Annotated in this window: 55 protein-coding genes (1 of these 55 cut by a window edge); 26 read left to right on the forward strand and 29 right to left on the reverse strand. The window is 66.3% G+C overall.

Annotated features, from left to right (window positions below; translation table 11 throughout):
• The first annotated feature begins 46 nt into the window (after positions 1-46).
• Positions 47-355: a DUF2818 family protein gene (locus CBY09_RS01535; protein WP_094285681.1), complete on the forward strand. Its 309-nt coding sequence runs from the start codon at positions 47-49 to the stop codon at positions 353-355.
• 48 nt (positions 356-403) lie between these two features.
• The gene (locus CBY09_RS01540) at positions 404-895 is read left to right on the forward strand and encodes a DUF1178 family protein (RefSeq protein WP_094285683.1); all 492 of its coding nucleotides are present in this window, start codon (positions 404-406) and stop codon (positions 893-895) included.
• 138 nt (positions 896-1,033) lie between these two features.
• Here the strand turns inward: CBY09_RS01540 and CBY09_RS01545 are convergent, their stop codons facing one another.
• Positions 1,034-2,890, reverse strand: coding sequence for an ABC transporter transmembrane domain-containing protein (locus CBY09_RS01545; RefSeq protein ID WP_094285908.1), 1,857 nt, complete (start codon positions 2,888-2,890; stop codon positions 1,034-1,036).
• A 346-nt stretch (positions 2,891-3,236) separates the two neighbouring features.
• Here CBY09_RS01545 and CBY09_RS01550 point away from each other — a divergent pair, with 346 nt between their 5' ends.
• From CBY09_RS01550 to CBY09_RS01570, 5 genes are all read left to right on the forward strand, one after another.
• The gene (locus CBY09_RS01550; protein ID WP_094285685.1) at positions 3,237-4,007 is read left to right on the forward strand and encodes an ABC transporter ATP-binding protein; all 771 of its coding nucleotides are present in this window, start codon (positions 3,237-3,239) and stop codon (positions 4,005-4,007) included.
• Positions 4,007-4,720: an ABC transporter ATP-binding protein gene (locus CBY09_RS01555; protein ID WP_094285687.1), complete on the forward strand. Its 714-nt coding sequence runs from the start codon at positions 4,007-4,009 to the stop codon at positions 4,718-4,720. Before CBY09_RS01550 ends, CBY09_RS01555 begins: the two co-directional genes overlap by 1 nt.
• 60 nt (positions 4,721-4,780) lie before the next feature.
• Entirely contained in the window at positions 4,781-5,974 is a 1,194-nt protein-coding gene (locus CBY09_RS01560; RefSeq protein WP_094285689.1) for an ABC transporter substrate-binding protein, read from the forward strand.
• A 101-nt stretch (positions 5,975-6,075) separates the two neighbouring features.
• The gene (locus CBY09_RS01565) at positions 6,076-6,960 is read left to right on the forward strand and encodes a branched-chain amino acid ABC transporter permease (RefSeq protein ID WP_094285691.1); all 885 of its coding nucleotides are present in this window, start codon (positions 6,076-6,078) and stop codon (positions 6,958-6,960) included.
• Between the two features lie 12 nt (positions 6,961-6,972).
• Positions 6,973-7,974, forward strand: a complete 1,002-nt coding sequence (locus CBY09_RS01570) for a branched-chain amino acid ABC transporter permease (protein ID WP_094285693.1) — start codon at positions 6,973-6,975, stop codon at positions 7,972-7,974.
• Between the two features lie 63 nt (positions 7,975-8,037).
• On the opposite strand, the gene CBY09_RS01575 is transcribed toward CBY09_RS01570, so the two are convergent.
• The 4 genes from CBY09_RS01575 to CBY09_RS01585 form a co-directional block, all read right to left on the reverse strand.
• A complete protein-coding gene (locus CBY09_RS01575; RefSeq protein WP_240515536.1) occupies positions 8,038-9,159 on the reverse strand; it encodes a lipocalin-like domain-containing protein in 1,122 nt (373 codons plus the stop codon).
• Positions 9,160-9,221: 62 nt separating this feature from the next.
• Entirely contained in the window at positions 9,222-10,280 is a 1,059-nt protein-coding gene (locus tag CBY09_RS01580; protein ID WP_094285697.1) for a PLP-dependent cysteine synthase family protein, read from the reverse strand.
• A gap of 42 nt (positions 10,281-10,322) precedes the next feature.
• Positions 10,323-10,694 (reverse strand): hypothetical protein, encoded by a 372-nt coding sequence (locus CBY09_RS23585; RefSeq protein WP_133066219.1) that lies wholly within the window; start codon positions 10,692-10,694, stop codon positions 10,323-10,325.
• 269 nt (positions 10,695-10,963) lie between these two features.
• Positions 10,964-13,630, reverse strand: a complete 2,667-nt coding sequence (locus CBY09_RS01585) for an ABC transporter permease (protein ID WP_094285699.1) — start codon at positions 13,628-13,630, stop codon at positions 10,964-10,966.
• A 215-nt stretch (positions 13,631-13,845) separates the two neighbouring features.
• Between CBY09_RS01585 and CBY09_RS01590 the strand changes: the two genes are divergently transcribed.
• Positions 13,846-14,274, forward strand: coding sequence for an Hsp20/alpha crystallin family protein (locus tag CBY09_RS01590; RefSeq protein ID WP_056743473.1), 429 nt, complete (start codon positions 13,846-13,848; stop codon positions 14,272-14,274).
• A gap of 39 nt (positions 14,275-14,313) precedes the next feature.
• Here the strand turns inward: CBY09_RS01590 and CBY09_RS01595 are convergent, their stop codons facing one another.
• From CBY09_RS01595 to CBY09_RS01610, 4 genes are all read right to left on the reverse strand, one after another.
• Positions 14,314-15,510 carry a helix-turn-helix transcriptional regulator gene (locus CBY09_RS01595; RefSeq protein WP_094285701.1) on the reverse strand — a complete coding sequence of 399 codons (1,197 nt, stop codon included), beginning with the start codon at positions 15,508-15,510 and terminating at the stop codon, positions 14,314-14,316.
• Between the two features lie 193 nt (positions 15,511-15,703).
• On the reverse strand, positions 15,704-16,357 hold the full coding sequence (locus CBY09_RS01600; protein WP_094285703.1) for an ABC transporter ATP-binding protein: 654 nt from the start codon (positions 16,355-16,357) through the stop codon (positions 15,704-15,706).
• Positions 16,354-17,376, reverse strand: coding sequence for a tRNA (adenosine(37)-N6)-dimethylallyltransferase MiaA (gene miaA, locus CBY09_RS01605; protein WP_094285910.1), 1,023 nt, complete (start codon positions 17,374-17,376; stop codon positions 16,354-16,356). Before miaA ends, CBY09_RS01600 begins: the two co-directional genes overlap by 4 nt.
• Positions 17,363-18,607, reverse strand: coding sequence for a multidrug effflux MFS transporter (locus tag CBY09_RS01610; RefSeq protein ID WP_094285705.1), 1,245 nt, complete (start codon positions 18,605-18,607; stop codon positions 17,363-17,365). The genes miaA and CBY09_RS01610 overlap by 14 nt, the downstream gene beginning before the upstream one ends.
• A gap of 199 nt (positions 18,608-18,806) precedes the next feature.
• On the opposite strand from CBY09_RS01610, the gene CBY09_RS01615 reads away from it, so the two are divergent.
• Positions 18,807-20,150 carry a serine hydrolase domain-containing protein gene (locus tag CBY09_RS01615; RefSeq protein WP_240515538.1) on the forward strand — a complete coding sequence of 448 codons (1,344 nt, stop codon included), beginning with the start codon at positions 18,807-18,809 and terminating at the stop codon, positions 20,148-20,150.
• A gap of 45 nt (positions 20,151-20,195) precedes the next feature.
• Here CBY09_RS01615 and CBY09_RS01620 read toward each other — a convergent pair whose 3' ends face one another.
• The gene (locus CBY09_RS01620) at positions 20,196-21,029 is read right to left on the reverse strand and encodes an alpha/beta hydrolase (RefSeq protein ID WP_094285707.1); all 834 of its coding nucleotides are present in this window, start codon (positions 21,027-21,029) and stop codon (positions 20,196-20,198) included.
• A 140-nt stretch (positions 21,030-21,169) separates the two neighbouring features.
• Positions 21,170-22,513 (reverse strand): NADP-specific glutamate dehydrogenase, encoded by a 1,344-nt coding sequence (gdhA, locus tag CBY09_RS01625; RefSeq protein ID WP_094285709.1) that lies wholly within the window; start codon positions 22,511-22,513, stop codon positions 21,170-21,172.
• A 246-nt stretch (positions 22,514-22,759) separates the two neighbouring features.
• Between gdhA and CBY09_RS01630 the strand changes: the two genes are divergently transcribed.
• Entirely contained in the window at positions 22,760-23,923 is a 1,164-nt protein-coding gene (locus CBY09_RS01630) for a glycerophosphodiester phosphodiesterase (RefSeq protein ID WP_094285711.1), read from the forward strand.
• A gap of 175 nt (positions 23,924-24,098) precedes the next feature.
• Here the strand turns inward: CBY09_RS01630 and mutL are convergent, their stop codons facing one another.
• Positions 24,099-26,153: a DNA mismatch repair endonuclease MutL gene (gene mutL, locus CBY09_RS01635; RefSeq protein ID WP_094285713.1), complete on the reverse strand. Its 2,055-nt coding sequence runs from the start codon at positions 26,151-26,153 to the stop codon at positions 24,099-24,101.
• A 101-nt stretch (positions 26,154-26,254) separates the two neighbouring features.
• Here mutL and CBY09_RS01640 point away from each other — a divergent pair, with 101 nt between their 5' ends.
• Positions 26,255-26,902 (forward strand): DedA family protein, encoded by a 648-nt coding sequence (locus CBY09_RS01640; protein ID WP_094285715.1) that lies wholly within the window; start codon positions 26,255-26,257, stop codon positions 26,900-26,902.
• A gap of 101 nt (positions 26,903-27,003) precedes the next feature.
• Here the strand turns inward: CBY09_RS01640 and CBY09_RS01645 are convergent, their stop codons facing one another.
• On the reverse strand, positions 27,004-27,243 hold the full coding sequence (locus tag CBY09_RS01645) for a glycine zipper 2TM domain-containing protein (RefSeq protein WP_094285717.1): 240 nt from the start codon (positions 27,241-27,243) through the stop codon (positions 27,004-27,006).
• Positions 27,244-27,504: 261 nt separating this feature from the next.
• On the opposite strand from CBY09_RS01645, the gene CBY09_RS01650 reads away from it, so the two are divergent.
• A complete protein-coding gene (locus tag CBY09_RS01650; protein WP_094285719.1) occupies positions 27,505-29,085 on the forward strand; it encodes a methyl-accepting chemotaxis protein in 1,581 nt (526 codons plus the stop codon).
• Between the two features lie 51 nt (positions 29,086-29,136).
• On the opposite strand, the gene CBY09_RS01655 is transcribed toward CBY09_RS01650, so the two are convergent.
• From CBY09_RS01655 to tsaE, 3 genes are all read right to left on the reverse strand, one after another.
• Entirely contained in the window at positions 29,137-29,469 is a 333-nt protein-coding gene (locus CBY09_RS01655) for a cupin domain-containing protein (protein ID WP_094285721.1), read from the reverse strand.
• A gap of 195 nt (positions 29,470-29,664) precedes the next feature.
• Positions 29,665-31,134 carry an N-acetylmuramoyl-L-alanine amidase gene (locus CBY09_RS01660; RefSeq protein ID WP_094285723.1) on the reverse strand — a complete coding sequence of 490 codons (1,470 nt, stop codon included), beginning with the start codon at positions 31,132-31,134 and terminating at the stop codon, positions 29,665-29,667.
• 6 nt (positions 31,135-31,140) lie between these two features.
• Positions 31,141-31,659 carry a tRNA (adenosine(37)-N6)-threonylcarbamoyltransferase complex ATPase subunit type 1 TsaE gene (gene tsaE, locus CBY09_RS01665; RefSeq protein ID WP_094285725.1) on the reverse strand — a complete coding sequence of 173 codons (519 nt, stop codon included), beginning with the start codon at positions 31,657-31,659 and terminating at the stop codon, positions 31,141-31,143.
• A gap of 12 nt (positions 31,660-31,671) precedes the next feature.
• Between tsaE and queG the strand changes: the two genes are divergently transcribed.
• Positions 31,672-32,718 (forward strand): tRNA epoxyqueuosine(34) reductase QueG, encoded by a 1,047-nt coding sequence (gene queG, locus CBY09_RS01670; RefSeq protein ID WP_094285727.1) that lies wholly within the window; start codon positions 31,672-31,674, stop codon positions 32,716-32,718.
• An 82-nt stretch (positions 32,719-32,800) separates the two neighbouring features.
• On the opposite strand, the gene CBY09_RS01675 is transcribed toward queG, so the two are convergent.
• Together CBY09_RS01675 and CBY09_RS01680 are read right to left on the reverse strand one after the other, a co-directional pair.
• Positions 32,801-33,403 carry a GDSL-type esterase/lipase family protein gene (locus CBY09_RS01675; protein WP_165773855.1) on the reverse strand — a complete coding sequence of 201 codons (603 nt, stop codon included), beginning with the start codon at positions 33,401-33,403 and terminating at the stop codon, positions 32,801-32,803.
• An 80-nt stretch (positions 33,404-33,483) separates the two neighbouring features.
• The gene (locus CBY09_RS01680) at positions 33,484-34,389 is read right to left on the reverse strand and encodes an AEC family transporter (protein ID WP_063462097.1); all 906 of its coding nucleotides are present in this window, start codon (positions 34,387-34,389) and stop codon (positions 33,484-33,486) included.
• A gap of 214 nt (positions 34,390-34,603) precedes the next feature.
• Between CBY09_RS01680 and CBY09_RS01685 the strand changes: the two genes are divergently transcribed.
• The 3 genes from CBY09_RS01685 to CBY09_RS01695 all read left to right on the forward strand — a co-directional run bounded on the left by CBY09_RS01685 (position 34,604) and on the right by CBY09_RS01695 (position 37,575).
• Positions 34,604-35,569, forward strand: a complete 966-nt coding sequence (locus tag CBY09_RS01685) for a tripartite tricarboxylate transporter substrate binding protein BugE (protein WP_094285731.1) — start codon at positions 34,604-34,606, stop codon at positions 35,567-35,569.
• 76 nt (positions 35,570-35,645) lie between these two features.
• Positions 35,646-36,545 (forward strand): site-specific tyrosine recombinase XerD, encoded by a 900-nt coding sequence (xerD, locus tag CBY09_RS01690; RefSeq protein ID WP_094285733.1) that lies wholly within the window; start codon positions 35,646-35,648, stop codon positions 36,543-36,545.
• Between the two features lie 64 nt (positions 36,546-36,609).
• Positions 36,610-37,575 carry a Bug family tripartite tricarboxylate transporter substrate binding protein gene (locus tag CBY09_RS01695; protein WP_094285735.1) on the forward strand — a complete coding sequence of 322 codons (966 nt, stop codon included), beginning with the start codon at positions 36,610-36,612 and terminating at the stop codon, positions 37,573-37,575.
• 92 nt (positions 37,576-37,667) lie between these two features.
• Here CBY09_RS01695 and CBY09_RS01700 read toward each other — a convergent pair whose 3' ends face one another.
• The 3 genes from CBY09_RS01700 to CBY09_RS01710 all read right to left on the reverse strand — a co-directional run bounded on the left by CBY09_RS01700 (position 37,668) and on the right by CBY09_RS01710 (position 41,228).
• On the reverse strand, positions 37,668-38,948 hold the full coding sequence (locus CBY09_RS01700; RefSeq protein ID WP_094285737.1) for an EAL and HDOD domain-containing protein: 1,281 nt from the start codon (positions 38,946-38,948) through the stop codon (positions 37,668-37,670).
• A gap of 104 nt (positions 38,949-39,052) precedes the next feature.
• On the reverse strand, positions 39,053-40,321 hold the full coding sequence (locus CBY09_RS01705) for an EAL and HDOD domain-containing protein (RefSeq protein ID WP_094285739.1): 1,269 nt from the start codon (positions 40,319-40,321) through the stop codon (positions 39,053-39,055).
• Between the two features lie 103 nt (positions 40,322-40,424).
• Entirely contained in the window at positions 40,425-41,228 is an 804-nt protein-coding gene (locus CBY09_RS01710; protein WP_094285741.1) for a ferritin-like domain-containing protein, read from the reverse strand.
• A 116-nt stretch (positions 41,229-41,344) separates the two neighbouring features.
• Between CBY09_RS01710 and CBY09_RS01715 the strand changes: the two genes are divergently transcribed.
• From CBY09_RS01715 to CBY09_RS01725, 3 genes are all read left to right on the forward strand, one after another.
• Positions 41,345-41,869, forward strand: a complete 525-nt coding sequence (locus CBY09_RS01715) for a gamma carbonic anhydrase family protein (RefSeq protein ID WP_094285743.1) — start codon at positions 41,345-41,347, stop codon at positions 41,867-41,869.
• A 48-nt stretch (positions 41,870-41,917) separates the two neighbouring features.
• Positions 41,918-42,910: an Hsp33 family molecular chaperone HslO gene (gene hslO, locus CBY09_RS01720; protein WP_094285745.1), complete on the forward strand. Its 993-nt coding sequence runs from the start codon at positions 41,918-41,920 to the stop codon at positions 42,908-42,910.
• A 225-nt stretch (positions 42,911-43,135) separates the two neighbouring features.
• A complete protein-coding gene (locus CBY09_RS01725; protein WP_094285747.1) occupies positions 43,136-43,648 on the forward strand; it encodes a CZB domain-containing protein in 513 nt (170 codons plus the stop codon).
• 19 nt (positions 43,649-43,667) lie between these two features.
• Here CBY09_RS01725 and CBY09_RS01730 read toward each other — a convergent pair whose 3' ends face one another.
• The 6 genes from CBY09_RS01730 to CBY09_RS01755 form a co-directional block, all read right to left on the reverse strand.
• Positions 43,668-44,186 (reverse strand): hypothetical protein, encoded by a 519-nt coding sequence (locus CBY09_RS01730; protein ID WP_133066220.1) that lies wholly within the window; start codon positions 44,184-44,186, stop codon positions 43,668-43,670.
• 68 nt (positions 44,187-44,254) lie between these two features.
• Entirely contained in the window at positions 44,255-44,533 is a 279-nt protein-coding gene (locus tag CBY09_RS01735) for a septum formation initiator family protein (RefSeq protein WP_063462085.1), read from the reverse strand.
• Between the two features lie 176 nt (positions 44,534-44,709).
• The gene (gene eno, locus CBY09_RS01740) at positions 44,710-45,996 is read right to left on the reverse strand and encodes a phosphopyruvate hydratase (RefSeq protein WP_094285751.1); all 1,287 of its coding nucleotides are present in this window, start codon (positions 45,994-45,996) and stop codon (positions 44,710-44,712) included.
• Between the two features lie 184 nt (positions 45,997-46,180).
• On the reverse strand, positions 46,181-46,471 hold the full coding sequence (locus CBY09_RS01745) for a DUF1330 domain-containing protein (RefSeq protein WP_056640013.1): 291 nt from the start codon (positions 46,469-46,471) through the stop codon (positions 46,181-46,183).
• A 3-nt stretch (positions 46,472-46,474) separates the two neighbouring features.
• Entirely contained in the window at positions 46,475-47,332 is an 858-nt protein-coding gene (gene kdsA / locus CBY09_RS01750; protein WP_094285753.1) for a 3-deoxy-8-phosphooctulonate synthase, read from the reverse strand.
• A 12-nt stretch (positions 47,333-47,344) separates the two neighbouring features.
• The gene (locus tag CBY09_RS01755; protein WP_094285755.1) at positions 47,345-49,003 is read right to left on the reverse strand and encodes a CTP synthase; all 1,659 of its coding nucleotides are present in this window, start codon (positions 49,001-49,003) and stop codon (positions 47,345-47,347) included.
• A 91-nt stretch (positions 49,004-49,094) separates the two neighbouring features.
• On the opposite strand from CBY09_RS01755, the gene coaBC reads away from it, so the two are divergent.
• The 4 genes from coaBC to CBY09_RS01775 all read left to right on the forward strand — a co-directional run bounded on the left by coaBC (position 49,095) and on the right by CBY09_RS01775 (position 51,971).
• Complete coding sequence (gene coaBC / locus CBY09_RS01760; RefSeq protein ID WP_094285757.1) at positions 49,095-50,318, forward strand: bifunctional phosphopantothenoylcysteine decarboxylase/phosphopantothenate--cysteine ligase CoaBC; 1,224 nt, start codon at positions 49,095-49,097, stop codon at positions 50,316-50,318.
• A 21-nt stretch (positions 50,319-50,339) separates the two neighbouring features.
• Positions 50,340-50,816, forward strand: a complete 477-nt coding sequence (locus CBY09_RS01765) for a hypothetical protein (RefSeq protein ID WP_240515540.1) — start codon at positions 50,340-50,342, stop codon at positions 50,814-50,816.
• Positions 50,813-51,259, forward strand: coding sequence for a dUTP diphosphatase (gene dut, locus CBY09_RS01770; protein ID WP_094285759.1), 447 nt, complete (start codon positions 50,813-50,815; stop codon positions 51,257-51,259). The genes CBY09_RS01765 and dut overlap by 4 nt, the downstream gene beginning before the upstream one ends.
• A gap of 205 nt (positions 51,260-51,464) precedes the next feature.
• Positions 51,465-51,971: an outer membrane lipoprotein gene (locus tag CBY09_RS01775; RefSeq protein ID WP_094285761.1), complete on the forward strand. Its 507-nt coding sequence runs from the start codon at positions 51,465-51,467 to the stop codon at positions 51,969-51,971.
• Between the two features lie 80 nt (positions 51,972-52,051).
• Here CBY09_RS01775 and CBY09_RS01780 read toward each other — a convergent pair whose 3' ends face one another.
• Entirely contained in the window at positions 52,052-52,576 is a 525-nt protein-coding gene (locus tag CBY09_RS01780; protein ID WP_094285763.1) for an FKBP-type peptidyl-prolyl cis-trans isomerase, read from the reverse strand.
• Between the two features lie 53 nt (positions 52,577-52,629).
• Between CBY09_RS01780 and CBY09_RS01785 the strand changes: the two genes are divergently transcribed.
• From CBY09_RS01785 to CBY09_RS01795, 3 genes are all read left to right on the forward strand, one after another.
• Entirely contained in the window at positions 52,630-53,766 is a 1,137-nt protein-coding gene (locus tag CBY09_RS01785; protein WP_094285765.1) for a cupin domain-containing protein, read from the forward strand.
• 13 nt (positions 53,767-53,779) lie between these two features.
• Positions 53,780-54,301 (forward strand): hypothetical protein, encoded by a 522-nt coding sequence (locus CBY09_RS01790; RefSeq protein WP_094285767.1) that lies wholly within the window; start codon positions 53,780-53,782, stop codon positions 54,299-54,301.
• Between the two features lie 264 nt (positions 54,302-54,565).
• Positions 54,566-54,850: a hypothetical protein gene (locus CBY09_RS01795; RefSeq protein ID WP_094285769.1), complete on the forward strand. Its 285-nt coding sequence runs from the start codon at positions 54,566-54,568 to the stop codon at positions 54,848-54,850.
• Between the two features lie 125 nt (positions 54,851-54,975).
• On the opposite strand, the gene CBY09_RS01800 is transcribed toward CBY09_RS01795, so the two are convergent.
• Positions 54,976-55,016 carry the final stretch of an MBL fold metallo-hydrolase gene (locus CBY09_RS01800; protein ID WP_094285916.1) on the reverse strand. The gene runs 757 nt beyond the window's last position, so only the last 41 of its 798 coding nucleotides appear in the window; the start codon falls outside the window, past its right edge; the stop codon is at positions 54,976-54,978.

The following is a 55,016-nucleotide window of genomic DNA, read 5'->3' on the forward strand; positions in this document are numbered from 1 at the left end:
CTCTGATTTCTTCGCCGGTCGCTGACCGGCCAGGGCTCGTTTTTCCGTGTCGCTCACCGGATCCGTCTGGCTCATCATCGTGGCGGCCTTCGTGGCCGCCAACCTGCCTTTTGTCAACCAGCGCTGGCTATTGGCCGGGCCGGTGGCAACCCCCGCCAAGCCCTTGGTGGGACGGCTGCTGGAGCTGGTAGTGCTCTACTTTGTGGTGGGGGCGCTGGCGCTGATGCTGGAGCGCCGTGCGGGCCAGATCGCGCCCCAGGGCTGGGAGTTCTACGCCATCACCGGCACCATGTTCCTGACCTTTGCCTTTCCTGGTTTTGTCTACCGGTATCTGCTGCGGCGCCACCACAGCTGATCTGGCCGAGACTGTTCACCCACGATTGCGTCGCCCACGAGTGTTGCCATGAAGGTGCTCGACCTCCAATGTCGGCAAGGCCATGTCTTTGAGGGCTGGTTTGGCTCCGAGGACGACTTCCAGAGCCAAAAGCAGCGTGCCCTGGTGCAATGCCCCCTGTGCGGCGACGATCACATTGAAAAGCGGCTCAGTGCCCCGCGCCTGAATCTGGGCGCCCGCGCGCCTGCGGCTGCCGAGGCCGCCGCGCCAGCGCACCCCACCGCCACGGCGGGCACGCATGGCCCAAACTCTTCAGAGGCAGCGATGCTGCCCCCCGCCTTGCAGGCCGCCTGGCTGGCGCTGGCCCGCAAAGTGGTGGCCAGCACCGAGGATGTGGGTGAGCGTTTTGCCCAGGAGGCCCGGCGCATGCACCATGGCGAGGTGGAAGAGCGTGCCATCCGGGGCCAGGCCACGCCCGACGAGGCGGTGCAGCTGCTGGAAGAGGGCATTGCTGTCATGCCCCTGCCCCTGCCAGTGGCCGCCAAGGAAACCCTGCAATAGGCTTTTCTGCCCTGGGTGGGGATAGGAGGGGCTGAATTCTTGGCTATTTAGCCCGTTACCGCGCGACCAGTATATGTTGATAGCTATCATTTTGATAGTTTTCAATTCTGTATCCACGCCTGACTGCACCTGCCCGCCTCATGCCGCGAATTGCAGCGCAGCCAGCCGGGCATAGACACCCCCTTGCGCTAGCAGGCTGGTGTGGGTGCCTTGTTCCACGATGCGCCCGTGGTCCAGTACCACGATGCGGTCGGCGTTTTGCACGGTGGCAAGCCGGTGTGCAATGACCAGCGTGGTCCGGCGGCCGGTGTGGCGCTGCATGGCAGTGTCCAGCGCGGCCTGCACCATGCGCTCGCTCTCGGCGTCGAGTGCGCTGGTGGCTTCGTCGAGCAGCAGCAGGGGCGGGTTCTTGAGCATGGCCCGCGCAATCGCGATGCGCTGGCGTTGCCCGCCCGACAGCCGCACGCCGCGCTCACCGAGAAAGGTGGCGTAGCCATCGGGCAGCGCCATGAGGAAGTCATGGGCAAAGGCGGCGCGGGCGGCGGCCACCACCTCGTCGTCCGTGGCCTCGGGGCGCCCATAGCGGATGTTCTCCAGGGCCGAGGCCGAGAAGATCACTGCGTCCTGCGGCACCGTGCCCGTGTGGGCCCGCAGGGTGCCCAGCGCCATGTCGCGAATGTCCACCCCGTTGAGCAGAATGCGCCCTTGCCGGGGCGCCGATGTGCCCGGCGCGCCAGGGATGTTGCTCTGGGCATCCACGTCCACGTCGTAGAAGCGTTGCAGCAGCTGCAGCACCGTGGTCTTGCCCGCACCGCTCGCGCCGACCAGGGCCACGGTTTCCCCGGGCGCCAGGTGCAGCGAAAAGCCCTGCAGAGCGGCCTGCTCAGGCCGCGAGGGGTAGTGGAACCACACGTTGTCAAACTGCACCTCCAGGCCCTGGCCGGAGGTGGGGAGGTCTCGGGGCGTGGCAGGGTCTGCCACGGGGGAGCGGCTTGCCAGCAACTCCATCAGCCGCTCGGTGGCGCCCGCAGCGCGCAGCAGGTCGCCATACACCTCGCCCAGCACGGCCACGGCCCCCGCCAGCAGGATCACATAAACAACAGTCTGCCCCAGGTGGCCCGCACTCATCTCGCCCGCCAGCACCGCCTCGGTGCCCCGGTACAGCCCCCACAGCAGCAGGGCGGCATTGGCGATGATGATGAAGGCGACCAGCACCGCCCGCGCGCGGGTGCGCTGGATGGCCGCCTGGAAGGCGTTTTCGGTGGCGCGCATGAACCGGGCCGTCTCGCGCGGCTCGGCCGCATGGCTTTGCACCACCGGCACGGCGTTCAGCACCTCGGCGGCAATGGCGCTGGAGTCGGCCACCCGGTCCTGGCTGTCCCGCGACAGCCGCCGCACGCGCCGCCCGATCCACATGGTGGGCAAGACCACCAGCACCACGGCCAGCAGCACCACCGACATCACGTAAGGGTTGGTCCACACCAGCATGGCCAGTGCGCCAATGCCCATCACCGCGTTGCGCAGCCCCATCGACAGCGAAGACCCGACCACGGTCTGTACCAGGGTGGTGTCGGCGGTGAGGCGGGACAACACCTCCCCGGTCTGTGTGGTTTCAAAAAACTGCGGGCTTTGCCGCAGCACATGGCCGTAGACCGCATTGCGCAGGTCGGCGGTCACCCGTTCGCCCAGCCAGCTCACCATGTAAAAGCGCGCGGCAGAGAACACACCCAGCGCAACGGCGACGGCGAACAAGGCCTCGAAATGGCCCCGCAGCGCCATGGCCTGCGCGCCCTTGTCGCTGGCTGAACCACCCACCAGGCCCCCATCGATCAGGCCGCGCAGCGCCATCGGAAACGCCAGCGTGGCCAGTGCAGCCAGCACCAGGAAGACCCCCGACAGCAGGATGTGGATGCGGTAGGGCCGCAGAAAGGGGAACAAGCCGGTCAACGAGCGCGGAGCCCCGCGTGCCGGGTGGGAGGAGGGGATGGATGCCATGGTGGCAGTGTAGGCCCGGCCCATGACGGCGTGCATGGCGCGCAGGCCAGGGGGTGCTGCGGGGCGGTGTCAGCAAAAAGTCAGTGATGCGCGCGCACCGCGAGCCCCCGTGCCGGGGCAGCGCACAGGCCACGCGAAGGGCCGGGTTGAGCGCTGGCCTGCGCTGTGGGCCCGCAGCCGACGGCATGCCTGCGCAGCGGGCGGTGGGTACGTAGGCATTTATACATAGGCATTAGTCCCAGTATCTACCGCAGGGTAGAGAGACATACGATGCGCCGAGACCCACACACGGAGACCTTGCAGCAAGGCTCCATTCCTCAGCACCCTACGGAGCGGCCAAGGCGCAATGAGCGACGTCATTCTTGAAACCAAAAGCCTGACCAAAGAGTTCAAGGGCTTCACTGCCGTGAGCGATGTGAACCTGGCAGTGCGCCGTGGTTCCATCCATGCGCTGATCGGTCCCAATGGCGCAGGCAAGACCACCTGCTTCAACCTGCTGACCAAGTTCCTGGAGCCCACCTCGGGCGTGATCCGCTTCAACGGGCACGACATCACACGCGAGCAGCCCGCGCAGATTGCCCGGCGCGGTGTGATCCGCTCGTTCCAGATCTCGGCGGTGTTCCCGCACCTCACGCTGATCGAGAACGTGCGCCTGGGCCTGCAGCGCAAGCTGGGCACCTCGTTCCACTTCTGGCGCAGCGAACGCACCCTGAGCCAGCTGGACGACCGCGCCATGCAACTGCTGACCGAGGTGGGCCTGGAAGACCTGGCCGACGAGGTCACCGTGAACCTGCCCTACGGCCGCAAGCGCGCGCTGGAGATCGCCACCACCCTGTCAATGGAGCCCGAGCTGATGCTGCTCGACGAGCCCACGCAGGGCATGGGCCACGAGGACGTGGACCGCGTCACCCAGCTCATCAAGAAGGTCTCTGCCGGCCGCACCATTCTGATGGTGGAGCACAACATGAAGGTCGTCTCCACCATTGCGGACCGCATCACGGTGCTGCAGCGCGGTGCCGTGCTGGCTGAAGGGCCCTACGAAGAAGTTTCGAACAATCCCCAAGTGATGGAAGCCTACATGGGCACGACTGACGGCCAACTGCAGGGAGCGCACTGATGGCTGGCGTTCCCGCACTCGAAATCAAGAACCTCGAAGCCTGGTACGGCGAATCGCATGTGCTGCACGGCGTGGACATCGTCGTGCAGCCCGGCGAGGTGGTCACGCTGCTGGGCCGCAACGGCGCAGGCCGCACCACCACCATGCGCGCCATCATGGGCCTGACCGGCGCGCGCAAGGGCTCGGTCAAGATCAACGGCGTGGAAACCGTGAACATGCCCACGCACCGCATTGCGCACCTGGGCGTGGGCTACTGCCCGGAAGAGCGTGGCATCTTCTCCAGCCTGTCGTGCGAAGAAAACCTGCTGCTGCCGCCCGCGCTCAAGACCGGCACACCCGGCATGTCGGTGCAAGAGATCTACGCCATGTTCCCCAACTTGGCCGAGCGCAAGAACAGCCAGGGCACGCGCCTGTCGGGTGGCGAGCAGCAGATGCTGGCCGTGGCCCGCATCCTGCGCACGGGTGCCAACCTGCTGCTGCTCGATGAAATCTCCGAAGGCCTTGCGCCCGTCATCGTGCAGGCCCTGGCCCGCATGATCAAGATGCTGCGCGAGAAGGGCTACACGGTGGTCATGGTCGAGCAGAACTTCCGCTTTGCCGCGCCGCTGGCCGACCGCTTCTACGTGATGGAGCATGGCCGCATCGTCGAGAAGTTCGGGGCATCCGAACTCGACGCCAAGATGCCCGTGCTCAACGAATTGCTGGGTGTCTGAACGCAGCCCGCTCCCCATTTTTCGCTTTCTTCAACCACCACACCCACAGGAGACAAATCCATGAAGAAACAACTCACACTGCTGGCCTTGATGCTGGCCGCTGCAGGCCTGGCCTCTACGGCCCAGGCACAGGACAAGGTCAAGATCGGCTTCATCACCGACATGTCCAGCCTGTACGCCGACCTGGAGGGCAAGAACGGTGCCGTGGCCATCCAGATGGCCATCGACGACTTCGGCGGCAAGGTGCTGGGCATGCCCATCGAGCTGCTCACGGCCGACCACCAGAACAAGGCCGACATCGCCGCCTCCAAGGCCCGCGAGTGGATCGACACCCAGGGCCTGACCATGGTCTTTGGCGGCACCAACTCCGGCACGGCGCTGGCCACGGCCAAGGTGGCTGCGGAGAAGAAGCGTGTCTACATCAACAACGGCGCTGCCAGCTCGGCGCTGACCAACGACCAGTGCACCCCCTACACGGTGCACTACGCGTATGACACGGTCGCCCTGGCCAAGGGCACGGGCTCTGCGATCATCGACACGGGCGGCAAGAGCTGGTACTTCCTCACGGCAGACTACGCTTTCGGCCACGCGCTGGAGGCTGACACCAGCACCGTGGTCAAGGCCAAGGGCGGCACCGTGGTGGGCGCCGTGCGCCACCCGCTCAACGCGTCGGACTTCTCGTCCTTCCTGCTGCAGGCGCAAAACTCCAAGGCCCAGATCCTGGGCCTGGCCAATGCCGGTGGCGACACCATCAATGCCATCAAGGCCGCCAAGGAGTTCGGCATCGGCAAGAGCATGAAGCTCGCCGGTCTGCTGATCTTCATCTCTGACGTGCACAGCCTGGGCCTGCGCAACACCGAAGGCCTGCAGTTCACCACCAGCTGGTACTGGGATCTGAACGACGAGACGCGCAAGTTCTCGGCCCGCTTCTTCGAGAAGACCAAGCGCATGCCTACCGAAATCCAGGCGGCCGACTACTCTGCCACCATGAACTACCTCAAGGCCGTGGAAGCCGCCAAGTCGGTCGATGCCGACAAGGTGATGGCCACCTGGCGCGGCATGAAGATGAACGACTTCTTCGGCTCGGGCCAGCTGCGTCCTGACGGCCGCTACGTGCACGACATGTACCTGATGGAAGTGAAGAAGCCTTCGGAATCCACCAAGCCCTGGGACTACTACAAGCTCATCAAGAAGCTGCCCGGTGACCAGGTGTTCACCACCAAGGCCGAGAGCAAGTGCGCGCTCTGGAAGTAACCCCCTGAGAGGAAGCCCCCGCGCCCGACCCCGCCGCTGCCGGTGGGGCCTGGCCTGCGGGCGCCCTCTGACCTGAACCCCTCCACCTGCTGCTGCCTCCCATGGAAATCTTTGGTGTCTCATTGCCCGGCCTGTTGAGCCAGCTCCTTCTGGGGCTGGTCAACGGATCGTTCTACGCAATCCTCAGCCTCGGGCTGGCCGTGATCTTCGGCCTGCTCAACGTCATCAACTTTGCGCACGGTGCGCTGTTCATGACCGGCGCCCTGATCACCTGGATGGCCATGAACTACCTCGGCATCAACTACTGGTTGATGCTGGTGCTGGCACCGCTGGTGGTGGGCCTGTTCGGGGTCCTGGTCGAGCGCCTGCTGCTGCGCTGGATCTACAAGCTCGACCACCTGTACGGCCTGCTGCTCACGCTGGGCCTCACGCTGCTCATCGAAGGCGTGTTCCGCTCGATCTACGGCGTATCGGGCCTGGGCTACGACACGCCCGAGTTGCTCGAAGGCGCCACCAACCTCGGCTTCATGATCATGCCCAACTACCGCGCCTGGGTCGTGGTGGCATCGGTGGTCGTGTGCCTGGTCACCTGGTATGTGATCGAAAAAACCAAGCTCGGTGCCTACCTGCGCGCCGGTACCGAAAACCCGCGCCTGGTCGAGGCCTTCGGCATCAACGTGCCGGTGATGGTGACGTTGACCTACGCCTTTGGCGCCGCATTGGCCGCGTTTGCCGGCGTGCTCGCTGCGCCTGTGTACCAGGTCACGCCGCTCATGGGCCAGAACCTCATCATCGTGGTGTTTGCGGTGGTGGTGATTGGCGGCATGGGCTCCATCATGGGCTCCATCCTCACCGGGCTGGGCCTGGGTGTCATTGAAGGCTTCACCAAGGTGTTCTACCCCGAAGCGTCGTCCACCGTGGTGTTTGTCATCATGGTCATCGTTCTCCTCATCCGCCCCGCCGGCCTGTTCGGCAAAGAGAAATAAGGGGCAGCCAGCATGAACTTCAAGAACATTGCCCCCATCGGATACGGCCTGCTGCTGCTGGGCCTGGTTGTTGCACCCTTCCTCGGTGCCTACCCTGTTTTCGTGATGAAGCTCATGTGCTTTGCACTGTTTGCTTCGGCCTTCAATCTGCTGCTGGGCTTCACGGGGCTGCTGTCGTTTGGCCATGCCGCCTTCCTGGGGGGCGCGGCGTATGTCACCGGCCACGCCATCAAGGTCTGGGGTCTCACGCCTGAAGTGGGCCTGCTCCTGGGCACGGCAGGGGGCGCGCTGCTCGGCCTGCTCTTTGGCTGGCTGGCCATCCGCCGCCAGGGCATCTACTTCTCCATGATCACGCTGGCGCTGGCGCAGATGCTGTTCTTTGCCTGCCTGCAGGCACCCTTCACCGGCGGTGAAGACGGCCTGCAGGGCGTGCCGCGTGGCAAGCTGTTCGGCGTGATCGACCTCAAGAGCGATCTGGTCATGTACTACGTGGCCCTGGTCATCGTGGTGGCGGCCTTCCTGCTCATCGTGCGGACCATCCACTCGCCATTCGGCCAGGTGCTCAAGGGCATCAAGGAGAACGAACCGCGTGCCATCTCGCTGGGCTACGACACGCACCGCTTCAAGCTGCTGGCCTTTGTGCTGTCGGCCGCGCTGGCGGGCCTGGCAGGCTCGCTCAAGACCCTGGTGCTGGGCTTTGCCACGCTGTCGGACGTGCACTGGACGGCCTCGGGCCAGGTCATTTTGATGACGCTGGTGGGCGGCCTGGGCACGCTGTCCGGCCCGCTCATCGGCTCGGCCGTGGTGGTGCTGCTGGAGAACAAGATCGGCGAATTCGGCAACCTGCTGGCTGCCCTGACCAGCGTGGAATGGTTCAAAACCCTGGGCGAATCCGTCACCATGGTCACGGGCCTGATCTTCGTGATCTGCGTGCTGGCCTTCCGCCGGGGCATCATGGGCGAGATCATTGCCTGGCTGGCACAGCGCCGCGCGGGCAACACGGCCAAGCACTGACCCCGTCATGGCCCGCAACGGCGGGCTGCTACCTGGATGCTGCTCAAAAAGCCGCTGCCGCCCTCACAGGCGCAGCGGCTTTGCATATCCGGTCATCTCCAGATAGCCTCGCCCCACGGGCTGTCCGCTGCCGTCCAGCAGGTCGGACAGTCCCTCCCAATAAATCGCGCCGCTGGACCCACTGCTGTCCAGCTCCTGGTTATCCAGCAGCGCGCGCACCTCAAACTGCCCCACCGGCGTCAACACCCGCCACTGCACCGGGTAGCGCGCGCTGCTGTGCGGGCTGGCCCAGGTGCGCAGCGGGGTGAACACCACGGCCTGCGCGCCAAACACCTGCGCAGGCTGCCCGGGTGCCCGCCACGACCCTCCGGCCCACAGTGCCGAGCCATCCGCGCGCCGCAGGCGGAAGGCCGTCAATGCACTGCCATCGGCCAGGTTCATGCCAATCCAGTCCCAGCCCTGGGCCTCGGGGTGCATCAGCGCCTCGCTCCACTCGTGGTCCATCCACGCGCGGCCGGTGCCCGGCTCCACCGCCATGCTGCGGCCCGCCACTGTCAGGTGTCCGCTCACGGCCAGCTGCGGCTGGCTGTAGTAGTAGCTCGCCTGCGCCGCATCCGGCCCCTTGCGTGACAGGCCTTGCTGGCCCTGCAGCAGCACCGGCTGCGTGCTGTCGAACTGCAACTCCAGCCCCAGCTCGCTGCCGGTGATGCGCGTGGTGTAGCGGCTGCGCGGGCCATCGGCGGCCGTGCTGCCCGGCACATCACTGCGCTCCAGCGTCCAGTCCTGCAGCCGGATGCGCGTATCCGCCTCGCTGGCCTGCGCCACACCAAAACCCGCACGCGCAATGCGCTGGTCGTGCCGCAGGCGCTGGCCTTTCACATCGGTGATGGCGGCATGTGCAAACAACAGCTGCTTGGCCGCAAACGCCGACTGCAGGCCCTGCGTAGCATCCACCCGTGAGCGGAAAAACGTGAGCTGAAACCCCCACGGCTGGCCCTGCGCCTGCACATGGCCGGTGATGTACCACCACTCGGTGCGCAGCTCCGGGTGGCTGCCATGGTCGCGCGGAAAGGCCAGCGTGCGCGCGGGCAGTGCCTGCGCCGCACCCGGCCAGAGTAGCGCGCCCAGCCCAGCTGCCTGCAGGCTGGCCCCCATTAGCCAGTGGCGGCGTGTGGAGCTGTGCATGGTGTGGGGATCGATGTACGGGATGGAGTTTCGGAATGGAGTTGCGGGACGGGGCAGGGCGCTCAGCCCATCAACGCGTCCACCTTCTGCTGCGCGGCCGAGCAATCGCCAAACGTGCGGTCCACCCAGTCGGTGTCGAAGTACGTGGGCAGATACCGCTCGCCCGCATCGCACAGCAGCGACAGGATGGAGCCGCGCTCGCCCCGCTCCCGCATCTCGCTGGCCAGCGTGAGCATGGCCACAAAGTTGGTGCCTGTAGACGGGCCTACGCGCCGCCCCAGCAACTGAGAAAGCGCGCGCATGGCGGCGATGGACTCGCAGTCCGCCACATCCACCATGCGGTCCACCAGCGTGCGGATAAAGCTCGGCTCCACACGTGGCCGTCCAATGCCTTCGATGCGCGATCCCGGTGCTGTCAGTTGCGAATCGCCCGTGCGGTGGTAGGCGCTGAACACCGACCCTGCCGGGTCGGCCACACACACCTGTGTGGCATGGCGCTGGTAGCGCACATACCGGCCAATGGTGGCGCTGGTGCCGCCCGTGCCCGCACCCACCACAATCCAGCGCGGCACCGGGTGCGGCTCGCGCGCCATCTGCGTGAACATGCTCTCGGCAATGTTGTTGTTGCCACGCCAGTCGGTCGCCCGCTCGGCATAGGTGAACTGGTCCATGTAGTGGCCGCCGGTCTCCTCGGCAATCGCCCGGGCCGCGTCATACACCGCGCCCGCGCTGTCCACAAAGTGGCAACGCCCGCCATGGAACTCGATCTGCGCCACCTTCTCGGGCGAGGTGCTGCGCGGCATCACCGCCACAAACGGCAGCCCCAGCAGGCGCGCAAAGTAGGCCTCGCTCACCGCCGTGGAGCCGCTGGAAGATTCGACGATGGTCGAGCCCTCATGCACCCAGCCATTGCACAGCGCGTACAAAAACAGCGACCGCGCCAGCCGGTGCTTCAGGCTGCCCGTGGGGTGGGTGGATTCGTCTTTGAGGTACAGGTCAATGCCATGCGCGGCAAAGGCGGGCAGCCGCAGCGGGATCAGGTGCGTGTCGGCACTGCGCTGGTAGTCGGCTTCGATGCGGGCGATGGCTTCGTGGAGCCAGGGGGAGGAAGGTGGGGTCATGGGGGATTTTGCGCGTTTGCTCGACTAAAGGGCTTTGACTGGTCAGGACGTTGAATACGGCTTCTCACAATGTTTTTCGGCCTTCCTGTAGAGCATGCTCGATAAAAAAGCGAAACCGAGAGATGCGCCGGAAGATACGAAAGCAGCCAGGCCAAGGAATGCACAGGCTGTGAATCCCGCGAGGAAGAAAAGTGATGGGGCCGAGGGCTTGCGAGAAAAAGAAACGATGAAAGCGATGTAAGCGCTTAAAGCAGCGCCCGGCCACGCACCCCATAGATTTTTGGATATCGCTCGAAAGCCAGGAATGGGGTTGGCGTCGGGCTCAAGCCAGGTACCCCACACTGCCGCAAGCAGAAAAAAGGCTGCGACGGCGCAGGCAAATATTTTCTCTGACAGTGAAAAGGGTGATTTCATTGCAATGGATGTAAACCGGACCTTGTCTAGATCCCAGATTGCGGGGTTCGCACTGTGTCGATGGATATGTTGACGCGAATGTCGCGACTCCAGGGTTGCCGAGTTTATTGTTTTCAATCCAAATTCAAGCGCCTGTCGGTGGGCTGGCGATCACTCACACGCCAGACGCATCCTGTCTGTATCGCATGACCGCGTTGGAGCATCAACCATCAATCAAACAGGATTAGTTGGGGGAGGAGCGTAAAAACCGCTTCGCGCCCCTTCTTTCTTCACCAATCCTCCTTCACCGCCATCACCGCATCCCTCCCCGCAGCCGCCCGCCCCGCCAGCCACGCGGTAACCGTACCCGACACCACCACCGCAGCACACAACCCCAGCAACCTCCCCCCCGGCACCGCCAGATCCATCGTCCAGTGAAAACTCTGCGGGTTGACCACGTGCACCAGCACCACCGACACGGCCAGCCCCAGCAGCACGCCCGCCGCCGCGCCCACAGCCGTCCATGCAGCGCCTTCGCCCGCCACCACGGTCAGGATCTGCCGCCGCGTGAGGCCCAGGTGGGCGAGCAGGCCGAACTCCTTGCGGCGGGCCAGCACCTGGGCGCTGAAGCTGGCGGCCACGCCGAAGAGGCCGATGCCGATGGCGACGGCCTGCAGCCAATAGGTGACGGCAAAGCTGCGGTCAAAGATGCGCAGCGAGCGCTCGCGGATGGCGCCAGAGGAGGCGAATTCGAGCAGGGCTTCGCCGCTGTCGCCCGCGCCTGCCGTGTGGCCTGCGTGGGTGGCGGCCAGATTGCGGATGGCTGCTTGCAACGCGGCGGTGTCGGTGCCTTCGCGGGGCCACAGGGCCAGGTCGCTGGTGCGGGCGTCGCCGGTCAGGCGCAGCCAGGCGGCGCGGTCCAGGGCCACGGCGCCGGACTGGCGGGCGTAGTCGCGCCACACGCCTGCTATGTAAAAGATAGCTGCTTGGGCATGTCCATCGCGCGCAAACGGCCTAAAAGACTCTGAAAGTGCGGGCCATTCCATGCCGGGGCGCACGCCATACAGGTCTACCACCGCCTCGCTGATGTAGACGGCCACGCGGCCCGCCGGCACGCTGAGGGGCTCGCCCACCAGGGGCAGGCTTTGGGCGGGGTTGTCGCCCAGGGGGCGGCTCAGCACCGCCAGGGCGGGCAGGGTGGGCGAGAGCTGCACGGGGCTGGCGCGCAGGGGCTGCACGCGTTCCACGCCGGGCAGTTGGGCCACGGCTTCGGCAAAACCAGCGGGCAGCAGCGCGGCCTCGGTGCCCGTGGTGCCGCTGGTGCTGAGGGCGGAGCGCACATACAGCGGCGACGGCAGCACGGCGTCCAGCCACTGCGTGACCGAGCCGCGAAAGCTGGCCACCATCACCGTCAGCGCCACGGCCAGGCTGAGCGATGCCACCACGCCGCCCACCGCAATGGCCGCGCTGCCGCGCATGCGGCGTGCGCGCTCCAGCGCCAGCAGGGGCAGGGTGTGGCGCGCGGCCAGCGGCTGGAGGGCTGCCAGCAGCCGCGCCATGCCCCAGGGCAGCAGCGCAATGCCGCCCACCAGCAGCAGGCCGATGGCCACATACGCCGCCAGCGGCACGCCGCCCACCGGGGGCGCCAGGGCCAGCAGTGCGCCGCCCGCCAGCAGCACCAGGCCCAGCGTGCCCCGGTCTGCCTGGCTGGCGGCGGTGCCCAGGCCCTTCAGCGTTTGCGCCGGGGGCAGCTGCTGTGCGGCGCGTGCGGGCCACCAGCCGCCCGCCAGTGCGGCGGCCACGCCCAGCGCGCCGTATACCAGCGCGGCGGTGGCGCTCCACTGCAGCGCGGGCTGCACGCCTGCAAAGTAGCCACCGCCCAGGTCGCCGCCCAGCAGCTGCAAGGCGGTGGCGGCCAGGGCGGTGCCCAGCGCAATGCCCAGCACGCTGCCCAGCAGCCCCAGCGCAGCCGATTCGACCAGCACCAGCAGCAGGCGCTGGCGCGGCGTGGCGCCCAGCACGGCCAGCAGCGCAAACTGCGGCCCGCGCTGCGCCACGCTGAGGGCGAGCACCGAGAACACCAAAAAGGCCCCGGTGAACAGCGCCACCAGCGCCAGCACCGTGAGGTTGACGCGGTACGCGCGAGAGAGGTTGCTGATGCGCTGGGCCGCATCGCCCGGCTGCGCCAACACGGCGTTGGCGGGCCAGCCGGGCTCGGCGCGCAGCGTGCGCTGCCAGGCGGCGGTGTCGGTGCCGGGCTGCAGTTGCAGGTCGATGCGTGTGAGCGCGCCCTGGCGGCCAAAAAGGTCTTGCGCGGCGCCAATGTCCATCACCGCCAGCGGCGCGCCGCCCGCCGCCACGGTGCCTGCCACCTGCACCGGCACGCGCTGCTGCAGGCCGGTGATCAGCAGTACGGTGGGGGGCGGGCTGCCACGGTCTTTGTCGCCCTGGGGTCCACTGGTGGGCAGTCCCAGCGCTTGCAGCGCGGCGGTGTTGAGGAACACGGTGGCCGGGGCGAACAGCGCAAAGCGGTCGGCACCATCCCACGGGCGCGGCATGAGCGCGGGGGCCATGGGGGGCAGCAGCAGCGCGTCGGCGCCCAGCACGCGCAGCGGGGTGCGGGCAGGCTGGGGTGTGGCGGCGGCATCCACGGCCTGCGCCACGGCCGACAGCTCAAGCAGCGGGCTGGCGCGGGCCACCTGCGGGTCGGTGGCCAGGCGTTCGTACTGCGCCTCGGGCAGGGGGCCCTGCATGGCGCGCAGTTCCAGGTCGGGCTGGCCGTTGACGGCGCGAACGGCCTGCGAAAACTCGTCCAGCGCAGACGCATTGATCACATGCACCGCAAATGCCAGCGCCACACCCAGCATCACGGCTGCCACCGCTGCGGCGCTGCGCCAGGGGTGGTGGCGCAGGTCTTGCCAGGAGAAGGTGCGGAGCAGGGCGAGCATGGGTTGCATTGTGGCTGCAGGGGCCAGCTGCAGCGCCTTTGAGGTACATCAACCTTGCGTTTTGCACCCTCTTGAAGTGCCGAAAGGCTGCGCCTATCTTGGAGCCAGAAGGTGTGAATGAACCCCGCGCACAGGCGTATAGGGTTTTGTTCGCACCCTCTCAGGGGCCCGCCCTCCTGCGCAGGCCCGGTTGTTTGTACCAACCCCTTTTCAGGAGCAAAACCATGAACTCTCTTGTGACCCGCGGCAGTCTGTTTGACGACTTCTTCAAAGACATCGCCCCCGGCTTTTACGTGCGCCCGCTGCATGGCGACAACCTGCCGTCGCCCAGCCAGATCAAGGTGGATGTGAAGGAGACCGAAGGCGGCTACACGGTGCAGGCCGAAGTGCCCGGCGTGGCCAAGGAGGACATCCATGTCTCGCTCGAAGGCAATGTGGTGAGCCTGCGCGCCGAGGTGCGCCAGCACGATGAAAAGCGCGAGGGCGAAAAGGTGCTGCGCAGCGAGCGCTATTTCGGCGCCGTGGCCCGCAGCTTCCAGCTGCCCGCCGATGTGGACGCTGCCCAGGCCAAGGCCAAGTACGACAACGGCGTGCTGACGCTGAACCTGCCCAAGAAGGTGAACAAGGCGGCCCAGCGGCTGAATATTGAGTGATGGGCCGTTGACCACTCTGGCCCCGGCTCCGCTGGTGTGTCAGGGCGTGGCCAGCGCCACCTCTGACCGCCGCAGCATGGCGGGGCCGGTGAGCACGGCGCGCACAAAATCGGTCTGGCGCCCCACGCCGGCCTTGGTGGCGATGGTGCGGAACTGGCTGCGCACGGTGTGAATGGACACCGACTGTTGCTCGGCATACTCCTGCAGCGACAAGCCATTGACCAGCCCCTGGGCCAGGCGGGCTTCGGCGGGCGTGAGGCCGTACAGGCTGCGCAGCACGCCTTCGAGCGACTGCAGCGCGCTGGCCGGGTTGCTGATAAAGACAGCGCCACAGGCATGGGCGCCGAAGGGTTCGGACCAATGCGGCAGCGGCGCCACCATCACATGCAGCTCGCTGCCCGTCAGGCTGCGCAGCCGCATGCCCGTGCCCGCGTGCATGGGCGCGCCGGTGGGTGTGGACACCACCGCCCGCATGGCGGCCTGCAGTCGCTGGTCGTCTGCGTGCTGCGTGGCATGCAGGCCATCGCGTTCATGGATGCGCAACAGCCCGCTGGACTGGGCCAGTGAGTGCGCGCGGCCATTGGCGTGCAGCAGGCAGGCGCCTTCGCCCAGCAGCAACACGCCCATGGGCAGGCTTTCCATCACTGACAACGAGGCGTGTGCCAGGGCCTCGGCGCGGTGCAGGCGCCGGTGCAGCGCAAACGCCGTCTGCAGGTGTGGCACCAGCGATTGCAGCCGCAGTTCCTCATCGGCCGTGTAGGGGCCGCAGCGCTTGCTGCGCACGGCCGTGACGTTGAAGGAGCGGTGGCGGCGCTTTTCGACCACCGCAGCCAGCGTGTAGAACAGGTCGAGCGGACGCAGCCAGTCGCAATGCCATTCGGTGCGCGGCAAATGTTTGTCCGGATAGAACTTGGAGCCGTTGACGATGTGCCCCTCGTGGTGCATGCGCTCATCCTGCGTCCAGACATTGGTGCGGCAGTAATAGGCCGCAAAGCTCGCCATGGCGTCGTCACCCACCCCATGGTGGGCCGCGAGCGAGGTCGAGCCCCCCGTCACCTCCACCGAACCGTCTGAAAAGTCCTGGCCAAAGATCATCGTGGCCTGCGACGAGAACTCGGCTGCAAAGCGTGCGAGGAACTCCTGCCAGCGCCGGGCGTCCAGTGCGGCGTCATAGACGCTGCGGATCAGGCCTGGCATTCCGATGTCGTTGGGGGCGTATGTCGGCAGCGTGGTCATGGGTCCTCGTTCCGGGGGCGATCGGGCCGTGCAGTCTTCCAAATCATACGTTTGGGGGATGCCGAGGACAACACGAATGGATACAAAGGTGCTGTGTTCCTGGTGGGACTGCCACATCCGGGGTGCGCGGGGGCAACCCGTGTACCCCGGCTGTTGTGTCACAGCGGCGCCGCAGCGGGCCTGGCCGCCGCCTTCAGTGCGGGGCGATGCCGTCAGCCGTGAGGCGCAGCACCCGGTCCGCCCGCGCGGCTGCGGCGTCGGAATGTGTGACCAGCACCAGCGATGCGCCGTGCTCGCGCGTCTGCGCGAGCAGCAGGTCCATCACGCGGGTGGCGGTGGTGGGGTCGAGGTTGCCGGTGGGCTCGTCGGCCAGCAGCAGGGCGGGGCGGTGCACCAGCGCGCGGGCAATGGCCACGCGCTGCAGCTGGCCGCCGCTGAGCTGCTGCGGCAGCCGTGCGCCCAGGCCCTGCAGGCCCACGGCGGTCAGCATGTGCTGTACGCGCTCGGGCTCGCTTTGCCCCAGCAGCATCAGCGGCAGGGCTACGTTCTGCGCCACGTCCAGGTGCGGCAGCACGTGGAAGGCCTGGAACACAAAACCCACATGCGCACGCCTCCACAGCGCACGGGCGGTGTCGTCCAGCTGGCCCAGGTCGGTGGCGCCTTGGGTGATGCTGCCGGTGTCCCAGGTGTCCAGCCCCGCCAGGCAGTTGAGCAGGGTGGACTTGCCCACGCCCGAGTCGCCCACGATGGCCACGAACTCGCCGGGCGCCACGCTGAAGCGCACGTTGGCAAACACCGGCGTGCTGCCGTAGTGTTTGCCCAGGCCGTCCACGCGCAGCAGGGTCATGACGGGGTGCGCTGCTGCTGATGGTCCAGCCGCTGCAGCACGGCCTGCACCAGCTCGGCCACGGCGTGGGGGTGGTCGCAGGCGATGGCGTGGCGCTGCGGCATGCTGCGCAGCCAGGTGATCTGGCGCTTGGCCAGCTGGCGCGTGGCGGCAATGCCGCGTTCGCGCAGCAGGCCCATGTTGATAGGGCGGCCGGGCGCTTGCGCGGCGATGAAGTCCAGCTCGTCCCACACCTGGCGGTAGCCCACACAGCGCATTGAGGGCAGGTCGGGGTGCAGGTCGCCGCGTGCGCGCAGGGCCTGCACCTCGTCGATGAAGCCACCGGCCAGCATGGCGTCAAAACGCTGGGCAATGCGGTCGTGCAGCCAGGCGCGGTCGTCGGGTTCCAAGGAAAAAAGGGCGCTTGCGCCCGCTGGTAAAGCGCTACCAGCTCCTTTTTTTGTAGTGTGGAAGCTCGACAGAGGCTGGCCGGACACCTGCCACACCTCCAGCGCGCGCTGGATGCGCTGGCTGTCGCCGGGCGCCAGGCGGGCCGCCGTGACCGGGTCTACCTGCGCCAGCTCGGCGTGCAGCGCGGGCCACCCCTGTTCGGCGGCCTGGGCCTCGATCTTTGCGCGCACCTCGGGGTCGGCCGCAGGCATGTCGTCGATGCCGTCGAACAGCGCCTTGAAGTACAGCATGGTGCCGCCCACCAGCAGCGGCCGGGCGCCGCGTGCGCGGATCTCGGTGATGAGCCGGGTGGCATCCTGCACAAACTCGGCGGCGCTGTAGGCCTGCAGCGGGTCGCGGATGTCGATGAGGTGGTGGGGCACGGCGGCGCGCTCATCCGCTGTGGGCTTGGCGGTGCCAATGTCCATGCCCCGGTACACCAGGGCCGAGTCCACGCTAATGATCTCGACCGGCTGGCCTTGTTTGCCCAGCACGGCGGCCAGCGCCAGGGCGCCAGCGGTCTTGCCGGATGCGGTGGGGCCTGCCAGAGCGATCAGGGGCAGGTCGTTGTGGGGCTCAGGCGCGGTCACGGGCGGCTCCAAACTTCTGCACCAGCGTCCACGAGATGAGGGCCAGCACCACCGACCAGAACCAGATGCCGTTGACCAGCGGCCACACCGTGCCGTCGAGCCGCTGGCCCAGCCAGCCGCCAATCGCAAAGGCCGCCAGCATCATCATGAAACCGTTGAGGGCCGACGCCACGCCCGCCGCTTGCGGAAACGGCCCCACCGCCCCGCTTTGCCCGCAGGGCTGATGGATGCCATGGCCCACCATGAACAGGTAAAACGGCAGCAACAGGGCAAAGGGGTGGTGCCAGCCCATCCAGGCTACCAGCGCCATCAGCGTGCCGCCTGCCACGCTCAGCCCCCCGGCAATGGCCACCGTGCGCTGCAGGCCGTGGCGGGCCAGCAGGCGGCGGCACAAAAAGGTGCCGCCCAGGTAGGCCGCGCAGGCCGAGGCCATGGTCCAGCCGAACTGCGTGCGCGAGAGGCCCAGCACGTCGATGTAGACAAACGACGACGCCGCCAGAAACGTGAACAGCCCGCCATAGGTGGCCGTGGTCTGCAGCGAAAACGCCCAGAAGGTGGGGCTCTTCAGCACATGCAGCCAGGTGCCCACCAGCGCGCGGGGTTGCAGGGCCTGCGGGTTGCGCTGTGCCAGCGTCTCGGGCATGCGCAGGGCCACCAGGGCCAGGGTGACGACCGCGTACACGGTCAAGGCAGACAGCGCGGCGCGCCAGCCCAGCCATTCGCTCAGCAGCCCGCCCATCGGCGCGCAGATGCAGGCCACGATGCCCAGCCCGGTGAGCGCCTTGGACATGGCGCGTGCACCTTCGAGCGGTGTGTACAGGTCGCGCACGATGGCGCGCGCGCACATCACCACCGCGCCCATGGCTGCGCCCTGGGCAATGCGCCACACGATGAGCAGTGCCATGCTGGGCGCCAGCGCGCTGCCCACCGAGGCCACGGTGTAGATGGTCAGGCCCGCCAGCAGCACAGGGCGGCGGCCAAACCGGTCGGAAAGCGGGCCCCACACCATCTGCGAGCAGCCAAACGCCAGCAGCAGGCCGCTCAGGGTGAGCTGCGCCGCCGACAGCGGTGCGCCCAGGCTGCGGGTGAGCGCGGGCAGGGCGGGCAGGTACAGGTCGGTGGTGACGGGCTGGATGGACAGCAGCAGGGCCAGCACCAGAATGGCCAGGCCGGGGTGGATCGAGACAGGGGCGGGGGCCGCAGGCAGGGCGGTGGCGGAGGGGGCAGACATATCTGTCTGAGGGTACCAGATGGGGCATGGGCGCCGCGCCGGGCGGGGCTTGTGAGCGGTGGTGAGAACTGGTGTGTGACCTGCGTCGCGCGGGTGACAGGGGGCGGGGCCGGCGGCGCAGCACCATGCTGGTGCGGTCGGCCGGGCCCACGCAGCCGCACAACAAGACACAACACAACAAACCAGGAGACAACATCCCATGCACAAGACCACAATCCCCCGGGAGCCCCAGGGCTGGTGCCCTGCCGTGGCCACCCGGCTGCGCAGCGCGCTGGCGCTGGCTGCCGTGGGCACCGCCCTGGCCGCCCAGGCCCAGGCTCCTGCCCTGCCTGCGCCGGAGAGCGTGACACTGGACAAGCTGGGCTACATGACCACCTTCCCGCCCGAGGGTGCGCAGCGTGTGGACCTGAGCAATTCCTTCAAATACCCCCAGATGCGCTGGGCGCTGCAGCATCTGCGCGAGCTGCAGCCCACGCACAACATCCGCCGGGGCAGCGCAGCGCCGTCCCCCTTGCCTGCAGACCCCAAACCCCTGGGCAGCGTGGTGTTTGACGACGACAAGGGCCAGCCCATCACCGTGGATCAGTGGCTCACCCGCACCTACACGGACGCGCTGGTGGTGATGCACAAGGGCCGCGTGGTGTACGAGCGCTACGACAACCAGATGAAGCCGCACACGCCGCACCTGCTGTTCTCGGTCACCAAGTCGTTCACCGGCCTCATGGCTGCGCAGCTGGCGCACGAGGGCAAGATCGACCCCAATGCGCTGGTCACAAAATATGTGCCCGAGCTGGCCGACTCGGCCTGGGGCGACATGAAGGTGCGCGAGGTGATGGACATGACGGGGGCCGTGCGCTTCCGCGAGGTCTATACCGACCCCACCACCGAAATTTTTGGCTACAGCTGGTCCAGCGGCATGCTGCCGCGCCCGCCGGGCTACCAGGGGCCGACCAATGTGTATGACTTCCTCAAAACCCTGAAGAAGGAGGGCGAACACGGCGCAGGTTTTGTGTACCGCACCGTGCATTCCGAGGTGCTGGGCTGGATCGTTTCACGTGCCACGGGCAAACACTGGGCCGAGCTGATGAGCGACAACGTCTGGCAGAAGCTGGGCATGGAGGAGGACGCCCATGTGATGGTGGACAGCGTGGGCACGCCGCTGCAGGGCGCAGGGCTCAATGCCACGGCGCGCGACCTGGCGCGGTTTGGCGAAATGCTGCGCCTGGGCGGCAGCTACAACGGCCAGAAGATTTTTGACAAGGCCGTGATCGACGACACCGCCAAGGGCGGCGACCGCGAGAAGTTCAAAATGGGCGGCATGGCCTTTCGCCCCGGCTACAGCTACCGCAACCAGTGGTGGGTGCTGCACAACGCCGACGGCGCCTGGGAGGCCGCAGGCATCCACGGCCAGTTCATCCATGTGAACCCCGCCGCCGAGATGGTTGTGATCAAGCTCTCGTCGCACCCGGTAGCGGGCGCGGGCTTCACCCACCCGCTCACGTTCAAGGCCTGGGCGGCACTGGCGCAGGCAGTGCGGCGCTGAGGTTTCTGCGTTGAGGTTGCAGCACCTGGGCTTTGGACTAGGTGCTTACTTCAGCTTGAACAGCGCCACCATGGCTTCGCGGTACAGGCCCTGGCCCACGGCGTTGGTGTTGTGGTGCGAGCCGCCTTCCACCAGCACAAACCGCTTGGGCTCTGCCGCCGCCTCGTACAGCTTGCGGCCCAGGCTGGGCCGGATCAGGCTGTCCTCGCTGCCATGCACCACCAGCAGGGGCGAGCCGATCTCTGCCACCTTGCGCACCGATTCAAACCGCTGCGTGATCAGCCCCGACACCGGCAGCCAGCCCCACTTGAAGGTGCTGACCACCTCGGGGATGCTGGTGAAGGTGCCTTCGACGATGGTGCCCTGCTCGTCCTGCACCTGGCGCGCCAGGTCGATGGCAATCGCACCGCCGAGCGAGTGGCCAAAGATGTAGCGGGGCTTGTTCGGTTGCTGCTGTGCCAGCCAGTCCCAGGCGGCGCGGGCGTCCTCGGCGGCGGTGGCCTCGGACGGCAGGCCTGCGCTGCTGCGGCCAAAGCCCCGGTAGTCGATGGCCAGCACCGAGAACCCCAGCTCCTGCATGCGCCGGATGCGGTTGGACGAGCCCGCCACGTTCCAGCGTGCGCCGTGCAGGTACAGCAGCACGGGCGCATCCTTGCGCTCATGGGGCAGCCACAGTCCGTGCAGGCGCTCGGCCTTGCCGCTGGTGTCGGACTGGAAGTCGATCCACACATCCTCCATGCCCTCGGTGGACGGGGCGCCACCCCAGCTGCGGTCGCTGGGCTGGAAGATCCACTCGCGCTGTTTGGCGTCGAGGGTGGCGCAGCCCGCCAGGACGGCAATGGCCAGCGCCAGGGAAATCAGGGCAGGGGTGCGTTTCATGAAGAGGACAGAGCGGAGCGATGCCGGAAAGTTCTGTCCTTTCTGCATGCACGCTCTGTGCCCATTGTGCTGATAACGTTGCCCAATGGGGGGCAACCCCCTGCCTTTTCCCCTCTTTTGCGGGGGATTTTGGGTGCGGTCTAGACCACGCCCTGCGCCAGCATCGCGTCGGCCACCTTCACAAAGCCTGCAATATTGGCGCCATCCACATAGCTCACGCGGCCGTCGGCGTGTTTGCCATAGCGCAGGCAGGCGGCGTGGATGCCCTGCATGATCTGCAGCAGGCGTGCATCGACCTCTTCGCGCGGCCAGGCCAGGCGGGCGGCGTTCTGGCTCATCTCCAGGCCCGAGGTGGCTACGCCCCCCGCGTTGCTGGCCTTGCCGGGGGCATACAGCACGCCAGCGGCTTCAAACGCCTTGGCGGCCTCGATGGTCGAGGGCATGTTGGCCCCCTCGGCCACGCAGACCACGCCGTTCCTGATCAGGGTGGCAGCGTCGCGCGCGTCCAGCTCGTTCTGGGTGGCGCAGGGCAGGGCCACATCCACCGGCACATGCCAGGGGCGCACACCGGCCTCGAACCGCACGCCGGTGCGCTCGGCGTAGTCGCTCACGCGGCCGTAGTGGTGGTTCTTCACATCCATCAGAATGGCGAGCTTCTCGGGCGTGAAGCCGTCCTCGTCCACGATGGTGCCGCTCGAATCCGACACGGTGACCACCTTGGCGCCCAGCTGCAGGGCCTTTTCCACCGCGTACTGCGCCACGTTGCCCGAGCCCGACACTGACACGCGCAGGCCGTCGAGCGAGCGGCCGTTGGCGCGCAGCATTTCTTGCGCAAAGTAGACCGTGCCGTAGCCCGTGGCCTCGGGGCGGATCAGCGAGCCGCCGAACGACAGGCCCTTGCCGGTGAACACGCAGTCCGCCCGGTTGCTGAGTTTTTTCATCATGCCCGCCATGTAGCCCACCTCGCGGCCACCCACGCCGATGTCGCCTGCCGGCACGTCGGTGTCGGCGCCCACGTGGCGGAACAGCTCAGACACAAACGCCTGGCAAAAGCGCATGACTTCACCGGGGCTGCGGCCCTTGGGGTCGAAGTCGCTGCCGCCTTTGCCGCCGCCCATGGGCAGTGTGGTCAGCGCGTTCTTGAAGGTCTGCTCGAACGCCAGAAACTTCAGCACCGACAGGTTCACCGAGGGGTGGAAGCGGATACCGCCCTTGAACGGGCCAATCGCCATGCTGTGCTGGATGCGGTAGCCCCGGTTGACCTGCACCGTGCCGTGGTCGTCCACCCATGACACGCGGAACATCACGATGCGCTCGGGCTCCACCAGCCGCTCCAGCAGCCCGTGCTCGGCATAGCGGGGGTGTTCGGCAATGAACGGCCACAGGCTCTCCATGACCTCGGTGACGGCCTGCAGGAATTCGGGCTGACCCGGATTGCGAAGTGCCACATGGGAAAGGAAGCTGCCTGCGGACTCGTATTTCATTGGCTCACGACTTTCTGTATCTAAAAAGCAGGCAATGGCGCGCTGCAACATCGAATTATGTTCAAAAGTTATACGTTCATGCAGATGTCTCTGCACAATGGTGGGGAATGTGGTGGATGGCTTGCCACATATTGGTGCATCTGGTGGCGGTGCATAAACCGTCACCGGTTGGCAAGAAGGGCGTCACGGCCTTGTCACAAGGCGGGCCCACAGTTCGGCGGTTCTAAACACAACGAGGAGAAGAGCATGCACATTTCTGGTGCGAAGTGGGGAGTTCTGGCCGTGGCGGCCATGCTGGCCGCCTGCGGCGGCAGCGACGACAGCCCCTACCCCACATTGAAGGGCGACAAGCCCCTGGTGATTGGCCACCGTGGTGCCAGCGGCTACCTGCCCGAGCACACGCTGGAGAGCTACAAGCGTGCGGTGGAGTTGGGTGCCGACTTCATCGAGCCCGACCTCGTGGCCACCAAGGACGGCGTGCTGATCGCCCGCCACGAGCCCAACATCACCGGCACCACCGATGTGTCCACCCGCGCTGAGTTTGCCAACCGCAAGACCAAGAAGATGGTGGACGGCGTTGAAGAAGAAGGCTGGTTCGCCTCGGACTTCACCCTGGCCGAAATCAAGACCCTGCGCGCTATCCAGCCCATGGCCGAACGCGACCAGTCGCACAACGGCAAGTACCAGATCCCCACGCTGCAGGAAGTGCTGGACCTGGCCAAGAGCGAAGGCACCAAGGCCGGCCGCACCGTGGGCGTGTACCCCGAAACCAAGCACCCCACCTACCACGTCAACCTGGGCCTGAAGCTGGAAGACCGCCTGCTGGACGTGCTGGCCCAGTACGGCTACACCAGCAAGACCTCGCCCGTGATCGTGCAGTCGTTCGAGGTGTCCAACCTCAAGTACCTGCGCACCAAGACACAGATCCGCCTGGTGCAACTGGTGGACGCCAACGACGTGAACGCCGACGGCAGCATGGACCTCACGGCCCCCTACGACAAACCCTATGACTTTGCCGTGGCCGGTGACAAACGCACCTTTGCCAGCCTGCTCACCCCCGCAGGCCTCAAGGAAGTCAAGACCTACGCTGACGGCATCGGACCCTGGAAGCCGTACCTGATCCCCTCCAAGCAGGTGGACGCCAACAAGGACGGCAAGCCCGACGACCTGAACGGCGACGGCAAGATTGACGACCGCGACCGCGTGATGATGCCCCCCACCGACGTGGTGAAAAACGCCCACGCCGAAGGCCTCATGGTGCACCCCTACACCTTCCGCAACGAAGCGCGCCGCCTGGCATCGGACTTCAAGGGCGACCCCAAGGCCGAGTACAAGCTGTTCTACAACCTGGGTGTGGATGGGGTGTTCAGCGACTTCCCGGATACGGCCAAGGCGGCTCGGGACAATTGAAGTCCCCCTGAGGCGCTGCGCGCCATCCCCCTGAGGGGGACGCACCCGGTGGCCCGGCAAAGCCGGCTCCACGGGTGCACTGGCCTGAGGGCGCGCCGGTTGCGGCAGCCCTTGGGCTTGATTGGAAGGTAGTTCATCGGCCCGCGAGGCCGATTTTTTGTGGCTACGGTTGGCCTTAACGACCCCGTAGGAACAGCGCGTCCAGCTCCCTCATGCTGAGCTGCCGCCATGTCGGCCTTCCGTGGTTGCACTGGTCGCTGCGGTCCGTCGTTTCCATCTGCCGCAACAGCGCGTTCATCTCGTCGATGGTCAGCTTGCGGTTGGCGCGCACGGCGCCGTGGCAGGCCATGGTGCCCAGGATTTCATTGCGGGCGCGTTGCACCACGGTGGTGGCGTCATGCTGGGCCAGTTCGGCCAGCACGCTGCGGGCCAGTTCCACCGGGTCGCCCTGGGCCAGGGTGGTGGGCACGGCGCGCACGGCCAGGGTTTTGGGGGAGAAGGGGACGACCTCCAGGCCCAGCGTGGCCAGCACCTCGGTGGAGTCTTCGGCGGTGGCCACCTCCTGCGGGGTGGCGGCGAAGGTGGCGGGTATCAGCAGGGGCTGGCTGGCAATGCGGGCGCCGCTGTCCACCTGGGCCTTGAGGCGTTCGTACACGATGCGTTCGTGCGCGGCGTGCATGTCCACGATGACCATGCCCTGGGCGTTTTCGGCCAGGATGTAGACGCCGTGCAGCTGTGCGACGGCACGGCCCAGGGGCCAGTGGGCAGTGGTGCTGTCGCGGCCGGCGGGCCAGGCGGCGGTGTCGGCCGTGGGGAGGGTTTCAGCGGCTTCGGGGGCGGTCTGCGGGCCGTCGGGCGCTGCCTGGGGCTCAGTAGGTTGGGAGGGCTGGGCGGAGGGCGCCCACAGGCCACCGATGCTGGCGGGCGATGCTGCGGGGGCTCCGTGGTCGGGACTGCTGCCGTTGCTGCTGCTGGTACTGCTACTGGGCGCCCACAGCGCCTGCAGGTCTTGCACGCGGTGGCCAAGTTCTTCAAATTTGATAGCTGCCTGGGCTTGCCAGGCAGGCGGTAGGGCCTGTTTTTTATCAAAATTTTCAACCGTGGGCGCAGGGGCTGCTGCACTGGCTGCCGCCAGCGCGGCGGCACGGGGTGCGGCCAGCGCGTTTTCTACCGCGTGGCGCACGGCCTGGTGCACCTCGCGGCTGTCTCTGAAGCGCACCTCGATCTTGGTGGGGTGCACGTTCACGTCCACGCGCGCCGGGTCGATCTCGACATACAGCGCATAGATGGGCTGTTTGTGGCCGTGCAGCACGTCTTCATACGCGCTGCGCGCGGCGTGGGTGAGCACCTTGTCGCGCACGAAGCGGCCATTGACGTAGCAATACTGGTGGTCGGGGCGCGAGCGGGCGGCGTCGGGCAGGCCTGCGCGGCCGGTGACGGTGACGGGGCCCACGCGGTGCTGCACGGCGACCGATTGGGTGACGAAGTCTTCGCCCAGCACGTCCGACAGGCGGCGGGCAAGCGCGTCATGGGCGTCCTGCGGATCACCTTGGCCCGGCACAAAGGTGGCGCGCCATTGCTCCACCAGCTTGCCTTCGTGCCAGATGGCAAAACCTACGTCGGGCCGCGCCAGCGCGTGGCGGCGCACCGATTCAATGCAGTGCGCCAGCTCGGTGGCGTCGGTCTTCAGGAACTTGCGGCGCGCGGGGGTGGAGAAGAACAGCTCCTTCACCTCCACCGTGGTGCCGGTGCTGCGCGCGGCGGGGCGCAGTTCGCCACTGCGGGCGTCCAGCAAGAAGGCGCTGGCCTGGTGTGCGGGGCGCGAGAGCAGCGACATCTCGGACACCGAGGCAATGGCCGCCAGCGCCTCGCCCCGAAAGCCCATGGTGGCCACGGTTTCCAGGTCGTCCAGGTTGGTGATCTTGCTGGTGGCGTGGCGGCGCAGGGCCACGGGCAGCTCTTCGTGTGGGATGCCGCCGCCGTCGTCTTCCACGGTGATCAGGCGCACGCCCCCGGCCGACAGGCGCAGGGTGATTTGTGTGGCGCCCGCGTCCAGCGCGTTGTCTACCAGCTCGCGCACCACGGAGGCGGGGCGTTCCACCACCTCACCGGCGGCAATCTGGCTGATCAGCTCGTCGGGCAGGTCGCGGATGGGGCGGCGGTGGGGGGCGGGGGCCGGTGCGGGCTGTGCCGCTGCGAGGGGGGATGGTGCGTCGTTCACCCGGGGCATTTTAGGGCGGGGTGCGTGCATGGGTATCGGTGCGTGTGCCGCAGGCCGATAGGGATAATGCCGCAACTTTTTTAACGTCCGGTGCCCCCACCGGCCTGCCCATGGAACTGGTCACCTTCCTCATCGACTTCATCCTGCATGTCGATAAGTACCTTGAGATGTTTGTGCAGAACTACGGCGCGTGGGTGTATGCGCTGTTGTTCCTGATCGTGTTTGTGGAGACGGGCGTGGTGGTGATGCCGTTCCTGCCCGGCGACTCGCTGCTGTTCATCGTGGGGGCACTGTGTGGCGCTGGCATGATGAGTTTTCCGCTGGCCTGCGCGATCCTGGTGGTGGCGGCCATCCTGGGTGACCAGTGCAACTATTCGATTGGCCGCTTTTTTGGCCCCAAGGTCTTCCAGTGGGAGGACTCGCGCTGGTTCAACCGCCGTGCGTTCGACCAGGCACACAACTTCTACGAAAAATACGGCGGCATCACCATCGTGCTGGCGCGTTTCATGCCATTCATCCGCACCTTTGCGCCCTTTGTGGCGGGGGTGGCCGAAATGAGCCGCGCCAAATTCAGCGCCTACAACGTGGGCGGCGCGCTGGTGTGGGTGCTGGGCATTTGCACGGCCGGGTACTTCTTCGGCAACCTGCCCTTTGTACGGGAGCACCTGGACAAGATCATCTGGGCGCTGATTTTTGTGCCGGGCCTGATCGCCATCTTTGGCGCCTGGCGGGCGGGGCGCCAGGCCAAGATCGCCTGACAGGCTATTTGGTTGCTATCAAAAATAGAGCTGCTTGCGCATGATGGATGCGCGCAAGCAGCTTCTTTTACTTGCATTTTGGGGCTTATCCCCACTCCGCATCAACGGCGGCGGTAGCGGCGCTGGTCCCGGTCTTCGCCGATCTCGTGGCCAATGAGCGCACCGGCCGCTGCGCCGCCGATGGTGCCCACCGGGCCTCCAAAAATCGCGTGCCCGGCCACGCCGCCGACCACGGCGCCCACGCCGGTGCCCACCTGGGCGCGTGATGGGTTGGACGCACAGCCTCCCAGCGCGAGGGCGGCGGTGCAGGTGCTTGCAAGAAGGATGTGGCGGAGTTTCATGGCATAGGTCCTTGAAGAAGGGGCAAGCCGTGCAGCCTGCCATCGCTGGCCCGTGATGCAGGGCCTGTGCCTCGACTATGGGCGCGGGGGGCCGGGTGCGGGTGTAGGCCGCCTGGGGTGCCGGCTGTAGGACAGATGGCCTTTTCTTGCGGTGCTGCGGGGGCTTCCCTAAGGGTTTACGTGGCACTGGCGGCTGTTGCCAACCGCGTGGCGCAGGCAGATCATTTCCTGTGCATACACATTCTTACAAGGAGGCACCCCATGGACCCACAAGCACAGCAGGCGAGCCGGGGAGGGCTGGGCACCCAGCTCACGGTGGCGCAGCAGATCGGGCTGATCGTGGGGGTGGCCATTCTGGCGCTGGTGGTGGTGCTGGGGCTGAGTCTGGTGCGCGTGCAGCACCTGGGCGCCACGGTGGACCGGCTGGCCAACGAACAGGTCGAACGGCTGCAACTGGCACTGCGCTGGCGCAGCAACATTGCGGTCAACTCCACGCGCGTGTTCTCCATCGTCCAGTCCGAGGGCGATGACCTGCAGAACTACTTCAAGGACATGGTGGCCGCCACCACGGCCGACACCAGCAAGGTGCAAAAGCGCTACACCGAGCTGGAGAACAGCCCCGAGGGCCTGCGCATCCAGGAAGAACTGGCGGCGGTGCGCAAGCCCTACCTGGAGGTGCGCGACAAGGCGCTGGCGCTGAAGAAGGCGGGCGACATGGCGCAGGCCAAGAGTTTTGCGCTGGGCAGCTTTGCCCCGGTGGTGGACCAGTACAACGCGGTGGCCGACAAGATGGTGGCCTACCAGGTGCAGCGTTCGGCGGAGCAGGCGGGCGAGGCGGCGGGGCTGATCCAGTCCTACCGCACCACCGTGCTGGTGGCGGGCGTGGCGGGCCTGGCGCTGCTGGTGCTGCTGTCGTGGGTGGTGGTGCAGCGCATCCGCCGCTCGCTGGCCGAGGTGGCCCAGGTGGCCCAGCGCATTGGCGAGGGCGACCTGTCACAACCCATCCAAGCCCAGGGGCGCGGTGAGGTGGCGCAGATGATGCGCGCAATGGAAGGCATGCAGACCTCGCTGGTGCGCATCGTGGGCGATGTGCGCCACAGCAGCGACAGCATTGCCACGGGCTCCAGCGAAATCGCCACCGGCAATGCCGACCTGAGCCAGCGCACGGAAGAGCAGGCCAGCAACCTGCAGCAGACGGCGGCGTCGATGGAGCAGATCACCAGCACCGTGAAGAACAACTCCGACACTGCGCAGCGCGCGGCTGCGCTGGCGGGCTCGGCATCGGCAGCGGCCGTGAAGGGTGGCGAAGTGGTGGGTCAGGTCGTGGCCACCATGCAGGACATTGCGGCGGCGTCCAAAAAGATCACCGACATCATTGCGGTGATCGACGGCATTGCGTTCCAGACCAACATCCTGGCGTTGAACGCGGCCGTAGAGGCCGCCCGTGCGGGCGAGCAGGGCCGGGGTTTTGCCGTGGTGGCCAGCGAGGTGCGCAGCCTCGCACAGCGCTCAGCCTCTGCCGCCAAGGAGATCAAGACCCTGATCGGCGCGAGCGTGGAGAAAGTGGACAACGGCGCCCAGCTGGTGAGCAACGCGGGCCAGAGCATGGAGGACATCGTCACCCAGGTCAAACGTGTGAGCGACCTGATCGGCGAGATCTCCAGCGCCACCAGCGAGCAGACCATCGGCATCAGCCAGGTGGGCGAGGCCGTGACGCAGCTTGACCAGGTCACCCAGCAGAACGCCGCGCTGGTGGAACAGAGCGCGGCGGCGGCCGACAGCCTCAAGCACCAGGCGGCCAAGCTGGCCCAGATCGTGAGCGTTTTCCGGCTGGGGCAGTGAGCGGGCTGCGGCCGAAGGGCCGGTGCTGCGGGCGCGGCGGGGCTCGCCCCTTCAGCCCGCCTGCAGGCACAGTGTGACCAGCAGCGAGGCGGGCTGCACCGCCTTGAGTGCATGCAGCGCACGCGGCGCCAGGTGCACAAAGTCGCCGGGGTGCAGCTGCTGCACGGCGCCGTCGCTGGCAAATTCAACCACCCCTTCGATGCACTGCACGGTGGCTTCGCCCGGCGTCTGGTGCTCTTTCATGGACTTGCCAACGGGCAGCACCACCCGCATGACTTCGAGCTGGCCGGCTTTGAGGATGGCGGTGGTCGGGGTGTCGGGCAGGCGCTCGCCCAGGGGTCGTACGCTGACGATCTGGCCGGATTGGGCGTGGGGCAGGGCCATGGCGGTTCTCCTTCCTGTCTTGCCCCGGCTTATCGACGGCACGGCGAAGGTGCCGGGCGAAATGCCCGTGCGACGGCGGGGCTGTGCAGCTTACTTTGCCCGCTCTTGGCAGGTGGCGCAAGGCCGGGGAATCACCGGGTGGGCCGGTGCTGCGCCCCTTGTTGGCGTGTCATCCCGATGCACCGGCAACGCGCCTTATACCGACCGGCTGCGTGCCAGCGGCGGGTTCTTGGCGAAGTAGCGCGTGATGCCGCGCATCAGCGCATCGGCCAGCTGCTCTTGGTAGGCGCTGCTGCGTAGGCGCTTTTCTTCTTCAGGGTTGCTGATGAAGGCGGTTTCCACCAGCACGCTCGGGATGTCGGGCGCCTTCAGCACCGCAAACCCGGCCTGCTCCACGCGCGGTTTGTGCAGCTTGGCCATGCCGCCAATCTCGCCCAGCAGCACAGAGCCGAGCTTGAGGCTGTCGTTGATCTGTGCGGTGGTGCTCATGTCCAGCAGCGCACGCTGCACATGCTGGTCTTTGGACTGCACGTTGATGCCACCCACCAGGTCGGCCTGATTCTCCTTGTTGGCCAGCCAGCGCGCGGCCGTGCTGGAGGCGCCGCCCTGGCTCAGCGCGAACACGCTGGCGCCGCGCGCGGCGGGGGTGGTGAAGGCGTCGGCGTGGATGGAGACGAACAGGTCGGCCTGCACGCGCCGGGCCTTTTGCACGCGGGTGCCCAGGGGCACGAAGTAGTCGCCGTCGCGCGTGAGGTAGGCGCGCATGGGGTTGCCCCCCACGGTGGTGGCGTTGATGCGGTCGCGCAGCAGGTAGGCCACGCGCAGCACCACGTCTTTTTCGCGCGTGCCTGCGGGGCCGATGGCGCCGGGGTCTTCGCCGCCGTGGCCTGGGTCCAGCGCCACGATGATGATGCGGTCGGTCTGGGTGGCGGTGGCACGGTTGCCGGTGCGAGGCGATTCGGCCTGTGCGGGGGCGGCCGCTATGGCGGGCGGGGGCACATCCGCAGGTGCGGGTGCTTGTGCCGGGCCGGGGCGCTGGGCCCGCTGAGCGATCAGGTCACCCAGTGGGTCGTGTTCGGCCGACGGGTTGGCGGCTGCAGCGGGCGCGCCGGGGCGCGTGGCAGCCGTGGGGATGGGGGCCAAGGGGGCAGGCTTGTCTGCAGAGGGCGCATCACGCAGACGCTCGGCAATCAGCGCCTCCAGTGGGTCCACCGGTGCGGCGGGGTACAGGTCGAACACCAGCCGGTGCTGGTAGGCGGCCACGGGCGGCAGGGTAAAGACCTGGGGCAGGGCGGCCTGCTTCAGGTCCACCACCAGGCGCACCACGCCGGGCGCGTTCTGGCCCACGCGGATGCCTGCGATGTTGGGGTCGTCGGGCTTGACCTTGGCCACCAGCTCGCGCAGCGCGGGGCTGAGGTCGATGCCTTCGATGTCCACCGCCAGGCGCGGTGGGGTGGTCACAAAAAACTGCTTGGCCACCAGCGCGCCATCGGATTCGATGGTCACGCGCGAATACTCGGGGGCGGGCCACACGCGCACGGCCAGGATGGTGGCACCACGCGCAATCTGCTGCGTGCCCAGCAGCAATACCAGCGAGCCCATCTGCAGCACGGCGCGACGCGATGGCGGTCTGGCGGGGTGGGCGGGTGTGTGGGGCTGGTTCACGGTGCTTCAGAGTCCTTGCAGCATGGCGCGCCCGGCAGGGGTGGGGGCGAGCAGAGTGACCTTCCTTTCGGTGTCATCAATTGCTTCAATGTGGATAGCAAGGTCCGCAGGCGGGGTAAGCGCTGCAGCCTTTTCCGGCCATTCTGCCACCTTGAGACCCGGGTTGGCAAAAATGTCCCTGAAACCCGCGTCTTCCCACTCGCGCGGGTCGTCGAAGCGGTAGAAGTCGAAGTGCCAGATCGAGAGGTTGGGAGCCTCGTGCGGCTCCACCACGGCGTAGGTGGGGCTCTTGATGCGGCCCTGCACGCCCAGGGCGCGCAGCAGGTGGCGCACCAGGGTGGTCTTGCCCGCGCCCAGGTCGCCATGCAGGGTGAGGAAGGCGTTGGTCAGCAGCGGCTGCGCTGCCAGCTGGCGTGCGAAGGCCTCGGTGTCGGCCTCGCTGCGCCAGATGAAATGGCGTGTAGCTTCGGCAGGGGCATCGGCGCCGCTTTCTACAATCTGGCCGGTATGTGGTGCAAAAGTCAACTCGTTCCTCAAATGCAGGAGTGGGCCCGCGAGCTGGGATTTTCCCAAATCGGCGTGGCGGGGGTGGACTTGTCTGCGGCCGAGCCCGGGCTTTCGGCCTGGCTGGCGCAGGGTTTTCATGGCGAGATGCATTACATGGCAGCCCACGGCATGAAGCGCGCGCGCCCCGCCGAGCTGGTGCCCGGCACCGTGAGCGTGATCACGGCGCGCATGGATTATTTGCCGCGCGATACGGCCATGGATGCACCCGAGGGCTGGCAGGCGGCAGAACTCTCGCGCCTCACGCGCCCGCAAGAGGGCATTGTCTCGGTCTACGCCCGGGGGCGCGACTACCACAAGGTGCTGCGCGCCCGGCTGCAAAAACTCAGCGACCGCATTGCCGAGGCCATTGGCCCGTTTGGCCACCGCGTGTTCACCGACTCGGCCCCGGTGCTGGAGGCCGAGCTGGCCGCGCGCAGCGGCCAGGGCTGGCGCGGCAAGCACACGCTGGTGCTCAACCGCGAGGCGGGGTCGATGTTCTTCCTGGGCGAGATCTATGTGGACATGGCGCTGCCCGAGAGTGCGCCCGTCACGGCCCACTGCGGCAGCTGCAGTGCATGCATCGATGTGTGCCCCACGCAGGCCATCATCGCGCCGCACCGCATTGACGCGCGGCGCTGCATCTCCTACCTCACCATCGAGCATGCGGGGCCGATCCCGCTGGAGCTGCGGCCCTTGTTGGGCAACCGTATCTACGGCTGCGACGACTGCCAGCTCATCTGCCCCTGGAACAAGTTCGCCCAGGTCAGCCGCCTGCCCGACTTCGACGAGCGCAAGGGCCTGTCGGGCCAGCAACTCGTGCATTTGTTTGCGTGGGACGAGGCCACTTTTTTGCGCATGACCGAGGGCGGTCCCATCCGCCGCATCGGGCACGAGCGCTGGCTGCGCAATGTGGCGGTGGCGCTGGGCAATGCGCTGCGCGCCACGGGCGATGCCACGCTGCGCACCGCGCTGCAGTCGCGCGCGCAGGACGAGAGCGCCCTGGTGCGCGAGCATGTGGCCTGGGCGCTGGAAATATGAATAAAAACCGGCCTCTCCGCCCAATGGATATGCGCTTTAAGCTATTAAAATAATAGCTATCGGAATGTAGAGCCCTGCGGTACTACTGCACCAGCAACCCGGTGGTTTTGAGGGTCTCCACCAGCCCCTGCGCAAACTGCTCGTAGCCCGCCGCATTGGCATGGATCTGGTCGGACCGCAGCCGCTCTTGCGCCAGTACACCCGACCAGCCTTTGCTGTGCAGGGGAATCTTCAACTCCTCCGCCACCTCTTCGTACAGCGCGTGGTCACTGAGTTTGCCCACAGTGGCCATCAGCGACAGCTCGGGCACGGCCACCAGCAGCACCTGGGCGCCGCTGGCGCGTGCGTCGGCACAAATACGCTGCACGTTGGTGCGGGTGGTGGCGCTGCTCTGGCGGCGCAGAAAGTCGTTGCCGCCGATGCTCACAATGACCAGCGCTGGCTGGTGTTGCTGCAGCAGACTTGGCAGGCGGTCGAGTGCCTGGGCCGAGGTGTCGCCCGACACACCGCCATTGATCACCTTCCAGCCCGTCAGGCGCTGCAGCACGGCGGGGTAGGCGGTGTCGGCCGATGCGCCCACGCCCGAGGTCAGCGAGTCGCCCAGCGCCAGCACCGTGGCACCGGCGGGCAACGCCTGCGCGCGGGGCGGCTTGCGCCCGCAGGCGGCCAGCGGCGCAAGGGCCATGGCCGCCAGGCTGGCCAGCAGTGCGCGCCGCCGTGTTTGGCTTGTGTGCTCGGTGCGAAGGCCAGAATGCAGAAAATTTGTCATCGCAGAAACCCCAGGGCAAACGGCAGGCTCACCACGCCCAGCAACGTGGACAGCGTCACCAGCCCCGCCACATAGGGCCCGTTGTAGCCCATGCGGGCGGCCAGCACATAGCAGGTCGATGCCGTGGGCAGGGCCGAGAAGGCCAGCAGCACCGTGGTCTGCACCGGGTCCAGCCCAAACAGCCGTGCCAGCGCAAAGGCCAGCAGGGGCTGCACCAGGTGGCGGATGGACAGCACCGCCACGCTCAGCGCCTTGCCGCGCGTGAGCAGGCCAAACTGCAGGCCGGCGCCTGCGGCCATCAGCCCCAGCGCCAGCGATGCGGCGCTGATGCGGCTGACCGTGGGTACGGCCCACTCGGGGATCTGGAAGCCCAGCAGGTTGGCCGCCAGGCCCGACCCTGTGGCAATGATCAGCGGGTTGCGCACCAGCTCGCGCGCAAAACTGTGCTGACCCTGCCGCGCCATGGGCCACACGGCCGCCACGTTGAACAGCGGCACACACACGCCAATCAGCACGGCAATCATCAACAGGCCCTGCGTGCCCGCCAGCCGCTCGGCAATCGCCAGGCCAATGAAGGAATTGAAGCGGAACGCCACCTGCGCGCTGGCCGCATGGTCGCGCGCATCGATGCGTTTGCCCAACCACGGCCAGTGCGGCAGGCTGTAGGCCAGCGCGATGCCGATCACGCCCGACAGCATGCCCGCGCCGATCAGCCCCGACGCGGCGCTGATGTCCACGGGGCTCTTGACGATGGACTGGAACAGCAGCACCGGGAAGAGCAGGTAGTACACCAGGCTTTCCACTGGCTGCCAGACCGAGCGGTTGAGGGCGGTGTAGCGGCAGATGAGATAGCCGCAGAGGATGAGGGAGAAGTCGGGGAGCAGGAGCTGGGCGTAGTTCACGCTGCCGAGAATACTTGATCGTGATTTGCGCAAAACAGGGTTCAGGCAAGCGGTTCACCCCTAGGCGAGGCGGCTGTTGCATCCCGATTTGCGTAAGTCCTACTGATCCCCGGCAAGGCCTTGGGGTTAGCCCTTATGTGGAATCCGCAGGGCGCCAACGCGGCGGTTGCGCATACCATCGGCGCTGTTTGTTACCCGCACGAAGGAGAACTCCATGCATCGTCGTCAATGGCTTGCGCTGACCGTACTGGCTGCCGCAGCAGGCACCGCTGCCGCCCAAGGCTATCCCAACAAGGTGATCAAGCTGCAGGTGCCGTTTGCACCCGGTGGCACCACCGACATCATTGCGCGCGTGATCGCCGACCCGCTGGGCAAGGCCCTGGGCCAGAGCGTGATCGTGGAGAACAAGGCTGGCGGCGGTGGCATCGTGGGCGCGGCCGAAACGGCCCGCTCTGCCCCCGACGGCTACACGCTGGGCGTGGCCACCGTGTCCACCACGGCCGCCAATCCGGCCATCAACCCCAAGACGCCGTACAACCCGCTGACGGACTTCACGCCCATCATCAACATCGCGGCCACCCCCAACATCATTGCGGTGCACCCCAGCTTTCCGGCCAAGGACTACAAGGCGTTCGTGGCAGAGGTCAAGAAGTCGCCGGGCAAGTATTCGTATGCCTCGTCTGGCACGGGCGGCATCGGCCACTTGCAGATGGAGCTGTACAAGAACCTCTCGGGCACCTTTGTGACCCACATCCCCTACCGCGGTGCGGGCCCGGCCCTGAACGACACGGTGGCGGGCCAGGTGCCCATGATTTTTGACAACCTGCCTTCGGCCCTGCCTTTCATCAAGGAAAACCGCCTGGTGCCCATCGTGGTGGCTGCGCCGCAGCGCGTGGCGGCCCTGCCCAATGTGCCCACGTTCAAGGAACTGGGCCTGGAGCCGGTGAACCGCATGGCCTACTACGGCATCCTGGGCCCCAAGGGCCTGCCCAAGGACGTGGTGGACAAGATCAACGCCGCCGTGCGCACGGCATTGCAAGACCCGGCCGTGAAAAAGCGCATCGAGGACACCGGCTCCCTCGTGATCGGCAACACGCCCGAGCAGTTTGCCGAGCAGATCAAGGCAGAGTTCTCTGTCTACAAGGACGTGGTGGTCAAGCAGAAGCTGACGCTCGAATAAGCGCTGCACACTCCATCCATCACTTCGAAAAGCCGCCCTTCGCCCGGGCGGCTTTTTTACGTGCTATCGTTTTTGCATGCTTGCCTCCAGCCTGAACGCGATCGATGCCTTTGTGGATGCCCTGTGGCTGGAGGACGGCCTCTCGCGCAACACGCTGGCGGCCTATCGGCGCGACCTGACGCTGTACGCGCAGTGGCTCGCGGCCCAGCAGCCTGCACTGGCGCTGGACGATACGGCCGAACTGCACCTCAACGCCTACTTTGCGGCCCGCCATGCACAAACCCGCGCCACCTCGGCCAACCGGCGTCTCACGGTGCTGCGCCGCTACTTCCACTGGGCGCTGCGCGAGCGGCGCATCACCGCCGACCCCACGCTGCGGCTGCAGGCGGCGCGCCAGCCCCTGCGTGTGCCCAAGACCTTGTCGCAGGCGCAGGTGGAAGCGCTGCTCAACGCGCCCGATCTGGGCAACCCCCTGGGCCTGCGTGACCGCACCATGCTGGAGCTGATGTACGCCAGCGGCCTGCGCGTGACCGAGCTGGTCACGCTCAAGACCTTCCAGCTCGGGCTGAACGAAGGCGTGCTGCGGGTGATGGGCAAGGGCAGCAAGGAGCGCCTGGTGCCGTTTGGCGATGAGGCGCGTTCCTGGCTGGAGCGCTACCTGCACGAGGCGCGCGGCGCCATCCTGGGCGGGCAGCAGACCGATGACCTGTTTGTGACCCAGCGCGGCAGCGGAATGACGCGGGCGATGTTCTGGGTCATCGTGAAAAAATGGGCGCAGGTCGCAGGCATCACCGTGCCGCTGTCCCCGCACACGCTGCGCCACGCATTTGCCACCCACCTGCTCAACCATGGCGCCGACCTGCGCGTGGTGCAGCTGTTGCTGGGCCACGCCGACATCTCCACCACCACCATCTACACCCATGTGGCGCGCGAGCGGCTCAAGTCGCTGCATGCGCAGCACCATCCGCGTGGATAGCGTGGGTGGGTTGCCCTGGCGCCCGTTGATGGATCGACTCCCCCATTCACCCAAGGAAACTCCCATGAAAAAACTATTTGTCGGCGCGTTGCTGCTGAGCTCGGTCACCCTGGCCGTGGCGCAAGCCTGGCCCACGGCCAAACCCATTCGCATCGTGGTGGCCTACCCCGCTGGCGGCGTGAGCGACAACGTGGCGCGTGCCCTGGCTGACAAGCTGGCTGTGCAGCTGGGCACGCCGGTGGTCATCGAGAACAAGGCCGGGGCCAGTGGCAGCCTGGGCGTGGATGCCGTCGCCAAGGCGGCGCCCGACGGCTACACCCTGGGCTTTGCGGCGGTGAGCCCACTGGCGCTGAACCCACACCTGGGCAAGTCGCCGTTCGACCCGCAGAAGGACATTGCCCCGGTGGTGAGCGTGATGTATTCGCCCGTGCTGCTGCTGGGCACGTCCGCCAGCAAGGCTGCAGATTTCAAGGACTTGCTGGCCACCGCGCAGGCGAAGCCCGGGGCCGTGCGCTGGGCGACCTCGGGGCAGGCGTCGCTGGGCCACATCATGCTAGAGCAGATCGCTGGCAAGAGCCAGGTGCAGATCACGCACGTGCCCTACAAGGGCGGTGGCCAGCAGATGAACGACGCGCTGGGCGGGCAGTACGAGGTGCTGTCCACCAATGCGGGCCCTGCCGTGCTGCAGCACATCAAGGCGGGCAAGCTCAAGCCGCTGGCGGTGGGGGCGCCTGCACGGCTTGATTCGCTGCCCCAGGTGCCCACGCTGGCCGAGCTGGGGCAGCCTGCTGCCAACCTGTCATCGCTGTTCGGCATCTATGCGCCCGCGCAGACGCCCGTGGCGGTGATCGATCGCATCAATGCTGAAGTGAACAAGGCACTCGCCCAGCCCGATATCCGCAGCAAGCTGGAAGCCACCGACAACGTGCCCACCGGCGGCACTGCGGCAGAATTTGCGCGCCAGATCGCGCAGGAATCGGAGAACAATGCCCGCATCATCCGTGCGGCGGGGATACAGGCCAGTAACTGATACACGCTTCCCTGAACAAAAAAGGGCCCTGAATGAGCAGGGCCCTTTTTGCTTGGGGAGGCTGCGGCAAATACGCACCGCAGGCAGGGGTGTTACTCCTCGTTGAGGCTTTCCGCCCAGGTCAGCGCCTGCAGGTGGGCCCAGTTGACCTGGCGGTTGGACAGGTGCAGCGCATCGGCGTTCTTGGCAAAGGCCACTTCGTCGCCAGTTTCGCAGGCAATGGTCAGCTCCAGGAAGGGGGCGAACACGCCGGTGCGGCGCAACAGGGCGTCCATCACGGGCTCGGGCAGGGCCACGGATTCGAGGGCTTTTTCGAGCGGCACGCCGAGCATGGTGTCCAGCAGCGAGAACACGCCCACCACAAAGGCGTTGTCGCATTCTTCCGGTGGCAGCAGCTCGGCCGCCAGCAGCTCCATCAGGCGGCCACGCACCACGGCGGTCTGGCCTACGGCGGGTGGGGCACCATCGGCGCGCGAGGTGGTCATCAAGAGGGCTGCCCAGCGGAACAGCTTCTTCAGGCCCAGGATCATCACCGCATGGCGGAACGAGGTGATCTCGCACGACAAGCCGAAACCCGAGGAGTTGATGAAACGCAGCAGGTTGAAAGACAGCGTGGGGTCTTTCTTGAGCAGGTCTTCGATCTCGGCCGTGCTGGCCTGTTTGCGCACCAGGTTGATGAGCTGGATGATGGTGGCCTGCGAAGGCCGGATGGTGGTGGCCTTGACCAGCGAGGGCAGGGCGAACCAGTAGCCCTGGAACAGCTTCACGCCCAGGCTCTTCATCAGCTCGTACTGCTCGGCAGTCTCGACCTTTTCGGCCACCAGTGTGGCCTTGCTGTGGGTGGTGGCAAATTTGACCAGTGGTGCGGCCAGTTCGGGCTTGAAGGCCTGCATGTCCAGCTTGATGAAGGCTGCCAGGGGCAGCCAGCTGGTGTAGGCGCGCTTGAGGGCCTGCTGGTCAAACGCCAGGCGGAAGCCGCGCGTGCGCAGCGCCTCCAGCGTGGGCAGGCGGCCTTCGATTTCCTCCGGCGTGGCGCCGTCAGGGAGAGGCGGTATTTCCAGCACCACCTTTTCGGGGTGGATCAGCTCCAGGTGGCCGCCCGAGAGGCTGTCGTGTGTGCAGTTGATGAACACCGTTTTTTTGCCCACCAGCGCCTCGGTGCCTGCGTACGACAGGGCGTTGAACAGCAGGGCGGCGTCGCTGGCAGCGGTGTGCGAGTCGGAGGCCGTGGAGCGGTCGAACAGCTCATAGCCATAGACCGCGCGGCTTTCGTCCACGATGGCCTGGCGGGCGATGATGGCGAGGTTCTCGTCCACCGGCTCCACCGCTGGGGATGCAGCGTCCGGGGTGTCTTGTTCAGGTGTGCTCGACATGGGGTCTGCTGTAGTGAAAGGCTAGTTCCTGGCGATTCTAGACCCCCGTGGCCCTGGCGCGAACCAATGGGTGGTAGCAGGCTGGGCTGCTGCCAGTGGCCAGGTCAGTCGCCCAGATGGTCCGCCCAGGCCAGCGCCTGCAGGTGGGCAAAGTTGATCTGCTGGCTGGTCAGGTGCAGCAGCCCGGCCGTGCGGTCGAAGACGGCATCGTCGCTCGACTCGCAAGCCTCGGCCAGCGTGAGCAGGTCGCCCAGGAAGCCTTCGCGGCGCAGCAGGGCCGCCGCTACGGGCTCGGGCACGTTCAACAGGCCCAGGGCAGATTCCATGGGCATGGAGAGCATCACGTCGAGCAGCGAGAAGATGCCCACCACAAAGGCCTGGTCGGCTTCTTCGGGGGGCAGGGTCTCCAGCGCCAGCAGCTCCATGAGTCGGCCCCGCACCACGGCGGTCTGACCCACGGACGAGGGCGTGCCCCCGGCGCGCGAGGCCGTGAGCAGCAGCGCCGCCCAGCGGAACAGCTTTTTCAGGCCCATGAGCATCACCGCCTGGCGGAAAGAGGTGACCTCGCGCGACAGGCCGAAGCCCGCCGAATTGATCAGGCGCATGAGGTTGAAGGCCAGGCCCGCGTCCTTCTTGAGGGTTTCCTCGATGTCGTCGGTGCTGGCCTGTTTGCGCACCTGGTTGATGAGTTCGATGATGCTGGCCTGCGAGGGGGCGAGCAGCTTGGCCTCGACCAGGGAGGGGCGTGCGAACCAGTAGCCCTGGAACATCTGCACGCCCTGGCTGGACACCATGTCGTACTGCTGGGCGGTCTCGACCTTTTCGGCGATCAGCTCGGCTTGCGAGTGGCGCCCCGCGTAGCTGATGAGCACCGCCAGCTGATCCGGCGCCAGCACGGACAGGTCGAGCTTGATGTAGTCGGCCAGTGGCAGCCAGGGCGCGTAGGCCGACTGCAGCACGGTGTGGTTGAACGCCAGGTGAAAACCCCGCTCGCGCAGCCCGGCCAGGATGGGCATGCGGGTGGCGACTTCTTCGGCAGCGGCATGGCCCAGGGGGGGGATTTCCAGCACCACCTTGTCGGGGTCCACCAGCTCCAGGTGGCCGCCCGAGAGGCTTTCGTGCGTGCAATTCACAAAGATGAGCTTTTTGCCCACCAGCTCTTCGGTGCCCGCATGCGATAGCGCTGTGAAGACCAGGATCACATCGGTGGCCGCCGTGTGCGCCGCGCCGCTGCGCGAGCGGTTGAACAGCTCGTAGCCCACCACCACCTGCTGCGCGTTCACGATGGCCTGCCGCGCAATCATGGCGACCGAGGACTGGTTGCCGGGGGGCGGGGGCGTGAGGGAGAGCCCGGGTGTGGTGGGTGAAGTCATGGTGGGAGTATGGAAGAAAGAGGGGGCTGGTGCCAGCGGTGGCCTATGGCGGCCTGCGCAGTGAATTTTAGAAGCCCGTGCCGGGCCGGCTGTAACCAGAAGATCAGAGCTGCTGCAGCCAGCGCAGTTCGTTGTCGGTAAAACCGGCCTTGCGGCGGGCGGTTTCGTTGAACGGGGGCTTCAGGCGCGGGGCCTCGTATTGTGCGACCAGGGTGCCGTAGTGGGTTTCGGGGTCGTGCCCCGCACGTTCACACAGCCAGCGGTACCAGTGGTTCCCGATGGCCACATGGCCGACCTCGTCGCGCAGGATGGTGTCCAGAATGGCCACGGCGGCGAGCGCATCGGGCGTGCCCACCTGGCGCAGCTTGGCCTGGATCTGGGGCGTGGCGTCCAGCCCCCGGGCCTCCAGCGTGCGCGGCACCAGGGCCATGCGGGCCAGGATGTCGTGGCTGGTTTTCTCGCACATGGTCCACAGGCCCTGGTGGGCCGGGAAATCGCCGTAGTCATGCCCCTGGCTGCGCAGGTGGTCACGCAGCAGGCGGAAATGCTGCGCCTCTTCGGCAGCTACCAGCATCCAGTCGAGGTAGTACTCGCGCGGCATGCCACCAAAGCGCCAGACGGCGTCGAGCGCCAGGTTGATGGCGTTGAACTCGATGTGGGCAATCGCGTGGATCAGGATGGCGCGGCCTTCGGGCGTGGCGGGGGAGCGCCGGGCCACGTCCGTGTGGCGCCGCAGTTCTGGCCGCGCGGGGCGGCCGGGCAGGTCGTGCATGCCGTCGGGCGGGGCAGGGGTGTTTTCTGCTATTGAAAGCGTAGCTGCCTGGGTATACAGGTCCAGCGCAGCGGCCGCTTTTTGTTCAGGGTCTGCAAGGCACAAGACCTGCAGTGCACGTTGGCGAAGCTCCATCCTTACAATTCTAGGCCGTTGCCAACGGTGCCCGCAGCTACGGGGCGCCGCCGGTTGGCGCTTCCCCCATTCCAAAACGCGGGCCCCGATGCCTGCCCCCCCACGGAGACTTTTGCATGGCGATTTACGAACTCGATGGCGTGGCGCCCCAGGTGCCCGCATCGGCCTGGGTGGCCGATAGCGCCCAGGTGATGGGCAACGTGGTGCTGGGCGAAGACGCCAGCGTGTGGTTTGGCACGGTGATCCGGGGTGATACAGAGAGCATCACCATCGGTGCAGGCTCCAACATCCAGGACGCGAGCGTGCTGCACGCCGACATCGGCAAGCCCCTGGTGGTGGGCGAGCGGGTGACGGTGGGCCACCAGGTCATGCTGCATGGCTGCACTATTGGCGACGAATCTCTGATCGGTATTGGCGCCGTGGTGCTCAACGGCGCCAAGATCGGCAAGAACTGCCTGGTGGGCGCGGGTGCGCTGGTCACCGAAGGCAAGGAGTTCCCCGATGGCTCCATGATCATCGGCAGCCCGGCCAAGGCCGTGCGCGAACTCACGCCCGAGCAGATCGAAGGCCTGCGCCAGAGCGCCCAACATTACATTGACAACGCGCGCCGCTTCCAACGCGGCCTGCGCAAGATCGGCTGAGCACGGCATTGCCGCTGCCTGCCACCTTACTTTTCCTGGAACCCCTGCGTGTCTGAACTCCACAAGTTTCTTTTTGATGGTCTGCCCGTGCGCGGCATGATCGTGCGCCTGACCGATGCCTGGATCGAAATCCTGCGCCGCCGTGCCAGCAACACCAGCACGGGCGCTTACCCCGCGCCGGTGAGCGAGCTGCTGGGCGAGATGGCGGCGGCCGGTGTGCTGATGCAGTCCAACATCAAGTTCAACGGCGCGCTGGTGCTGCAGGTGTTTGGCGACGGTCCGGTCAAGCTGGCCGTGACCGAAGTGCAATCCGACCTGAGCCTGCGCGCCACGGCCACCGTGAATGGCGAGGTGCCATCGGACGCGAAGCTGAGCCAGATGGTCAATGTGGGCGGCGGCGGCCGCTGCGCCATCACGCTCGACCCCAAGGACCGCCACCCCGGCCAGCAGCCCTACCAGGGCGTGGTGCCGCTGCATGGCGACCACCATGAAAAGCTGGAACGTCTGTCGGACGTGCTGCAGCACTACATGCTGCAGTCCGAGCAACTCGACACCATCCTGGTGCTGGGCGCGAACGACCAGGTGGCCGCAGGCCTGCTAATCCAGCGCATGCCCATCAAGGGCGAGGGCAACCTGGCTGCGGGCCTCTCACACCGCGAGAACGAAGACCAGATCGGCCACAACGAGGACTACAACCGCATTGCGCACCTGGCAGCCAGCCTGACGCGCGAAGAGCTGCTGACGCTGGATGTGGACACGATCCTGCGCCGCCTGTTCTGGGAGGAAAAGCTGCTGCGCTTCGAGCCGCAGCAGGGCGCCAGCGGCCCGCGGTTTGCCTGTACCTGCAGCCGCGAGCGTGTCAGCAACATGCTGCGCAACCTGGGCGCCGAAGAGGCCGAAAGCATCCTCGCCGAGCGAGATGACATTGAGGTGGGCTGCGAGTTCTGTGGCCAGCAGTACCGGTTTGATGCCGTGGATGCTGCGCAGATTTTTGTCTCGCCCGCCGCCAGCCAGCCGCCGGGGCCCACAGGCATCCAGTAAGTCCCAGGGGCAGTCAAACAGCCTTCTGCAAGTGTGCAGAGGCCGCCCGCAGGGCCCTTGCATGGCTGACCATCGTTGACATTCGATTTTTCCATCCCCGCCTAAGATTCATGGGCCATCGCGCGGCGCCTGTTCCGGCTGCAGCGCGGGGCAGGGGCGCCGCGTGCGCCGTGGCAGCGGCATATCGCCGCTGATGGATCTGAGAAAACCTGTTCCGAGGGTGTCATGGAGTTACTGCGTCGCTTTCTGGGAGTCCGCCGTGCCGATCCGGCTGTTGCTGCCGCACCCGCCCAGGTGCTGTTCGACAGCGCCGCAGCGCTCGACTCGCGCCGTGGCGACAGCCTGCTGGCCACCCTGGACATCGACGCCGCCATCAACGCCCATGAACGCTGGAAAGCCCGCCTGATGGACTACCTGGAGGGCCGCACCACCGTCGGGCTGGACCCGGCCCTGATACGCCGCGTGGACCACAGCGTGCTGGGCCGCTGGCTGCAGGGCGTGGGGGGCGAGGTGCTGGGCGATCAACCGGCGTTTCCGTTGCTGGTGGCGCGCTATCAGTATTTCCATGAGCAGGCCGCCACCCTGGTCGAACTCGCCCAGCAAGGCGAATGGGACAAGGCAGTGCAGGTGCTCAACGGCGGCTACCGTTATGGCTCCAGCCAGGTGGTGCTGCTGATGAAGGAACTGCAGCGCGGGCTGGTGCGCTCACTGGCAGAGGACGGGATCAACGCCCGCTGAGGACTGAGTGCCTGAGGGTTCATTCCGGGCGGGCTTGCCGCTGGTCCACCAGGGAGGTGAACAGGCGGTGTTCGCAGGCGGGGTCGCTGCATTTTTCGCAGTTCCAGGCGCGCAGCCGCTGAGCGCGCATCCCGTTTTCTACGTCAAATACCTCGTTTCCGCCTGTTGGGTAAGTGTTTGTGGCTATTAATTTAATAGCATTCAGTGCATTCGCTACCCGTGTGTCGCCCTGCCCGTAGATCACCCGGTACGTCACACCCGCAACCTGCAGCGCCAGGCGCAGCTGCGCGTCCAAGGCTTCCAGGGCGGCGCGGTCCTCGGCAGGGCAGGGCAGGTCCAGGCCCATCAGCAACGTGAGTGTGGCTGCGGGCAGCGCGGGTTGCGCCTGTGGCGGGGCGACCAGCACGGCTGGTACCACCACAATCTGCGCCGATTCAGGCGGGATGCGCGCCCGCAGCGCCCGGGCCAGTGCCTCGGCGCCCGTGTGTGGGGCACCCAACAAGGCAATCGAGGGCAAGAGGGCGGGGGGCGTGGGCACGGACAGCGGAGCGCGAGGAGGCGGGCTTGGCAGCCAGTGCCGCGCTGGAAAAAAGACGGTTCAGCCGCTCAGCGGGGCGTGAACTGCACGTAGACCTCGTTGGGCCGGACCATGCCCAATTCGCTGCGCGCTTTTTCTTCCACCATGTCCAGCCCCTCCTTGAGGTCGTGGACCTCGGAGGTCAGGCGGGCATTGATCTGGCGGGCATGGTCATTGGCCGCCTTTTGGGCATCGATCTGCCGCTGCATCTCGTTCACGCGCGGCACGCTGCCCCGCCCCAGCCAGAGCTGGGCGTGCAGCGCCCCCAACAAGGCCAGCAGGATGACGGGGACGATGCGGGAGACCATGGTGGCGGTTCAGTCCCTTGCGCGGTGCTGCGCCACCGGGCCGTCAGCACCGGGCCCTGCCTGTGTCCTGGGCGCGCTGCACGCCAGCGCACCCGTGGAACCGGCTTGGCCGGGCCACCGGGTGTGTCCCCCTCCAGCAAGAGAGGGGGACGACGCGAAGCGGTTCAGGGGGAGCTTCATTTCAGGTTATAGAACGCAGCGCGGCCTGGGTACTGTGCGATGTCGCCCAGGTCTTCCTCGATGCGCAGCAGCTGGTTGTACTTGGCGATGCGGTCCGAGCGGCTCAGCGAGCCGGTCTTGATCTGGCCTGCGTTGGTGCCCACCGAGATGTCGGCAATGGTGCTGTCTTCGGTTTCGCCCGAGCGGTGCGAGATCACGGCGGTGTAGCCCGCGCGCTTGGCCATTTCGATGGCGGCGAAGGTTTCGGTCAGCGTGCCGATCTGGTTGATCTTGATCAGGATCGAGTTGGCAATGCGCTTGTCGATGCCTTCCTTCAGGATCTTGGTGTTGGTCACGAACAGGTCGTCACCCACCAGCTGCACCTTGTCGCCCAGGCGTTCGGTCAGGTGCTTCCAGCCGTCCCAGTCGCCTTCGTGCATGCCGTCTTCGATGCTGATGATGGGGTACTTGTCCACCCACGCGGCCAGCATGTCGGTCCATTGCTGGGCGGTGAGCTTGAGGCCGCCTTCGCCTTCCAGCACGTAGTGGCCGTCCTTGTAGAACTCGCTGGCGGCGCAGTCGAGGCCCAGGGCGATCTGCTCGCCGGCCGTGTAGCCCGCCGCTTCGATGGCTTGCAGGATGAGGCGGATGGCCGCTTCGTGGTTCTCGACGCTGGGGGCAAAGCCGCCTTCGTCGCCCACGGCGGTGCTCATGCCCTTGTCGTGGATGATCTTCTTGAGCGCGTGGAACACTTCGGCGCCCCAGCGCACGGCTTCGCGGAAGGTGGGGGCGCCCACGGGGATGATCATGAACTCCTGCAGGTCCAGGCTGTTGTTGGCGTGTGCGCCACCGTTGATCACGTTCATCATCGGCACGGGCAACTGCACGCTGCCCATGCCGCCCAGGTAGCGGTACAGCGGCAGGCCGGACTCTTCGGCGGCGGCGCGGGCCACGGCCATCGACACAGCCAGCATGGCGTTGGCGCCCAGGCGGCTCTTGTTCTCGGTGCCGTCGAGGTCGATCAGCGTCTTGTCCAGGAAGGCCTGCTCGGAGGCATCCAGGCCCAGCACGGCTTCGCTGATCTCGGTGTTGATGTGCTCCACGGCCTTGAGCACGCCTTTGCCCAGGTAGCGGCTTTTGTCGCCGTCGCGCATTTCAATGGCTTCGCGGCTGCCGGTGGAGGCACCCGAGGGCACCGCGGCGCGGCCCATCACGCCCGATTCCAGCAGCACGTCGCATTCGACGGTGGGGTTGCCGCGGCTGTCCAGCACTTCGCGGCCTACGATGTCAACAATGGCACTCATGATTTTCCTTGAGGTTTTTGAAATTCATTCAGACGGGCGGACGGGCTTTGCGTGTTCAGGCCAAATGGAAAAATGGCCGTTCGGGCGCGTCTGTAGTCATTTTATGCTACTGATTTGATAGTGGAATCAGTCTGCAGGTACGAACCGGGTACAACCCGACCAGCGTGAGCGAGGCATCGCTTGCTCAGACGCCTTCGACACACACCATGCGCATGATGGCCGCGCCTTCACGGGCGGCCTTGGCTTTCTGGTACTCGGGGGTGTCGTAGAAGGCGCGCGCGGCCTCGAAGCTCGGGAACTTGAGCAGCACGGTACGGCCGGGGTTCCAGTCGCCTTCCAGCACTTCCACCTTGCCCCCGCGAATGCACACCTCTGCACCATGCGCCTGCATGGCCAGCGTGCTCCACTTTTTGTACTCTTCGTACTGCTCAGGGTTGGTGACGGTGACGGATGCGATGACGTAACCACTGCTCATGTCTCAAGCTCCAAAGTTGTTTTCGAGGAATCCGTTTTTCTTGGTGACGTCGTCTAGCGCCACCAGCGTTTCGAGCAGCGCCTTCATGTGTTTGAGCGGCACGGCATTAGGGCCGTCCGACCAGGCTTCGGCGGGGCGGGGGTGGGTTTCCATGAACAGGCCTGCCACGCCCACGGCTACACCGGCGCGGGCCAGCACCGGCACCATATCGCGCGCGCCGCCGCTCACGGCGCCCAGCCCGCCAGGCTTTTGCACCGAGTGGGTCACGTCGAACACCACGGGTGCGCCGGAGTTGCGCATCTCGGCCAGGCTGGTCATGTCCGCCACGAGGTTGTTGTAGCCAAAGCTCACACCGCGCTCGCAGGCCAGGAAGCGGTCTTCCGACAGGCCTACTTCGGCCGCTGCAGACCGGGCCTTGTCGATGACGTTCTTCATGTCCCAGGGCGCAAGGAACTGGCCCTTCTTGATGTTCACCGGCTTGCCGCTTTGCGCCACCGCACGGATGAAATCCGTCTGGCGGCACAGGAAGGCAGGCGTTTGCAGCACATCGACCACGCTGGCCACCTCGGCCACATGCGAGGTGTCGTGCACATCGGTCAGGATGGGCAGCTGCAGCTGGCGGCGCACTTCGTCGAGGATCTTCAGGCCGGCTTCCAGCCCCACACCACGCTTGCTGGTGCCGGAGGAGCGGTTGGCCTTGTCGAAGGAACCCTTGTAGATCAGCGGAATGCCCAGCGGTGCACAGGCTTCCTTGAGCTGGCCCGCGACGTCGAGCGACATCTCCAGGCCTTCGATGGAGCAGGTGCCCGCGATCAGAAAAAAGCGATGTTGGAGGCCAACGTCGAATCCGCACAGCTGCATGGTGAGGTCCCCTTAGGCTTTTTTCGCGGCTTGCTGGTGCTCCACGGCCGCCTTGATGAAGGCGTTGAAGAGCGGGTGGCCGTTCCAGGGCGTGGACTTGAACTCGGGGTGGAACTGCACGCCGATGAACCAGGGGTGGACGTTTTTCGGCAGCTCCACGATCTCGGTGAGCTGCTCGCGCTGTGTCAGTGCCGAGATCACCAGGCCCGCCTTGCGCAGCTGGTCCAGGTAGTTCACGTTGGCTTCGTAGCGGTGGCGGTGGCGTTCAGTCACCACATCGCCGTAGATGCTGTGGGCCAGCGTGTCCTTGGACACATCCGAGCTTTGTGCGCCCAGGCGCATGGTGCCGCCCAGGTCGGAGTTCTCGTCGCGGGTCTTGATGGTGCCGTCAGCGTCCTTCCACTCGGTGATCAAGGCGATCACGGGGTGGGGCGTGGTGGGGTCGAACTCGGTGCTGTTGGCGTTGGCGAGGCCTGCCACATGGCGCGCGTACTCGATGGTGGCCACCTGCATGCCCAGGCAGATGCCCAGGTAGGGCACCTTGCGCTCGCGGGCGAACTGGGCCGTGGCGATCTTGCCTTCCACACCACGCTGGCCGAAGCCGCCGGGCACCAGGATGGCGTCGTACTGGGCCAGCTTGGCGGCTGCGTCGGCGCTGTCGATGGTTTCGGAATCGACATGGTCGATCTTCACGCGCACATGGTTGCGCATGCCCGCGTGGCGCAGGGCTTCGTTCACGGACTTGTAGCTGTCCGACAGGTCCACATACTTGCCCACCATGGCGATGGTGACTTCGCCCTGGGGATGTTCGGTTTCATACACCAGGTCGTCCCAGCGCTTGAGGCTGGTGGGCGGGGTGTTCAGGCGCAGCTTGTCGCAGATCAGGCCGTCCAGACCCTGCTCGTGCAGCATGCGGGGCACCTTGTAGATGGTGTCCACATCCCACATGCTGATCACACCCCACTCGGGCACGTTGGTGAACAGCGAAATCTTGGCGCGCTCTTCTTCAGGGATGCGGCGGTCGGCACGGCACAGCAGGGCGTCGGCCTGGATGCCGATTTCGCGCAGCTTCTGCACGGTGTGCTGGGTGGGCTTGGTCTTGAGTTCGCCCGCCGCCGCGATCCAGGGCAGGTAGGTCAGGTGCACAAAGGCCGCGTTGTTGGGCCCCATGCGCAGGCTCATCTGGCGCACCGCTTCGAGGAAGGGCAGCGATTCGATGTCGCCCACGGTGCCGCCGATCTCGACGATGGCCACATCCACGGCATCGGGCGTGCCGATGCCGGCGCCGCGCTTGATGAACTCCTGGATCTCGTTGGTGACGTGGGGAATGACCTGCACGGTCTTGCCCAGGTAGTCGCCGCGACGCTCTTTCTCCAGCACGGACTGGTAAATCTTGCCCGTGGTGAAGTTGTTGGTTTTCTTCATGCGCGTTTCGATGAAACGCTCATAGTGGCCCAGATCCAGGTCGGTTTCTGCGCCGTCGTCGGTCACAAACACCTCGCCGTGCTGGAACGGCGACATGGTGCCCGGGTCTACGTTGATGTAGGGGTCAAGCTTGATGAGGGTGACTTTGAGTCCCCGCGATTCGAGGATCGCGGCAAGGGAGGCTGAGGCGATTCCCTTACCGAGGGAAGACACCACACCGCCGGTGACGAAGACAAATTTGGTCATGTCTTTTTTGGTGGTGGGAAATTGGGATTATAGATGGCACCCCGGCGACACCCCCGGGGGGAGGGTCACCCCCGTCTGCTAAATTCGCCCCATGAATGAGCTTGCTGGCAAACACATTGTTCTGGGTCTGAGTGGGGGCGTGGCTTGCTACAAGGCAGCCGATCTGTGCCGCCAGCTCATCAAGGAAGGGGCCACCGTGCAGGTGGTGATGACCGAAGCGGCCGCGCAATTCATCACGCCGGTGACCATGCAGGCTCTGTCAGGCCGCACGGTGTATGGCTCGCAATGGGATGCCCGTGAGCCGAACAACATGCCCCACATCAACCTGAGCCGTGAGGCCGATGCGATCCTGATTGCGCCCTGCAGCGCAGATTTCATCGCGCGGCTGGTACAGGGGCGGGCGGACGAGCTGCTCAGCCTGTTGTGCCTGGCCCGCCCTGCGCAGCAGGTGCCCCTGCTGCTGGCCCCGGCGATGAACCGCGAAATGTGGGCCCATCCTGCCACCCAGCGCAACCTGGCCCAGGTGGCGCAAGATGGTGCGGTGGTGCTGGGCGTGGGCAATGGCGACCAGGCCTGCGGCGAAACGGGCGATGGCCGCATGTTGGAGCCCGAGGAGCTGCTGGAGGAGCTGATCGCCTTCTTCACCCCCAAGACGCTGGCCGGGCGCCGGGTGCTGGTGACGGCGGGCCCCACCTTTGAAGCCATCGACCCGGTGCGGGGCATCACCAACCTGTCGAGCGGAAAAATGGGCTTTGCGATTGCGCGTGCCGCCCGCGAGGCGGGCGCAGATGTCACGCTGGTGGCCGGGCCAGTGCATGTGCCTACGCCCCGCGGGGTGCAGCGTGTGAATGTGCAGTCGGCCCAGGAGATGCTGGCGGCCGTGCAGCGGAATGTGCAGGCGGCATCGGTGTTCATTGCCACGGCTGCCGTGGCGGATTGGCGGCCCGCCAGCCAGTCCTCACAGAAGATCAAGAAAGACGGCTCGGGCCAGACGCCGAGCCTGGAGTTTGTCGAGAACCCGGACATCCTGGCCACGGTGGCCAAGTCATCACATGCCCTGCAGGGCGACCTGTTCTGCGTGGGCTTTGCGGCCGAAAGCCATGACCTGCTGGCCCACGCCACGGCCAAGCGCGTGCGCAAGGGGGTGCCCCTGCTGGTGGGCAACATCGGCCCGGCCACCTTCGGGCAGGATGACAATGCCTTGTTGCTGGTGGACGCTCAGGGGCACCGCGAGCTGCCCCGGGCCTCCAAACGCGTGCTGGCCCAGCAGCTGATGGGGGAGATTGCGGCGCGATTGCCGCCTTTGGGGTCGTAGGGGTCTTTGCCGGGAGGCTGTATGAAGACTGGTGCTACCAAGCCTGAATGGGACACGCCGCCCGATGGCGACTTTGCGCGCTATGTGGAGCGGCTGACTGCGCCAGCACCTGTCCGAGGCACGCAGACTCCAGCGCCTGGCTCCACTGCCGCCCAGAAGCCCGCTGCGGCAGCTGGGGGGCGCCCGGTGTCCCAGTCCGTTCCGCCGGATCTCGCGCTGGTTCTGAAGCCTTTGCTGGGTGTTGTGCGTGCGGTGCGCGCCGTGCTGTTGGTGTTGATTGCGTTGCATGGAGTGGCGTTGTTCATGTTCAGCCAAGGGTCTTTGCCGGGGCTGGCGGTCATGGCGGCCATCTGGTGGGGGCTGGGGCGTTTGATCGACGTGGCTCCCAAGGCCCTATCATCCGCAGCCCCCGGGGTCGCGTCAGGCGTGGAACCCTTGCAGGAGCGTCTGCGGCAAGTGGCCCAGCAGCGCACAACTGGAAAGAAGAAACAACCGTGAAGATTGACGTGAAGATTCTGGATCCGCGCATGGCGGACCAATTGCCTACCTATGCCACGCCCGGCAGCGCTGGGCTGGACTTGCGGGCCTGCCTTGATGCCCCGCTCACCTTGCAGCCCAATGCATGGCAACTGGTGCCCACCGGCATATCCGTCTACATCAAGGACCCGGGATACGCTGCCCTGATCCTGCCGCGCTCCGGCCTGGGTCACAAGCATGGCATCGTGCTGGGCAACCTCGTGGGTTTGATCGACAGCGACTACCAGGGGCAGCTCATGGTGAGCGCCTGGAACCGCAGCAATGTGGCCTTCACGCTGGAGCCCATGGAGCGCCTGGCCCAACTGGTCATCGTGCCGGTGGTGCAGGCGCAGTTCAACATCGTCACCGAGTTTGAGGCCACCGAGCGGGGTGAAGGCGGCTACGGCTCGACGGGCAAGGCCTGACGTCCAAGCATCAGCCGTTGGCGCGGCATTTGTAAGACGGTGCTTACTTTTTTGCGTCTCTGTTACCGACACGGCATGGGGCCATGTGTCTACGCGGCAGAACCCTGCCGCGTTGTTCCAATCAACCATGTGTCTGGGGTGCCTGCTGTGTATGTAGCTTTGGCAGTTTGCCCCGGACTGGCTCTCATGACTTCAGGAGATTGAAATGCTGCAATTCACCCGCCGCCCTCTCGCCATTGCTGGTGTGGTTGTCCTGGCAGGCTCTTTGGCCGCCTGTGGCCACAACCGCCCGGCGCCCGCTCCCCAGTACTCGGGGGGCTATTCCAGTGGCTACCAGACCGCACCCGCTTACCCCAACAACCCGGTGGGCACCGAATATGGCCGCGTGTCGAACATCGAGGTGATGCAGGGGCGTTCTCAGGGGCAAACCTCTGGCGCAGGGGCCGTGCTCGGTGCGGTGGTTGGCGGTGTCCTGGGCAACCAGGTGGGCAAGGGCTCGGGCCGTGCGGCCGCCACGGCGGTGGGCGTGCTCGGCGGCGCCGTGGCTGGTAACGCCATTGAGGGGCGCAACAACCAGGAGTACGTGCAGGGTTACCGCCTGTCCATCCACCTGGACCAGGGGGGCTACCGCGTGTACGACGTGAGCAGCCCAGGCGATTTGCGCATTGGTGACCGCGTGCGCCTGTACAACGGCCAGATCTCGCGCCTTTGAGTTGAAGGGCTGAAGGAAAACGGGCGCTCTGAATTTCTTCAGAGCGTCCGTGCGCTTGTGGGAGCCTTGCCGCAGGAGGCTCAGTGCAGCATCGAGCTGCCGGGCGCCTGGGGTTGCACGCGAAAGAAGCCCGTACCGGCTGTGCCGCGGCCAATTTCTTCCTCGGTGGCTTCGCGCACGGCTTGTACGGTGAGCTGCAGGCGCAGGGCAATGCCCGCCAGAGGGTGGTTGCCGTCCAGAACCACATGTTCAGGGTAGATCTCGGCCACGGTGTAGAGCGCGGTGCGGGGGGCATCCGGGTTGCAACCTTCCGGCAGGGCCATCCCGTCAAACGTCATGCCTTCTTCGATTTCTGCGGGGAACAACGCACGGGGTTCCAGGAACAGCAGCTGGTCGTTGAAGTCGCCAAACGCATCCTCGGGTTCGAGGTGCAGCGCCAGGCTGGCACCAGGGCCGTGGCCTTGCAGGGCCTCTTCGATGCGGGGCAGAAGATCGTCGCCGCCGACCAGAAACTCCACGGGCTCATCGAGCACATCCAATTCTTCGCCCAGAGTGTCCTTGAGCGTCCAGGTCAGTGCGACCACACATTGTTGGGTAATTTCCATAGGAGAATTGTCGCAGTTTGACCAACCGCCCCGCCCAGGGGCCCTGTTTTTCCATGGATATCCAGCAACCCCTTTCCCTGCTCGGTGGCCTCACCCCCGCGCAATTCATGCGCCGCCACTGGCAGAAAAAGCCGCTGCTGGTGCGCCAGGCCATCCCCCGGTTTGCACCGCCAGTGTTGCGTTCCGAGCTGTTTGCTCTGGCTGCCCAAGAGGGCGTGGAGTCGCGCCTGGTGCAATTGGTCAAGGGCACCTGGAAGCTGCGCCACGGCCCCTTCAACCGCCGAGCGTTGCCTGCATTGCAGCAACCCGACTGGACCTTGCTGGTGCAAGGGGTCGATCTGCACAACGATGCGGTCCATGCGCTGATGCAGCAGTTTCGTTTTGTGCCCGAGGCGCGGCTGGATGATCTCATGATCAGTTATGCCAGCAACGGCGGCGGCGTGGGGCCGCACTTCGACAGCTACGATGTCTTTCTGCTGCAGGCCCATGGCAAGCGGCGCTGGCGCATTGGCCGCCAGAAGAACTTGACGCTGCGCGACGACATTCCCCTCAAGGTGCTGGCGCAGTTCGAACCCGAAGAAGAGTTTGTGCTGGAGCCGGGAGATATGCTGTACCTGCCGCCGCGGTATGCCCATGACGGCATTGCCGAAGGTGAGTGCATGACCTATTCCATCGGTTTCCGTGCCCCGGCGCGTGCAGAGCTGGCCCAGGAACTGCTGGTGCGCCTGGCGGAAGATGCAGGGGATGCCGACGAGGACAAACCGCTGCTCTATCGGGATGCTGGCCAGGAGGCCGTTGCGCAGCCTGCTCACATTCCGGCAGGGTTGTATGAGTTTGCGCGCGAGGCGCTCGCCCGCGCGTTGGCACAGCCCCTGGTGTTGGAGCGCGCGCTCGGCGAATACCTCACCGAGCCCAAGCCCAGCGTGTGGTTCGAGCCCGGGGATGCGGGCGTGATGCTGGAAGGCGTGCGCCTGGACCGCAAGAGCCGCATGATGTACGACGCGCAGCACATCTTCATCAATGGCGAAAGCTACCGCGCCGCCGGGCGCGATGCCACGCTGATGCGGCGCCTGGCTGACGAGCGCCAGCTGACGGCGCGCGAGTTGGCCCGCGCCAGCGACGATGCGCTGGAGCTGCTGTCCTCCTGGTGCGATGCGGGCTGGGCCCATGTCTGGACGGGCGGCCACTGACCAGGAGACCGTGATGACCGATGTGGCAGCCCCTTCGTCCGAGCCTCTGCACGACCTGCCCACCGGGCGGTTCAGTGGCCGGGACGCGTTCCAGCAGATGGTGCGTGATGCCTTCGCCACGGCGGCGCGGGATGGCTGGCAGGAGATTGTGATCAGCGATGCCCATTTCCACGACTGGCCGCTGGGCGAGCGCGGCGTGGTCGAATCCCTGCAGGCCTGGGCCCACAGCGGCCGACGTTTCACCATGCTGGCCTGCAGCTATGACGACGTGATCCGGCGCCATGCCCGGTTTGTGCGCTGGCGCGGCACCTGGGACCACATCATCACTTGCCGCCGCAGCCCGGCGGCCGACCCCCTGGACCTGCCCAGCGCCCTGTGGTCGCCGCAGTGGGTCATGCACCGGCTGGACCCGGAGCGCTGCGTGGGGGTGTCGGGCAGCGAGCCCGATCGCCGGGTGCTGTTGCGGGAGTCGCTCAATGAATGGGTGCGCAGCAAGAGCACCCCCGGGTTTCCCTCGACCACGCTGGGCCTGTAGACCGCCGCTTTGCAAGCAGCCCGGATGGGGCGGGCAGGGCGGGCTGCTGTGTGGCAAGGCCACCACGGCTTCGCGTCCCATGCGCGAAGTCAAGCTGGTGTAAAGCTTTCGTCAGTGTTAGTCAGTATTGACTAAAAATCAATATAATCAATGGTTGCGCCAAAAAGGTGCAAATCAACGCTTTGTGCCAATGCGTACCAGGGCTTCCGAGGGCCTGACGCCGTGGCTTTTCAAGATTCTGTCTGTCCAACTAGGAAAATCGAAATGAAGAACTCTCTCGTTCTGGCCGCCCTGATCGCTGCTGCTGCACTCGCCGCTTGTGGCAAGAAGGAAGAGCCCGCTCCAGCACCTGCTCCCGCACCCGTGGAAGCTCCTGCCGCTGCGCCCGCTCCTGCCGCCGAACCAGCCGCTCCTGCTGCTTCCGACGCAGCTGCAGCCCCTGCCGCCGCTCCTGCTGCTGACGCCGCCGCTGCTCCAGCTGCCGACGCTGCCAAGGCCGCTGCTGACGCTGCTGCCACCGCCGCTACCGGCGCTTCCGCAGCCAAGTAAATCGCTGCAGGCTCCGGGCTGACCCTGTGTCGGCCTGTGCCACGGCCCCGCACCGCAAGGTCCGGGGCTTTTTTTTGCTTTTTTTTGTCTGTGGTGGGGGATTGACCGCCCCTGGTCAAGCCTGGTCAGCGGCTCGGGGCGCTATCGCCCACGTCCAGCCAGTCGG

Source organism: Acidovorax kalamii (genome assembly GCF_002245625.1).
GTDB classification, from domain to species: Bacteria; Pseudomonadota; Gammaproteobacteria; order Burkholderiales; family Burkholderiaceae_C; genus Acidovorax; species Acidovorax kalamii.

Bases quoted from the DNA above. Each gene is read 5' to 3' on its own strand.
- CBY09_RS01550 (WP_094285685.1), top strand. From the start codon at position 3,237: ATGAGCGACGTCATTCTTGAAACCAAAAGCCTGACCAAAGAGTTCAAG.
- CBY09_RS01795 (WP_094285769.1), top strand. From the start codon at position 54,566: ATGAAGAACTCTCTCGTTCTGGCCGCCCTGATCGCTGCTGCTGCACTC.
- CBY09_RS01570 (WP_094285693.1), top strand. From the start codon at position 6,973: ATGAACTTCAAGAACATTGCCCCCATCGGATACGGCCTGCTGCTGCTG.
- coaBC (WP_094285757.1), top strand. From the start codon at position 49,095: ATGAATGAGCTTGCTGGCAAACACATTGTTCTGGGTCTGAGTGGGGGC.
- CBY09_RS01715 (WP_094285743.1), top strand. From the start codon at position 41,345: ATGGCGATTTACGAACTCGATGGCGTGGCGCCCCAGGTGCCCGCATCG.
- CBY09_RS01575 (WP_240515536.1), bottom strand. From the start codon at position 9,159: ATGCACAGCTCCACACGCCGCCACTGGCTAATGGGGGCCAGCCTGCAG.
- CBY09_RS01555 (WP_094285687.1), top strand. From the start codon at position 4,007: ATGGCTGGCGTTCCCGCACTCGAAATCAAGAACCTCGAAGCCTGGTAC.
- CBY09_RS01540 (WP_094285683.1), top strand. From the start codon at position 404: ATGAAGGTGCTCGACCTCCAATGTCGGCAAGGCCATGTCTTTGAGGGC.
- CBY09_RS01545 (WP_094285908.1), bottom strand. From the start codon at position 2,890: ATGGCATCCATCCCCTCCTCCCACCCGGCACGCGGGGCTCCGCGCTCG.
- eno (WP_094285751.1), bottom strand. From the start codon at position 45,996: ATGAGTGCCATTGTTGACATCGTAGGCCGCGAAGTGCTGGACAGCCGC.
- mutL (WP_094285713.1), bottom strand. From the start codon at position 26,153: ATGCCCCGGGTGAACGACGCACCATCCCCCCTCGCAGCGGCACAGCCC.
- CBY09_RS01580 (WP_094285697.1), bottom strand. From the start codon at position 10,280: ATGACCCCACCTTCCTCCCCCTGGCTCCACGAAGCCATCGCCCGCATC.
- CBY09_RS01685 (WP_094285731.1), top strand. From the start codon at position 34,604: ATGCATCGTCGTCAATGGCTTGCGCTGACCGTACTGGCTGCCGCAGCA.
- CBY09_RS01755 (WP_094285755.1), bottom strand. From the start codon at position 49,003: ATGACCAAATTTGTCTTCGTCACCGGCGGTGTGGTGTCTTCCCTCGGT.
- CBY09_RS01595 (WP_094285701.1), bottom strand. From the start codon at position 15,510: ATGACCACGCTGCCGACATACGCCCCCAACGACATCGGAATGCCAGGC.
- CBY09_RS01565 (WP_094285691.1), top strand. From the start codon at position 6,076: ATGGAAATCTTTGGTGTCTCATTGCCCGGCCTGTTGAGCCAGCTCCTT.
- gdhA (WP_094285709.1), bottom strand. From the start codon at position 22,513: ATGAAATACGAGTCCGCAGGCAGCTTCCTTTCCCATGTGGCACTTCGC.
- CBY09_RS01585 (WP_094285699.1), bottom strand. From the start codon at position 13,630: ATGCAACCCATGCTCGCCCTGCTCCGCACCTTCTCCTGGCAAGACCTG.
- CBY09_RS01705 (WP_094285739.1), bottom strand. From the start codon at position 40,321: ATGACTTCACCCACCACACCCGGGCTCTCCCTCACGCCCCCGCCCCCC.
- CBY09_RS01560 (WP_094285689.1), top strand. From the start codon at position 4,781: ATGAAGAAACAACTCACACTGCTGGCCTTGATGCTGGCCGCTGCAGGC.
- queG (WP_094285727.1), top strand. From the start codon at position 31,672: ATGCAGGAGTGGGCCCGCGAGCTGGGATTTTCCCAAATCGGCGTGGCG.
- CBY09_RS01780 (WP_094285763.1), bottom strand. From the start codon at position 52,576: ATGGAAATTACCCAACAATGTGTGGTCGCACTGACCTGGACGCTCAAG.
- CBY09_RS23585 (WP_133066219.1), bottom strand. From the start codon at position 10,694: ATGAAATCACCCTTTTCACTGTCAGAGAAAATATTTGCCTGCGCCGTC.
- CBY09_RS01610 (WP_094285705.1), bottom strand. From the start codon at position 18,607: ATGTCTGCCCCCTCCGCCACCGCCCTGCCTGCGGCCCCCGCCCCTGTC.
- CBY09_RS01745 (WP_056640013.1), bottom strand. From the start codon at position 46,471: ATGAGCAGTGGTTACGTCATCGCATCCGTCACCGTCACCAACCCTGAG.
- CBY09_RS01735 (WP_063462085.1), bottom strand. From the start codon at position 44,533: ATGGTCTCCCGCATCGTCCCCGTCATCCTGCTGGCCTTGTTGGGGGCG.
- CBY09_RS01700 (WP_094285737.1), bottom strand. From the start codon at position 38,948: ATGTCGAGCACACCTGAACAAGACACCCCGGACGCTGCATCCCCAGCG.
- CBY09_RS01640 (WP_094285715.1), top strand. From the start codon at position 26,255: ATGGAACTGGTCACCTTCCTCATCGACTTCATCCTGCATGTCGATAAG.
- CBY09_RS01695 (WP_094285735.1), top strand. From the start codon at position 36,610: ATGAAAAAACTATTTGTCGGCGCGTTGCTGCTGAGCTCGGTCACCCTG.
- xerD (WP_094285733.1), top strand. From the start codon at position 35,646: ATGCTTGCCTCCAGCCTGAACGCGATCGATGCCTTTGTGGATGCCCTG.
- CBY09_RS01765 (WP_240515540.1), top strand. From the start codon at position 50,340: ATGAAGACTGGTGCTACCAAGCCTGAATGGGACACGCCGCCCGATGGC.
- CBY09_RS01790 (WP_094285767.1), top strand. From the start codon at position 53,780: ATGACCGATGTGGCAGCCCCTTCGTCCGAGCCTCTGCACGACCTGCCC.
- CBY09_RS01615 (WP_240515538.1), top strand. From the start codon at position 18,807: ATGCACAAGACCACAATCCCCCGGGAGCCCCAGGGCTGGTGCCCTGCC.
- CBY09_RS01710 (WP_094285741.1), bottom strand. From the start codon at position 41,228: ATGGAGCTTCGCCAACGTGCACTGCAGGTCTTGTGCCTTGCAGACCCT.
- CBY09_RS01655 (WP_094285721.1), bottom strand. From the start codon at position 29,469: ATGGCCCTGCCCCACGCCCAATCCGGCCAGATCGTCAGCGTACGACCC.
- CBY09_RS01590 (WP_056743473.1), top strand. From the start codon at position 13,846: ATGAACTCTCTTGTGACCCGCGGCAGTCTGTTTGACGACTTCTTCAAA.
- CBY09_RS01620 (WP_094285707.1), bottom strand. From the start codon at position 21,029: ATGAAACGCACCCCTGCCCTGATTTCCCTGGCGCTGGCCATTGCCGTC.
- CBY09_RS01630 (WP_094285711.1), top strand. From the start codon at position 22,760: ATGCACATTTCTGGTGCGAAGTGGGGAGTTCTGGCCGTGGCGGCCATG.
- CBY09_RS01785 (WP_094285765.1), top strand. From the start codon at position 52,630: ATGGATATCCAGCAACCCCTTTCCCTGCTCGGTGGCCTCACCCCCGCG.
- CBY09_RS01645 (WP_094285717.1), bottom strand. From the start codon at position 27,243: ATGAAACTCCGCCACATCCTTCTTGCAAGCACCTGCACCGCCGCCCTC.
- CBY09_RS01650 (WP_094285719.1), top strand. From the start codon at position 27,505: ATGGACCCACAAGCACAGCAGGCGAGCCGGGGAGGGCTGGGCACCCAG.
- CBY09_RS01775 (WP_094285761.1), top strand. From the start codon at position 51,465: ATGCTGCAATTCACCCGCCGCCCTCTCGCCATTGCTGGTGTGGTTGTC.
- CBY09_RS01600 (WP_094285703.1), bottom strand. From the start codon at position 16,357: ATGACCCTGCTGCGCGTGGACGGCCTGGGCAAACACTACGGCAGCACG.
- kdsA (WP_094285753.1), bottom strand. From the start codon at position 47,332: ATGCAGCTGTGCGGATTCGACGTTGGCCTCCAACATCGCTTTTTTCTG.
- CBY09_RS01725 (WP_094285747.1), top strand. From the start codon at position 43,136: ATGGAGTTACTGCGTCGCTTTCTGGGAGTCCGCCGTGCCGATCCGGCT.
- CBY09_RS01675 (WP_165773855.1), bottom strand. From the start codon at position 33,403: ATGGCCCTTGCGCCGCTGGCCGCCTGCGGGCGCAAGCCGCCCCGCGCG.